57 protein-coding genes, 1 tRNA gene, 1 other RNA gene and 1 pseudogene (1 of these 60 running past the window's edge) are annotated in these 52,096 nt (G+C 65.3%); 35 read left to right on the top strand and 25 right to left on the bottom strand.

The window, feature by feature from the left end:
• The 3 genes and pseudogenes from JNL31_RS13785 to JNL31_RS13775 all read left to right on the top strand — a co-directional run.
• A pseudogene (locus tag JNL31_RS13785) lies at positions 1-105 on the top strand (succinyl-CoA--3-ketoacid-CoA transferase); the annotation flags it as partial.
• The gene (locus JNL31_RS13780) at positions 105-749 is read left to right on the top strand and encodes a 3-oxoacid CoA-transferase subunit B (protein WP_294974238.1); all 645 of its coding nucleotides are present in this window, start codon (positions 105-107) and stop codon (positions 747-749) included. The pseudogene JNL31_RS13785 and the gene JNL31_RS13780, both read left to right, overlap by 1 nt.
• Positions 742-1,029: a GNAT family N-acetyltransferase gene (locus JNL31_RS13775; protein WP_294974236.1), complete on the top strand. Its 288-nt coding sequence runs from the start codon at positions 742-744 to the stop codon at positions 1,027-1,029. The genes JNL31_RS13780 and JNL31_RS13775 overlap by 8 nt, the downstream gene beginning before the upstream one ends.
• A gap of 3 nt (positions 1,030-1,032) precedes the next feature.
• On the opposite strand, the gene JNL31_RS13770 is transcribed toward JNL31_RS13775, so the two are convergent.
• Positions 1,033-1,884: a lytic transglycosylase domain-containing protein gene (locus JNL31_RS13770; protein WP_294974233.1), complete on the bottom strand. Its 852-nt coding sequence runs from the start codon at positions 1,882-1,884 to the stop codon at positions 1,033-1,035.
• A gap of 347 nt (positions 1,885-2,231) precedes the next feature.
• On the opposite strand from JNL31_RS13770, the gene JNL31_RS13765 reads away from it, so the two are divergent.
• The 13 genes from JNL31_RS13765 (at position 2,232) to JNL31_RS13705 (ending at position 14,657) form a co-directional block, all read left to right on the top strand.
• On the top strand, positions 2,232-2,432 hold the full coding sequence (locus JNL31_RS13765) for a hypothetical protein (RefSeq protein WP_294974231.1): 201 nt from the start codon (positions 2,232-2,234) through the stop codon (positions 2,430-2,432).
• 338 nt (positions 2,433-2,770) lie between these two features.
• Positions 2,771-2,974 carry a hypothetical protein gene (locus JNL31_RS13760; RefSeq protein ID WP_294974228.1) on the top strand — a complete coding sequence of 68 codons (204 nt, stop codon included), beginning with the start codon at positions 2,771-2,773 and terminating at the stop codon, positions 2,972-2,974.
• Positions 2,975-3,233: 259 nt separating this feature from the next.
• The gene (gene cpaB, locus JNL31_RS13755; protein ID WP_294974226.1) at positions 3,234-4,094 is read left to right on the top strand and encodes a Flp pilus assembly protein CpaB; all 861 of its coding nucleotides are present in this window, start codon (positions 3,234-3,236) and stop codon (positions 4,092-4,094) included.
• Between the two features lie 209 nt (positions 4,095-4,303).
• Entirely contained in the window at positions 4,304-5,701 is a 1,398-nt protein-coding gene (locus JNL31_RS13750; RefSeq protein WP_294974223.1) for a type II and III secretion system protein family protein, read from the top strand.
• Positions 5,702-5,705: 4 nt separating this feature from the next.
• Positions 5,706-6,359 carry an OmpA family protein gene (locus JNL31_RS13745; protein ID WP_294974220.1) on the top strand — a complete coding sequence of 218 codons (654 nt, stop codon included), beginning with the start codon at positions 5,706-5,708 and terminating at the stop codon, positions 6,357-6,359.
• Positions 6,360-6,605: 246 nt separating this feature from the next.
• On the top strand, positions 6,606-7,865 hold the full coding sequence (locus JNL31_RS13740) for an AAA family ATPase (RefSeq protein WP_294974219.1): 1,260 nt from the start codon (positions 6,606-6,608) through the stop codon (positions 7,863-7,865).
• Between the two features lie 134 nt (positions 7,866-7,999).
• Positions 8,000-9,319, top strand: coding sequence for a CpaF family protein (locus JNL31_RS13735; RefSeq protein ID WP_294974216.1), 1,320 nt, complete (start codon positions 8,000-8,002; stop codon positions 9,317-9,319).
• Between the two features lie 5 nt (positions 9,320-9,324).
• Positions 9,325-10,293: a type II secretion system F family protein gene (locus JNL31_RS13730; RefSeq protein ID WP_294974214.1), complete on the top strand. Its 969-nt coding sequence runs from the start codon at positions 9,325-9,327 to the stop codon at positions 10,291-10,293.
• 7 nt (positions 10,294-10,300) lie between these two features.
• The gene (locus JNL31_RS13725) at positions 10,301-11,284 is read left to right on the top strand and encodes a type II secretion system F family protein (protein ID WP_294974212.1); all 984 of its coding nucleotides are present in this window, start codon (positions 10,301-10,303) and stop codon (positions 11,282-11,284) included.
• A 55-nt stretch (positions 11,285-11,339) separates the two neighbouring features.
• Positions 11,340-11,861: a tetratricopeptide repeat protein gene (locus tag JNL31_RS13720; RefSeq protein ID WP_294974210.1), complete on the top strand. Its 522-nt coding sequence runs from the start codon at positions 11,340-11,342 to the stop codon at positions 11,859-11,861.
• A 52-nt stretch (positions 11,862-11,913) separates the two neighbouring features.
• The gene (locus tag JNL31_RS13715; protein ID WP_294974207.1) at positions 11,914-12,771 is read left to right on the top strand and encodes a hypothetical protein; all 858 of its coding nucleotides are present in this window, start codon (positions 11,914-11,916) and stop codon (positions 12,769-12,771) included.
• Entirely contained in the window at positions 12,771-13,265 is a 495-nt protein-coding gene (locus tag JNL31_RS13710) for a prepilin peptidase (RefSeq protein ID WP_294974204.1), read from the top strand. Before JNL31_RS13715 ends, JNL31_RS13710 begins: the two co-directional genes overlap by 1 nt.
• Before the next feature lie 63 nt (positions 13,266-13,328).
• The gene (locus JNL31_RS13705) at positions 13,329-14,657 is read left to right on the top strand and encodes an ATPase (RefSeq protein WP_294974201.1); all 1,329 of its coding nucleotides are present in this window, start codon (positions 13,329-13,331) and stop codon (positions 14,655-14,657) included.
• Positions 14,658-14,685: 28 nt separating this feature from the next.
• Here JNL31_RS13705 and JNL31_RS13700 read toward each other — a convergent pair whose 3' ends face one another.
• Both JNL31_RS13700 and mgtE read right to left on the bottom strand, forming a co-directional pair.
• Positions 14,686-15,240, bottom strand: coding sequence for a 5-formyltetrahydrofolate cyclo-ligase (locus JNL31_RS13700; RefSeq protein WP_294974199.1), 555 nt, complete (start codon positions 15,238-15,240; stop codon positions 14,686-14,688).
• A complete protein-coding gene (gene mgtE, locus JNL31_RS13695; protein ID WP_294974240.1) occupies positions 15,237-16,583 on the bottom strand; it encodes a magnesium transporter in 1,347 nt (448 codons plus the stop codon). Before mgtE ends, JNL31_RS13700 begins: the two co-directional genes overlap by 4 nt.
• A gap of 208 nt (positions 16,584-16,791) precedes the next feature.
• Here mgtE and guaD point away from each other — a divergent pair, with 208 nt between their 5' ends.
• Positions 16,792-18,072 carry a guanine deaminase gene (gene guaD, locus JNL31_RS13690; protein WP_294974196.1) on the top strand — a complete coding sequence of 427 codons (1,281 nt, stop codon included), beginning with the start codon at positions 16,792-16,794 and terminating at the stop codon, positions 18,070-18,072.
• Between the two features lie 361 nt (positions 18,073-18,433).
• Here the strand turns inward: guaD and JNL31_RS13685 are convergent, their stop codons facing one another.
• From JNL31_RS13685 to JNL31_RS13665, 5 genes are all read right to left on the bottom strand, one after another.
• Positions 18,434-18,751, bottom strand: a complete 318-nt coding sequence (locus tag JNL31_RS13685) for a ribonuclease E inhibitor RraB (protein ID WP_294974193.1) — start codon at positions 18,749-18,751, stop codon at positions 18,434-18,436.
• Between the two features lie 26 nt (positions 18,752-18,777).
• Positions 18,778-19,347, bottom strand: a complete 570-nt coding sequence (locus JNL31_RS13680) for a hypothetical protein (RefSeq protein ID WP_294974191.1) — start codon at positions 19,345-19,347, stop codon at positions 18,778-18,780.
• A gap of 73 nt (positions 19,348-19,420) precedes the next feature.
• Positions 19,421-20,761 (bottom strand): 8-oxoguanine deaminase, encoded by a 1,341-nt coding sequence (locus tag JNL31_RS13675; RefSeq protein ID WP_294974188.1) that lies wholly within the window; start codon positions 20,759-20,761, stop codon positions 19,421-19,423.
• Positions 20,762-20,895: 134 nt separating this feature from the next.
• On the bottom strand, positions 20,896-21,693 hold the full coding sequence (locus JNL31_RS13670) for an inositol monophosphatase family protein (RefSeq protein WP_294974185.1): 798 nt from the start codon (positions 21,691-21,693) through the stop codon (positions 20,896-20,898).
• Between the two features lie 82 nt (positions 21,694-21,775).
• The gene (locus JNL31_RS13665) at positions 21,776-22,138 is read right to left on the bottom strand and encodes a helix-turn-helix transcriptional regulator (RefSeq protein ID WP_294974184.1); all 363 of its coding nucleotides are present in this window, start codon (positions 22,136-22,138) and stop codon (positions 21,776-21,778) included.
• Positions 22,139-22,505: 367 nt separating this feature from the next.
• Between JNL31_RS13665 and JNL31_RS13660 the strand changes: the two genes are divergently transcribed.
• Positions 22,506-23,474 carry an NADPH:quinone oxidoreductase family protein gene (locus tag JNL31_RS13660; RefSeq protein WP_294974182.1) on the top strand — a complete coding sequence of 323 codons (969 nt, stop codon included), beginning with the start codon at positions 22,506-22,508 and terminating at the stop codon, positions 23,472-23,474.
• Here the strand turns inward: JNL31_RS13660 and JNL31_RS13655 are convergent.
• Positions 23,462-24,313, bottom strand: a complete 852-nt coding sequence (locus JNL31_RS13655) for a LysR family transcriptional regulator (RefSeq protein ID WP_294974180.1) — start codon at positions 24,311-24,313, stop codon at positions 23,462-23,464. The two genes, JNL31_RS13660 and JNL31_RS13655, sit on opposite strands and share 13 nt — an antisense overlap.
• 124 nt (positions 24,314-24,437) lie before the next feature.
• Between JNL31_RS13655 and JNL31_RS13650 the strand changes: the two genes are divergently transcribed.
• Positions 24,438-24,668 carry a DUF1127 domain-containing protein gene (locus tag JNL31_RS13650; RefSeq protein WP_294974177.1) on the top strand — a complete coding sequence of 77 codons (231 nt, stop codon included), beginning with the start codon at positions 24,438-24,440 and terminating at the stop codon, positions 24,666-24,668.
• A 130-nt stretch (positions 24,669-24,798) separates the two neighbouring features.
• Entirely contained in the window at positions 24,799-25,536 is a 738-nt protein-coding gene (locus JNL31_RS13645; protein WP_294974174.1) for a Bax inhibitor-1/YccA family protein, read from the top strand.
• 59 nt (positions 25,537-25,595) lie between these two features.
• On the opposite strand, the gene JNL31_RS13640 is transcribed toward JNL31_RS13645, so the two are convergent.
• From JNL31_RS13640 to JNL31_RS13605, 8 genes are all read right to left on the bottom strand, one after another.
• Complete coding sequence (locus JNL31_RS13640; protein ID WP_294974172.1) at positions 25,596-26,288, bottom strand: VIT family protein; 693 nt, start codon at positions 26,286-26,288, stop codon at positions 25,596-25,598.
• A 152-nt stretch (positions 26,289-26,440) separates the two neighbouring features.
• Positions 26,441-26,608: a 50S ribosomal protein L33 gene (gene rpmG, locus JNL31_RS13635; protein ID WP_135448918.1), complete on the bottom strand. Its 168-nt coding sequence runs from the start codon at positions 26,606-26,608 to the stop codon at positions 26,441-26,443.
• Between the two features lie 113 nt (positions 26,609-26,721).
• Positions 26,722-27,140, bottom strand: an RNA gene (gene rnpB, locus JNL31_RS13630) — RNase P RNA component class A.
• A 12-nt stretch (positions 27,141-27,152) separates the two neighbouring features.
• Positions 27,153-27,878, bottom strand: a complete 726-nt coding sequence (locus tag JNL31_RS13625) for an N-acetylmuramoyl-L-alanine amidase (protein ID WP_294974168.1) — start codon at positions 27,876-27,878, stop codon at positions 27,153-27,155.
• Entirely contained in the window at positions 27,875-28,627 is a 753-nt protein-coding gene (locus JNL31_RS13620) for a hypothetical protein (protein WP_294974165.1), read from the bottom strand. The genes JNL31_RS13625 and JNL31_RS13620 overlap by 4 nt, the downstream gene beginning before the upstream one ends.
• Positions 28,628-28,658: 31 nt before the next feature.
• Complete coding sequence (gene gatA / locus JNL31_RS13615; RefSeq protein WP_294974162.1) at positions 28,659-30,143, bottom strand: Asp-tRNA(Asn)/Glu-tRNA(Gln) amidotransferase subunit GatA; 1,485 nt, start codon at positions 30,141-30,143, stop codon at positions 28,659-28,661.
• Complete coding sequence (gene gatC, locus JNL31_RS13610; RefSeq protein WP_294974160.1) at positions 30,140-30,427, bottom strand: Asp-tRNA(Asn)/Glu-tRNA(Gln) amidotransferase subunit GatC; 288 nt, start codon at positions 30,425-30,427, stop codon at positions 30,140-30,142. Before gatC ends, gatA begins: the two co-directional genes overlap by 4 nt.
• A 78-nt stretch (positions 30,428-30,505) precedes the next feature.
• Positions 30,506-30,715 carry a hypothetical protein gene (locus JNL31_RS13605; protein ID WP_294974157.1) on the bottom strand — a complete coding sequence of 70 codons (210 nt, stop codon included), beginning with the start codon at positions 30,713-30,715 and terminating at the stop codon, positions 30,506-30,508.
• A gap of 450 nt (positions 30,716-31,165) precedes the next feature.
• On the opposite strand from JNL31_RS13605, the gene JNL31_RS13600 reads away from it, so the two are divergent.
• Positions 31,166-31,864 (top strand): metal-dependent hydrolase, encoded by a 699-nt coding sequence (locus JNL31_RS13600; RefSeq protein ID WP_294974155.1) that lies wholly within the window; start codon positions 31,166-31,168, stop codon positions 31,862-31,864.
• Positions 31,865-32,239: 375 nt separating this feature from the next.
• Here JNL31_RS13600 and JNL31_RS13595 read toward each other — a convergent pair whose 3' ends face one another.
• Positions 32,240-32,704, bottom strand: a complete 465-nt coding sequence (locus tag JNL31_RS13595) for a nucleoside deaminase (protein ID WP_294974153.1) — start codon at positions 32,702-32,704, stop codon at positions 32,240-32,242.
• A 54-nt stretch (positions 32,705-32,758) separates the two neighbouring features.
• Here JNL31_RS13595 and JNL31_RS13590 point away from each other — a divergent pair, with 54 nt between their 5' ends.
• The 6 genes from JNL31_RS13590 to JNL31_RS13565 all read left to right on the top strand — a co-directional run bounded on the left by JNL31_RS13590 (position 32,759) and on the right by JNL31_RS13565 (position 39,283).
• Positions 32,759-33,814: a pseudouridine synthase gene (locus JNL31_RS13590; protein ID WP_294974151.1), complete on the top strand. Its 1,056-nt coding sequence runs from the start codon at positions 32,759-32,761 to the stop codon at positions 33,812-33,814.
• Positions 33,815-34,000: 186 nt separating this feature from the next.
• Complete coding sequence (locus JNL31_RS13585) at positions 34,001-34,873, top strand: 5-bromo-4-chloroindolyl phosphate hydrolysis family protein (protein ID WP_294974149.1); 873 nt, start codon at positions 34,001-34,003, stop codon at positions 34,871-34,873.
• Positions 34,874-34,892: 19 nt separating this feature from the next.
• Positions 34,893-36,062 carry a toxic anion resistance protein gene (locus JNL31_RS13580; protein WP_294974148.1) on the top strand — a complete coding sequence of 390 codons (1,170 nt, stop codon included), beginning with the start codon at positions 34,893-34,895 and terminating at the stop codon, positions 36,060-36,062.
• Positions 36,063-36,079: 17 nt separating this feature from the next.
• Positions 36,080-37,018: a DUF2927 domain-containing protein gene (locus tag JNL31_RS13575; protein WP_294974145.1), complete on the top strand. Its 939-nt coding sequence runs from the start codon at positions 36,080-36,082 to the stop codon at positions 37,016-37,018.
• 18 nt (positions 37,019-37,036) lie between these two features.
• On the top strand, positions 37,037-38,137 hold the full coding sequence (locus JNL31_RS13570) for an SPFH domain-containing protein (protein ID WP_294974142.1): 1,101 nt from the start codon (positions 37,037-37,039) through the stop codon (positions 38,135-38,137).
• A gap of 9 nt (positions 38,138-38,146) precedes the next feature.
• Positions 38,147-39,283: a TFIIB-type zinc finger domain-containing protein gene (locus JNL31_RS13565; RefSeq protein WP_294974140.1), complete on the top strand. Its 1,137-nt coding sequence runs from the start codon at positions 38,147-38,149 to the stop codon at positions 39,281-39,283.
• Here the strand turns inward: JNL31_RS13565 and JNL31_RS13560 are convergent.
• Positions 39,280-39,465: a hypothetical protein gene (locus JNL31_RS13560; RefSeq protein WP_294974137.1), complete on the bottom strand. Its 186-nt coding sequence runs from the start codon at positions 39,463-39,465 to the stop codon at positions 39,280-39,282. The genes JNL31_RS13565 and JNL31_RS13560 overlap by 4 nt on opposite strands.
• 48 nt (positions 39,466-39,513) lie before the next feature.
• Between JNL31_RS13560 and JNL31_RS13555 the strand changes: the two genes are divergently transcribed.
• Positions 39,514-39,831 (top strand): antibiotic biosynthesis monooxygenase family protein, encoded by a 318-nt coding sequence (locus JNL31_RS13555; RefSeq protein WP_294974134.1) that lies wholly within the window; start codon positions 39,514-39,516, stop codon positions 39,829-39,831.
• A gap of 256 nt (positions 39,832-40,087) precedes the next feature.
• On the top strand, positions 40,088-40,375 hold the full coding sequence (locus JNL31_RS13550; RefSeq protein ID WP_294974131.1) for a hypothetical protein: 288 nt from the start codon (positions 40,088-40,090) through the stop codon (positions 40,373-40,375).
• 27 nt (positions 40,376-40,402) lie between these two features.
• Here the strand turns inward: JNL31_RS13550 and JNL31_RS13545 are convergent, their stop codons facing one another.
• Together JNL31_RS13545 and uvrB are read right to left on the bottom strand one after the other, a co-directional pair.
• On the bottom strand, positions 40,403-41,140 hold the full coding sequence (locus JNL31_RS13545) for a DUF72 domain-containing protein (protein WP_294974128.1): 738 nt from the start codon (positions 41,138-41,140) through the stop codon (positions 40,403-40,405).
• Between the two features lie 258 nt (positions 41,141-41,398).
• A complete protein-coding gene (uvrB, locus tag JNL31_RS13540; protein WP_294974126.1) occupies positions 41,399-43,582 on the bottom strand; it encodes an excinuclease ABC subunit UvrB in 2,184 nt (727 codons plus the stop codon).
• A 135-nt stretch (positions 43,583-43,717) separates the two neighbouring features.
• Here uvrB and JNL31_RS13535 point away from each other — a divergent pair, with 135 nt between their 5' ends.
• The 4 genes from JNL31_RS13535 to JNL31_RS13520 all read left to right on the top strand — a co-directional run bounded on the left by JNL31_RS13535 (position 43,718) and on the right by JNL31_RS13520 (position 45,681).
• Positions 43,718-44,578 carry a methyltransferase domain-containing protein gene (locus tag JNL31_RS13535; RefSeq protein ID WP_294974123.1) on the top strand — a complete coding sequence of 287 codons (861 nt, stop codon included), beginning with the start codon at positions 43,718-43,720 and terminating at the stop codon, positions 44,576-44,578.
• A 212-nt stretch (positions 44,579-44,790) separates the two neighbouring features.
• Positions 44,791-45,102, top strand: coding sequence for an ETC complex I subunit (locus JNL31_RS13530; protein WP_294974122.1), 312 nt, complete (start codon positions 44,791-44,793; stop codon positions 45,100-45,102).
• Positions 45,103-45,573, top strand: a complete 471-nt coding sequence (locus tag JNL31_RS13525; RefSeq protein WP_294974119.1) for a GNAT family N-acetyltransferase — start codon at positions 45,103-45,105, stop codon at positions 45,571-45,573.
• Between the two features lie 31 nt (positions 45,574-45,604).
• A tRNA-Arg gene (locus tag JNL31_RS13520) sits at positions 45,605-45,681 on the top strand.
• Between the two features lie 68 nt (positions 45,682-45,749).
• Here JNL31_RS13520 and JNL31_RS13515 read toward each other — a convergent pair.
• The 4 genes from JNL31_RS13515 to JNL31_RS13500 form a co-directional block, all read right to left on the bottom strand.
• On the bottom strand, positions 45,750-46,988 hold the full coding sequence (locus JNL31_RS13515; RefSeq protein ID WP_294974117.1) for a mandelate racemase/muconate lactonizing enzyme family protein: 1,239 nt from the start codon (positions 46,986-46,988) through the stop codon (positions 45,750-45,752).
• Between the two features lie 279 nt (positions 46,989-47,267).
• Positions 47,268-48,044, bottom strand: a complete 777-nt coding sequence (locus JNL31_RS13510; RefSeq protein WP_294974114.1) for an alpha/beta fold hydrolase — start codon at positions 48,042-48,044, stop codon at positions 47,268-47,270.
• Positions 48,041-49,009, bottom strand: coding sequence for a threonine/serine dehydratase (locus tag JNL31_RS13505; protein WP_294974111.1), 969 nt, complete (start codon positions 49,007-49,009; stop codon positions 48,041-48,043). Before JNL31_RS13505 ends, JNL31_RS13510 begins: the two co-directional genes overlap by 4 nt.
• On the bottom strand, positions 49,006-49,830 hold the full coding sequence (locus tag JNL31_RS13500; protein ID WP_294974108.1) for an alpha/beta hydrolase: 825 nt from the start codon (positions 49,828-49,830) through the stop codon (positions 49,006-49,008). The genes JNL31_RS13505 and JNL31_RS13500 overlap by 4 nt, the downstream gene beginning before the upstream one ends.
• A gap of 136 nt (positions 49,831-49,966) precedes the next feature.
• Here JNL31_RS13500 and JNL31_RS13495 point away from each other — a divergent pair, with 136 nt between their 5' ends.
• Together JNL31_RS13495 and JNL31_RS13490 are read left to right on the top strand one after the other, a co-directional pair.
• Positions 49,967-50,989 (top strand): hypothetical protein, encoded by a 1,023-nt coding sequence (locus JNL31_RS13495; RefSeq protein WP_294974106.1) that lies wholly within the window; start codon positions 49,967-49,969, stop codon positions 50,987-50,989.
• Positions 50,990-51,063: 74 nt separating this feature from the next.
• Positions 51,064-52,096 carry the 5' portion of an ABC transporter transmembrane domain-containing protein gene (locus tag JNL31_RS13490; protein ID WP_294974103.1) on the top strand. The gene runs 749 nt beyond the window's last position, so the window shows 1,033 of its 1,782 coding nt (coding positions 1-1,033); its start codon is at positions 51,064-51,066; the stop codon falls past the right edge of the window.

Below are 52,096 nucleotides of genomic sequence, written 5' to 3'. Positions count from 1 at the left end.
CCCGACACGATTCACCTGCCGGGCATCTACGTCAGTCGCATCGTCACCGGCAAGCACGAGAAACGGATCGAACAGCGCACCGTGCGCAAGCGGGAGAATGCATGATGGCCGAGGAAACCAAAGGCTGGGACCGCAACGGCATGGCCGCCCGGGCCGCGCAAGAGCTTCGCGACGGCACTTATGTCAACCTCGGTATCGGCATCCCAACGCTGGTGTCGAACTACATCCCCAAGGGTGTCAGCGTGACCTTGCAATCCGAAAACGGGATGCTCGGCATGGGTCCCTTCCCCTATGAGGGCGAGGAAGACGCCGACCTGATCAACGCGGGCAAGCAGACGATCACCGAACTGCCGCAGACCGCCTATTTCGATTCTGCCACCAGCTTCGCGATGATCCGTGGCGGCAAGATCGCGATGGCGATCCTCGGCGCGATGGAGGTGGCGGAAAACGGCGACCTCGCGAACTGGATGATCCCCGGCAAGCTCGTCAAGGGCATGGGTGGTGCAATGGACCTGGTGGCGGGCGTTGGCCGGGTGGTCGTCGTGATGGACCACACCTCGAAGCACGGCGAGTCGAAGGTCCTGCACCAGTGCTCCCTGCCGCTGACCGGCAAGGGCGTGGTCGACCGGATCATCACCAACCTCGGCGTGCTCGATGTCGGCAAGAAGGGTTTGCATATCGTCGAACTTGCGCCCGGCGTGACCGAAGCCGAATTGCGTGACGCGACCGAGGCGACGATCGTTGGCTGACCACGTCGTCACCCGCGAACACGAGGCGGCCCGGGGCCGCTTCGTGATCCGCCGCGACGGGGAAGAGGCGGAACTTACCTATTCGGTCACGACGCCCACGCTTTTCATCGCTGACCACACCGGCGTCCCCGACAGCTTCCGCGGCACCGGAGCGGGACTTGCGCTGGTGCAAGCGATGGTTGATGCCGCCCGCAAGGACGGCTTCAGGATCGTCCCCCTTTGCCCCTTCGTGAAGGCGCAGGCGCACAAGCACCCCGACTGGGCCGACGCCTTCGTCTAGGGCTCAAAGCCCCGCAATGTCGGTACGGAAGATGCAGGGGTCCGTCACCAGCAGGGGCTGGCTGACGCAAAGCCCCTGTGCCACCTGCCAGGCGGCCAGGACTTTCGGCACATAGTCCCGCGTCTCGGCATAGGGCGGCACGCCGCCGTTGTCGCGCACCGCGCCCTCACCCGCGTTATAGGCTGCCAGCACCATGACGGGATCGTTGTCGAATTCCTTCAGCAGCCAGTCCAGGTAAGCGACCCCGCCCCTGATGTTCTCGACAGGGTCGGTGGAATCCTTCACCCCGAAGCGTTCGGCCGTGGCCGGGATCAGCTGCATCAACCCTACCGCCCCCGCCGAACTTACGGCGTCCGACTGGCCTGCGCTTTCGATTCCGATCACCGCCAGAACCAGCGCCGGAGAGACGCGCGTGTCCAGCGTCGCGCGCAGGATATCCTTGCCGTATTCATCGGCGACCTCCTGCATGTGCTGCAAGCGCGGCGCCCCGACTGCCGCGCCATTGGGACCATCGGACAGTGATGCCAGCGCAAGATCGAAGCGGTCCGACGCCTCGCCCAGGCCGGTAGGCACCTTGTCCCAGTACCAGGCATAGGAAGAGGCCGGCGCCGGTCCGGGCTTCTCGGTCGCCTCGTCCGCGACCTTCGGCTCCTCGTGCTCGTGCACCGGGTTCGGATCGATCTTTGGCAAGGCCGCCAGATAGCGCGCCTGTTCTTCCGGGTCGATCTGCACGGTGATCCGCTTGCCCGGCAGGCTGTCACCCACCTTGACGCGCTTGAAGCTGAAATCGTCCGCAGCTGCCGCGAACGGGGCAGCCACGCAGAGAATCGCTGCGATCCATGAAGTTTTCGGCATGTCGTTGGCCTGCTCGCCTTGTCGTTTTGCCCGAAGAATCGCAGGTTCCCGTGCAACCGGCCAGAACTTTTCCCGCCAAATCATGGCATTTCTGCCCGAATTGACCGAAAAACCACGCCCTACCATGCAGGCGTGAACAGATTGCTAACTTTTCTTTCGTTTGTTTTCCGTGGCTTGGCCAATATCACGCAGATTTTCTACAAGGACCAAGATTCTTCGAAAGTCGTCCAAACTGCTGCCACGTTTGGGGGGCTTTATAGACCCATACCGAACGACAACGGCAGCAGACGAAGCCTGGATCGGAGCGGTTGAATGTTAAGTGAGCACCTTAGAAAGGGACAAGACAAATGACCAAGTTCTCCGCTTTCCTGAAAGACGAAGCTGGCGCCGTGACCGTTGACTGGGTGGTTCTGACCGCCGCGATCGTGGGCCTCGGCCTCCTCGTCTTCAACTTCGTCCGTCCGGCCGTTTCGAACCTGGCCGAAGGCATCGGCAACGAACTGGGCGACGCTCAGACCTGCATGACCTCGGGCGGCACCAGCTGCTGATCGTCACTGCGATCTCTTTCGGGACTGGCCGCACGAAAGTGCGGCCAGTTTCATTTTGTCCCTAAGCTCAACCTGGCCCAACACGCCTTGGTATAGTGCACGCGCCGCGTCTCCCGCCATGCGCGAATCCCGCCAACGCTGGCACCGTCTTCTGCGCGTGGCCGAAGTCCTTCAGCGCAAGGCCAGAATACCGCCCGCAACCCCGGAAATACCCCGCCGCGCACAAATTCCTGCCATGATTGCAAGGCCAAATGGATGCATACCGAACGGCGGCATGGGGCTAGGCCCGCCCGAACCGGTTGAGTGACACATGAACACCACAGAAAGGGACAAGACAAATGACCAAATTCTCCGCTTTCCTGAAAGACGAAGCCGGCGCCGTGACCGTTGACTGGGTGGTTCTGACCGCCGCGATCGTGGGCCTCGGCCTCCTTGTCTTCAACTTCATCCGCCCGGCCGTGTCGAACCTGGCCGAAGGCATCGGCAACGAACTGGGCGACGCGCAGGAGTGCCTGCTCAGCGACGATACGATCACCTGCTGATACGCATCCCCAAGACCCTTCATGGCCGCGCTTCGCAAGAAGCGCGGCCTTCGTCTTGCCGGTGCCACCCGATCACAATCGCACCATGCCCGACATCCGTTATACTTTCGCCGTATTCCGGCACCATTGTCGCGATATTGGAACCTGTCCCGCCGCCAAGCGACCGCTCATCATCTTGATGGCCCGCCGACGCAGCACTAGAAGCACCGCCGGGCCGCCAGGGTGAGACCGAGGGCAGCTCCACCAAGCAGAGGTTGAAATGAGAGCAATATTCGCGTTGGTCCTTCTTGTCGGCATGGCGCTGGCAGGCATGGCCGTCTACATGATCCAGGGCTACATGGCCGACTTGGAAGGCGCTCTCCAGCAGGAACAGGCCTTCAATGCCAAGGCCGGCAAGCTGGTCGAGGTCTATGTCTTCGCCAAGCCCAAGAAATACGGTGACGCGCTCGCCGAGGACGATGTCCAGCTGATCTACTGGCCGGAAAAGGCCCTGCCCAAGACGATCTACAAGGACAAGGCAACCCTCTTCCCGGAAAACGCCGATGGCCCGCGCTACATCATGCGCTCGACCGAAGCCTTCGAACCCGTTCTGGCCAGCCGCGTGACCGAGCCCGGGCAGTTGGCCAGCCTCACCTCGAAGCTGGAAAAGGGCAAGCGCGCCTTCGCGATCAAGATCGGCATGGACAGCGGCGTCTCCAACTTCGTCAAGCCGGATGACTACATCGACATCCTGTGGACCGGCAACGTTGCCGGCGTCGAGGGCGGCATGACCCGTCAGATCGAAAGCGCAATCCTGGTCATCGCGGTCGACAACGCGCTCAACGAGGGGCAGGTCGCCTCGGATACTGTTGCAAAAACCGTGACGGTCGCAGCCACGCCCGAACAGGTGGCACGTCTTGCGCAAGCCCAGTCGACGGGTCGATTGACTCTGTCTCTTGCGCGGGACTCCAGCGAAACCGTTGATGGGACAGTGGAAACCGACACCAATGCGATGCTGGGCATCCAGAAAGAGGAAGTGGTTCCCGAGGTTGTCGCGCCCGAAGTCAAGAAGTGCTACGCCAAGCAGCGCAGCGGCGGGGTGCTTGTCGACACTGATGTCGAGATCCCCTGCAAGAGCTGACCCTTAGCTCACTCAACCACAGGGCGCGGCCACATTATCTGGGGCCGCGCCCTTTCATTTTTCCAACCCTTTGCGACGTGTTGCAGTTTATCCACATCAACTATTCGTCCCAAAGCATTGATTCTTGCAAAAAAACCAGGGCTGGTTCATTCTGCCTCCGATAAGGGCGTTCAAGACCCAAACGAGGCGTGGTCGAAAGGGCAGATCACATGAACATGAAACGACTCCTGGTAGCAGGTTATCTTGGTGCGATTCTCGCATCGACGGCACTGACGCCGGTCTCCGCCGAAGTCCTGCGCGTCATGCAGGGCCAGGCCAGTGAAGCACTCAACGTTCCGATGAACCGGGCCGTTGTCGTCGAAAGCGACGTTCCGTTCGCCGAGCTTTCGATCGCGAACCCCGGCATCGCGGATATCTCCACCCTGTCGGACAAATCCATCTATGTGCTGGGCAAGGCGCCGGGGCGCACCACGCTCACGCTATTGTCGCCAGATGGGACACTGATCTCGAACGTCGACGTGCATGTCACGCCCGACATCGCCGAATTCAAGGAGCGTCTGCAACAGATCCTCCCGGGCGAGAACATCGAGGTTCGCACCGCCAATGACGGCATCGTGCTTTCGGGCCAGGTTTCCTCGACCGCCAAGCTCGACCGCGCACTTGACCTCGCCAACCGCTATGCGCCGGATCGGGTGTCGAACCTGATGGTCGTCGGCGGGACGCAGCAGGTGATGCTGAAGGTTCGCTTCGCCGAAATGAACCGTACCGTGTCGAAGAACTTCTCCTCGTCGCTGAAGTTCGGCGACGGCGGACAGTTCGGCGGGGAAACCGGCACGTTGCTCGGGGCAGGCGCCCTGATCGCAGCCGGTGAGAACGTGCCCTACCGCTCGAACGTCACCGGGGCCATCGGCCTTGGCGGGTCGATCGGCGGGCTGGAGTTCGACGTCCTCCTGGAAGCCCTCGAATCCAAGGGCATGGTGCGCACTCTCGCCGAACCGAACCTGACGGCCCTCTCCGGGCAGCAGGCCAAGTTCCTGGCAGGCGGCGAATATCCTGTGCCCGTCGCGCAGGACAACAATACGGTCACGGTCGAGTTCAAGCCTTTCGGTGTCGAACTGAACTTCACCCCCGTGGTCGTCGATCAGGACATCATCAACCTGACCATCGACGCCGCCGTCTCCTCCATCGACCCGTCAAACGGCTTCACCTCGGGCGAGTTCACGATCAGCGCCTTCAAGCGCCGCGAGACCTCGACCACCGTGGAAATGCGTGATGGCGAAAGCTTCGCGATTGCGGGTCTTCTCCAGGACGACTTCCGCGATCTGAACGCGCAGCTTCCCTGGGTGGGCGACATCCCGATCCTGGGCGCGCTGTTCCGCAGCTCGGAATACCAGCGTGCGCAATCGGAACTGGTCGTGATCGTCACGCCGCATCTTGTCACTCCGGTGGCAGGAGAGGCTCTGGCGCTGCCGACCGACCGCGTCCGCATCCCGACCGAACGCGAGCTGTTCCTGTTCGGCGACGTGGCCACCGGCCCGAAGAAGGGTGCCGCAGCCGAAGTGGCCCGGCAGGACTTCAGCTCGTCCTACGGCTATGTGATGGAGTAAGGAGATGACCCGCATGCTTCCCAAGCTGCTTGCAGCCTCTGCCCTCCTCGCACTGACCGCCTGCGGCGAATCCTCGGTCAGCTGGGACCGCGAGCTTGGCTCCGAAGTCGACAAGGGCCAGTTCGGCAACGCCACGATGAACAACACGCTCATCCAGACGGGTGAGATGTCCTACACCGTGGCGCTGGCCGAACGCTTCTCGGCCGAGGTTCCGGACACGATCAACTTCGCCTTCAACAGCTCGGAACTGTCGGACGAGGCCCGGTCGATCCTCAAAAAACAGGCGGACTTCATTCGTCAGTTCCCTGAAGTCCGCTTCCGCGTCTTCGGCCACACCGACAAGGTCGGCTCGAACGGCTACAACCAGCGGCTCGGCCTGCGTCGTGCCCAGGCGGCGGTCGCCTACCTGACCTCGCTCGGGATCAGCCGCTCGCGGCTGGAGGCGGTCGTGTCCTACGGCGAAACCAGGCCGATCATCGCGACCAACGCGGCCGAAGTCCGCAACCGCCGCACCGTGACCGAAGTGTCGGGCTTCGTGAAGTCGCATCCGCTGGTCCTGAACGGCAAGTACGCCGAGATCATCTGGCGCGAATATGTCAACAGCGCCGTGCGCCCGCACGAAGGCGTGGCAGCGACCGCAGGTGCCGAAGGCGGCTGACCTCTACCTGGATCACGACAATCCGAGGCCGGGCCAAGCGCCCGGCCTCTTCGTTTCCAGATTCTTGATAATCCCAGAATCAAGCATTTTTAGCCCAATTATCGCCACCATTCTTGACCAAGGTCCGATCCTAAGGGTGAGTTCAGGGGTCTGGTTTCCTTGGGTGAGGCCGATGCATGGATTGCAGTAGTAACCCATTGGAATACCAATAGATAACGACCCCGTACCGAAAGGACGCGACGCGAGATGACGAGCAAAGCCACTGTACAGAGCGATCCGGCACCGATCCTCGCCTGCACGATTTCGCGTGACGTCCAGCGATTCGATCTGCTCATCGACGACATGGAGCAGGAACTCGGCGAAGCCTGGGGCGACCTGAATTTCGAAGACGCCCTCGTCTTCCTCAAGCAACCCGACAGCACCGGCATGCAATTCGTCGCCATCGCCGTCGACAGCGAGGACGAGAGCGAGCTGTCGAAGATGAACGACGTGATCAAGGCGGCCAAGGCCAAGCGGATCAAGGTCCTGCTGATCGCCAACCAGGTCAGCCCTTCCGTCCTGCACCAGATGCTCAAGCTCGGCGCCGATGACTTCGTGCCCTACCCGCTGCCAGAAGGCGCGTTGCACGACTCCATCGAACGCCTGCGCAAACCGGCGCCGGTCATGCCCGAAGGCTATGACCCGGAAACCGGCGCCTTCAACCCGGTGTTCAAGCCGAAGGGCGACCGCAACGGCGTGATCCTGCCCGTGCATGGCATGGCCGGCGGCGTGGGCGCCACCACCTTCGCCGCGAACCTGGCCTGGGAACTGGCGCTGACGCAGGAAGCCGAAGGCATGCGCGTCTGCGTCATCGACTTCGACCTGCAATTCGGCTCCATCGCGACATACCTTGACCTGCCACGCAAGGAAGCGGTCCTCGAAATCCTCACCGACACCGCTTCGGTCGATGCCGACTCGCTGATCAAGTCGATGCTCACCTTCAACGACAAGCTGCATGTCTTGACCGCCCCGGCCGACATGTTGCCGCTGGAAATGCTGACGCCCGAGGACATCGGTCGCATCCTCGACACCGCACAAGCCAACTTCGACTTCGTCATCGTCGACATGCCTTCGACCGTCGTGGCCTGGACCGAGGCCGTGCTGACGCGGGCGCATGTCTACTTCGCGTTGCTGGAGCTTGATCTGAGATCCGCACAGAACATCCTGCGCTTCGTGCGCGCCCTCAAGGCCGAGGCGCTGCCGCACGACAAGGTGCGCTATGTCCTGAACCGCGCGCCCAAGTTCACCGACCTTTCGGCAAAGGCGCGCGTGAAGCGCATGGCCGAAAGCCTCGACATCGACATCGAAGTGCAGCTGCCCGATGGCGGCGAACAGGTGACCCAGGCCAACGACCATGGCCTGCCCATCGCCGAGAGCGCGGCCAAGAACCCGCTCCGCAAGGAACTGCAGAAGCTTGCCAAATCATTGTACGATCTCAACAAATCCGCTGAATCCGCCAGAGCCTGAACCAGGGGGAATGACCAGTGTTTAGTCGCTTCAAGAAAGACACTCCCGACGCACGCCCCAGCCAGGGTGGCGCAGCACCGGCCGGCGCACCGGCGGACAAGGCCGCTTTCGCGCGTCAACCCGCCCAGGCGCCGGTGCAGCAGCGCGCCGCCGCCGAAGCCGTCGCCGCCGACAAGGAAAAGAAGCGCAAGGAGCGGCTGACCGAACTCAAGGTCGAGATCCACAAGCGCCTTCTGGATGACCTGAACCTTTCGGCCATCGAAACCGCGACCGAGCAAAGCCTGCGCGGCGAAATCGCGGCGCTCGCCACCGAGGCGCTCGACGACATGTCCGTCGCGCTGAACAAGGAAGACCGCCTTGCCCTGACGCAAGAGCTTTACGACGAGGTCATGGGTCTTGGTCCGCTGGAACCGCTGCTGAAGGACGAGACGATCAACGATATTCTCGTCAACGGGCCGAAGCGCATCTTCATCGAACGCGCGGGCAAGCTGGAGCTTTCCGACGTCACCTTCCGCGACGAGCGCCATCTTCTGCGCATCATCGACAAGATCGTCTCCGCCGTGGGCCGCCGCGTCGATGAATCGAACCCCTATTGCGACGCCCGCCTGATCGACGGCAGCCGTTTCAACTGCATGATCCCGCCGATCGCGGTGGATGGCTCGCTGGTTTCCATCCGGAAATTCAAGAAGGACAAGCTCCGCATCGAGGACCTCGTCCGCTTCGGCGCCTTCACCGAGGAAATGGCCGCCTACCTGCAGGCCGCCGTCAGCTGCCGCCTGAACATCATCGTCTCGGGCGGGACCGGCTCCGGTAAGACGACGACCTTGAACGCGCTGTCCTCCTTCATCGACAACCACGAACGCGTGCTGACCATCGAGGACACCGCGGAACTCCAGCTCCAGCAGGTCCATGTCGGCCGGATGGAAAGCCGCCCGGCCAACGTCGAAGGCAAGGGTGCCGTCACCCAGCGCGACTGCTTGCGCAACGCCCTTCGTATGCGACCCGACCGCATCATCGTGGGGGAAACCCGGGGCGAGGAAGTCATCGACATGCTGCAGGCCATGAACACTGGCCACGACGGCTCGATGACCACGATCCACGCCAACAACCCGCGTGACGCCGTCAGTCGTCTGGAAAACATGGTGGCCATGTCCGGCATCGAGATGCCCCTGAAAGCCATGCGCAGCCAGATCGCCAGCGCCGTCAACCTGATCGTCCAGGCAAGCCGACTGCAGGACGGCACCCGTCGCATGACTTCGGTGACAGAGATCACCGGGATGGAAGGCGATGTCATCTCGATGCAGGAAGTCTTCCGCTTCGAGCGACTGGGGGTCGAACCTTCGGGCAAGATCATTGGCCGCTTCAACGCGACTGGCATCCGCTCTGCCTATTCCGACCGCTTCCGCCAGTGGGGCTTCGACCTGCCGGCCTCGATCTACGAACCGATTGTCTGAACGCCATGCAGATCAGTACCGCCCCACTCATCTACCTCATGATCTTCGTTGCGGTCGTCGTGATCGTCAACGGTATCTATCTGATCGTCTTCGGTAAATCGATCAGCCTGAACAGCAAGGTCAGCCGCCGCCTCACGCTTCTGGAAAAGAACGCGAACCGCGAACTGGTCCTGGAACAACTCCGGAAGGAGATGAACCAGCATCTGAACGCCAAGAACATCCCGCTCTATTCCATGCTGGCCAAGAAGGCGCAGCGGGCGAATATCGCCTTCTCTCCGCAGGCCCTGATCGGGATCATGGCGCTCCTGTCCGTCTTCGCCTTCCTGATGCTCTCGACCTTCACCGCTGCCGCCTTCGGCCTGCGCGTGGTGCTTGGCATCGCCATGGGCGTCGGCGGGGTCTTCGTCTGGGTGAACCGCACTGCAAAGAAGCGGATGACCCTTCTCGAGGAACAGCTCCCCGACTCCATCGAACTGATGGTCCGCTCCCTGCGGGTCGGCCACCCGTTCTCCACCGCCATCGGGATCGTCGCAAAAGAGATCCCCGATCCGCTGGGCTCCGAATTCGGCGTGATCTCCGACGAGGCCGCCTATGGCCGCGACGTGTCGGAATCGCTCAAGGCCTTCGCCGAACGGATGGACAGCCAGGACCTTCGCTTCCTCGCCGTCGCCGTCTCGATCCAGCAGCAGTCCGGCGGCAACCTGGCCGAAATCCTGGAAGGCCTGTCGAAAGTGGTCCGCGCCCGCTTCAAGCTGTTCCGGCGCGTCCGCGCCATCACGGCCGAGGCGAAATGGTCCGGCATGTTCCTCTCGGGCTTCCCCATCGCCGCGCTGGTCATGATCAACGTGGTCCAGCCCGACTACTACGACGAGGTGAAGACGACCTCGGCCTATGTCCCGGCGGCGCTGTTCGTTGTCGTCTTCCTGATCATCAACATCATCTACATGAAGGTGATGACCAACATCAAAGTGTAGGTCGACCATGAGCTTCTTTTCCGACTTCCTCACCGGGCTGACCGACCGTTTCGGCCCCATGGCGCCACTTCTGGGCGTCGGCCTTCTGGGCATGCTCCTGATCCTCCTGGCCCTGCCGGTGGTGATGAAGCGCCAGCGCGACCGTTTTCGCGAGCTGAAGGACCAGGTGCCCCGGGCCGGGGCCGAAAAGAAGCGCGCGCTGCGCAAGACCGAACGGGTGGACAAGCTTGAAAAGTTCGCCCACTTCCTTGAACCGCAGAAGAAGGAAGAGCTTTCCGCCGCCAAGCTGCACCTGCTGCGCGCGGGCTATACCGGCAAGAACTCGGTGCGGCTGTTTCACGCGATCCAGTTCCTGCTCGCCATCCTGTTCCTCATCGGCGGGTTGATCCTGGCGCTGGTCAAGTCCTTCTCCCAGGAAATGACCATGTCCGACCTCCTGCTGCATAGCCTCCTGCCCTGTGCCATCGGCTACTATCTGCCGCGCTACTGGGTGAACAAGCGTGTCAAGCAGCGCCAGACCGAGATCATCCAGGGCTTCCCCGATGCCCTCGACCTCATGCTCGTCTGCGTCGAGGCCGGGCAATCGCTCGACCAGTCGATCATCCGCGTCGGCAAGGAAAGCCGCGTCGGCTATCCCGCGCTTGCCGACGAATTCGACATGGTCGCGCAAGAGGTCAAGGCCGGGAAAGAGCGTATCTCCGTCCTGAAGGACATGGCCGAACGGGTCGGCGTCCCCGATGTCGCCTCTTTCGTCACCACCATCATCCAGTCCGCGACCTTCGGTACCTCGATCGCCGACGCACTGCGGGTCTATTCCGCCGACATGCGCGACAAGCGCATCATGCGGGCCGAGGAAAAGGCCAACATGCTGCCGACGAAACTCACCCTCGGCACTATGCTGTTTACAGTTCCGCCGCTTCTGGTCATTCTCATCGGGCCGTCCATCTACGGGATGGTGACAATGCTGGGCCAGCTCGCAAGCGGCCTCTGACGCTCGAACAGGATGTAACTTGCGCCAAACGGCGATGTTGACTGTCTGCGTTGCCATGCTGGCCGGCTGTACGCCGGCCACTGGTGTTTCCCGGAACAGTCCATATGGCGCCGACAGCCATGGTCAGGGCGTGGATGGCATGACCGTCGGCCACCGGCTGATGGCCGCGGGCGAGCCTGAACTGGCGCTCAAGGCCTATCTGCGCGGCGCCGGAGAAGTGGGGATCAACGCCGATGTGCTCTCCTCCATCGGTTCCGCCAACCTCGCGCTTGGACGGCTTGGCCAAGCCGAAAAAATCCTCCGCCGCGCTTTGGAGCTCGACCCGAACTTCGTGCCCGCGCTCAACAACCTCGGCGTCGTCCTGATGGAGCAGGACAATTACGGCGAGGCGCGCGTCATGTTCCAGAAGGCCTTCGCGCTGGATAGTGGCGAAACGGACTCGATCCGCGAAAATCTGATGCTCGCTATCGCACGAAGCGAGGCGAGTGTGTATGATCCGACCCAAGAAGAAGAAAAAGGCGGGTTCCGTCTCGTCCGGCAGGAAAAGGGTAAGTTCGTCCTTCTCTCCGATCTCTAGACGGCAACGCGCTCGGTGAAGTTACGGGCAGTCAACAAAAAGGACGCTGAAGATGCGCCATCCGGTTTCCATCATGCTGTGCCTTGGCGGCGCAGTGTTCTTGTCCGCCTGTCAGGACAATTCTGACGCACAGGTGCAAAGGGCCCTCAAGGACGTCAACGTCATCGACGAATCCAACCTCAACGACGTGATGCTCTCGGTCGCCGACCCGAATGAGGCGGTCGAGTACTTCACCCGCACCCTGGAACAGAACCCCAACCGCATCGACGTGATGCGCGGACTGGCGCGGTCGCTGATCCGGGCGCAGAAGACCACCGAATCCGCCCAGGTCTGGCGGCAGGTCGTGGCCCATCCCGAAGCCACGCCCGAAGATCGCGTGATGCTGGCCGATGCGCTGATCCGGTCGAACCAGTGGGCCGAGGCGAAGGCCGAGCTGAACCAGATCCCGCCGACCCACGAAAGCTTCGACCGCTACCGTCTCGAAGCGATGATCGCGGATTCGGACAAGAACTGGAAGAAAGCCGACAGCTTCTACGAAACCGCAGCCGGGCTGACCACCACCCCGGCGGGTGTCCTGAACAACTGGGGTTTCTCGAAGCTGACGCGGGGTGACACGCAGGGCGCCGAAAAGCTATTCGTCGAGGCGCTGACCTACGATCCGCAGCTTTTTACCGCAAAGAACAACCTGGTGCTCGCCCGCGCCGCTCAGCGTAAATACGAACTTCCGGTCGTCAAGATGACCCAGACCGAACGCGCCGAGCTTCTGTATTCCATGGCGCTCGCCGCCATCAAGCAGGGTGACGTCACCGTCGGCAAGGGTCTCCTGAACGAGGCGGTCGAAACTCATCCGCAATATTTCGAAGCCGCCGCGCGCAGCCTGGAAGCGCTCGATGCCAACGTGAAGATGTGATGCTCGAACCGACCGATGCGATGATCCTTCTGGTGCCGGTGCTGCCCATAGCGATATGGGCGGCGCTGTCCGACCTGAAGCGGATGAAGATCCCCAACAACGCCGTGATCGCCATGGCGGCGGTCTGGCCGCTCCTCGGCTGGTATCTGGTGCCGTTGACTGCCTGGTTCTGGGGCTTTGCCCTGATGGTCATCGTCTTCGCCGCCGGATTCCTCCTGTACCTGACCGGCACGTTCGGCGCTGGCGACGCAAAGTTCGCGGCCGCCATGGCCGGTATCTTCGTCGGCGGCAATATCGGCGAGATTCTCCTCATCATCTTCGTCAGCATGGTCGGCTCGCTGATCCTGCACCGCGTCCTGCGCAGCCTGCCCGTCGTCCGGAATGCGACGCCGGACTGGGAAAGCTGGACCCGCCGCCGCTACTTCCCCTTCGGCATGGCACTCTCGGTCATCGTGGTCTTCTACCTTCTTGCCGCCATATGGCCACAGGGCTGACACAAGTTACGTTTACGACTCAAATCGCAGCACTGCGCTACGATTGTCCACGGAGCTTGTCGAATGAACGCTGAAGCCCCGGTTTCCGCCCCCGTGTCCGGAGTCCAACCGCCCCCGTCGCCCCGATCGCTCGCCGATACCGGGCTGTCGACGATCATGATGCGGGACATCTTTCTCAAGACCATGTTCCGCACCAACCAGGACCAGGTCTCGATTCTGTCCAGGGCAATCAGCCTGCCGGTCCCGCTGACCCAGGAACTGATGGACCTCTGCCGCACGCAGAAGCTTGTCACCGCGACCGGCACGATGCACGCGAATGCCGGCAACGAGATGGGGTACGAGCTGACGGATGCCGGCAAGGCCCGCGCGCTCGATTCGCTGTCGCAGTCGGAATACTACGGCGCGATGCCGGTGCCGCTGGACCAGTACCAGGTCCAGATCAAGCGCCAGTCGGTCCGCGACATCCGCCTCAACCGCGAACAGCTCATGTCCGGCATGGGCCACCTGATCCTGCCGCCCGACCTGATCGACAACCTCGGCCCCGCCGTCACCTCGGGCCGCTCGATCCTCCTTTACGGCCCGCCCGGCAACGGTAAGTCGTCCATTTCGCACGGCATCCGCGCCGCGCTTGGCGACAAGGTCTACGTTCCCCGCGCCATCGAATATTCCGGCCAGATCATCTCGGTCTACGACCCCATCGTCCACTCCGCCGCCGAGGCCGCCGTCGACGACCCGAACTCGCTGCGCCGCACCTCGAACCGCTTCGACAACCGCTACGTCTACTGCGAACGCCCCAGCGTCATCACCGGCGGCGAACTCAGCCTCGACATGCTCGACCTGAACTACAACCCCACCGCCCGCACCTACCAGGCGCCCCTGCAGCTGAAGGCCACCGGCGGCATCTTCATCATCGACGACCTTGGCCGCCAGCAGGAACCGCCGCAGAAGATCGTCAACCGCTGGATCGTGCCCTTGGAGGAATCCCGCGACATCCTGGCCCTGCAATCGGGCGAGAAATTCACCGTGCCCTTCGACACGCTGGTGATCTTCTCCACCAACTTCCACCCGAACCAGATCTTCGACGGTGCCGCGCTCCGCCGGATCTTCTTCAAGATCAAGATCGACGGCCCGTCTCAGGAGAACTTCCTGAAGATCTTCGCCATGGTCGCCCGCAAGAAGAAGATGCCGCTCGACGAAACCGCGCTGATGCACCTGATGAAGGTCAAGTTCCCGACCATCGCCAACAACTACGCGAACTACCAGCCGGTCTTCCTGATCGACCAGATGATCGCGGTCTGCGAATTCGAGAACATCCCCTACCAGATGACGCCGGAATTGATCGACCGCGCCTGGGGCAACATGTTCGTCCGCCAGGAAGACATCGCGCACTGATCCTGTCGCTGCCACGACAGCAGGGGCGTCACGCGAAAACCGTGACGCCCCTTTCCGTCACCACCGCATCCAGCCGCTGATCGAACCCGTCCACCGGAACCGCTTCCACCTCCTGCGCCGCAAATGCAAACCCCACCGCCAGCACCGGCCCCCGCGCCCGCAGCCACTCCAGCGTCCGGTCGTAAAACCCCCCGCCATAGCCCAGCCGATAGCCCCGCGCGTCGAAGGCCAGTAGCGGCACGATCATCACCTCCGGCTCGACCCAGGCCCCCTCCTCCGGGATCATCGCCCTGAACGCACCTTGGACCAGCCGACAGCCCGGCGACCATTCCCGGAACTTCAGCGGCGTGTCCCTTGCCAGGATCACCGGCACCCCCACCGGCCCCTGATGCGCCGCCATCGCGGGCAAGGGGTCGATCTCCGACCGCATCGGCATGTAGCCCGACAGCACGCGGCCCCGATGCGGCGCCAGGTAATCCGCCAGGATCTCCGCCGCCTGCCCCTGCCCCCCGGCAAAGGCCTCGGCCCGCCGCGCGAAAGCCGCTGCCCGCGCCGCCGCCTTGAAATCCACTGCGGTCGTCATGTCAGCATCACCGTCGCCAGCCCCAGAAAGGCAAAGAACCCCATCACATCCGTCAACGTGGTCACAAACGTCCCCGAAGCCAAAGCCGGGTCCAGCCCCATCCGCTCCAGCGTCAAGGGCACCAGCACGCCCCCCAGCGCCGCCACCACCTGGTTGACCATCATCGCCAGCGCCAGCACCGCGCCCAGATGCCAGTCGCCGAAGATCAGCACCCCCGCTGCCCCCAGGATCAGCGCCAGCCCCACCCCGTTCATCAGCCCCGCCAGCAGCTCGCGCCGCACCACCCGCCCCGCATTGGCCCGCGTCAGGTCGCGCGTCGCCAGCGCCCTGACCGCCACCGCCAGCGACTGCGTCCCCGCGATCCCCCCGGTCGAGGCGACAATCGGCATCAGCGCCGCCAAGGCCACCAGCGTCGCGATCGTGTTCTGGAACTGGCTGATCACCAGCGCCGACAAGGACGCCGTGAACAGGTTCACCACCAGCCAGGGCAGGCGCTGCTTCACCGTCTCCAAGGGCCCGTCGCTGACGCTCGCCTCCTCGCCCACCCCGGCCAAGAGCAGCATGTCCTCCTCATGCTCCTCGTCCAGCACGATCATCGCGTCGTCGATGGTGATCACCCCCACGAGACGGCCCGAGCCATCGACGACGGGGCAGGAAATCAGGTGATACTGGTTGAAGATATAGGCAACATCCGCCTCCTCGTCCGTGGCGGCAACGGTACGGAAACTGTCCTCGGTGATGTCTTTCAGCCGCACCGCCCGCGCCGCCGAAAGCACCCGGCCCAGCGTCACATAGCCCACCGGCTGCATCCGCGGATCGACCAGGATCACATGATAGAACTGGTCCGGCAGATGGTCGGCTTTCCGCAGGAAATCAATCGCTTCGCCAACGGTCCAATGTTCCGGCGCCACCACGGTCTCGCGCTGCATCAGACGCCCGGCGGAATGCTCCGGCCAGGCCAGCGCCTGTTCCACCGCCATCCGGTCGGCGGCGTCCATCGCGCCCAGAAGGCGGCCCTGGTCCTTGGCCTCCAGATCCTCGACGATGTCGACAAGGTCGTCCGAGTCGAGCTCGCGCAGCGCGTCCGCCACGACGTCGTCGGACAGCGCGTCCAGCACCTCCTCGCGGATCGCATCCGAAATCTCCGACAGCACCTCGCCGTCGATGACCGCCGAGCCCATCGCCAGAAGCGCCTCCCGGTCGGTCTCGCTGACCTGCTCCAGAAGGTCGGCCACGTCGGCGGGGTGGACCGGATCAAGCAGCGCCTCGACCCGCGCACTGTCCCCGGCGCGGGCGGCGTCCAGCGCTGCATCCAGGGTCGCTTCCAGCTTCGCCGCATCCATCGCGTCCGGCGTCGTCCTGACCGTCGTTTCCGCCATGCGACCCCCCGCTTTTCGCCGACCTTAGGCCGCTTTTCCGGGCACGGCAAAGCCGATCCCCCGCCGCTTCGCCTTCGCCCTTTTGCGAAACAGTTTCAAGACATGATCGTGTGAGGGAAATTTACCCAAACCCGGAAAGGCTCTACCCTGCGCGGGTCTGAAAGGGGAACGCATGACCGACCTGATCCTGGGCCAAGTGCTGAGCTACTCCGGCGACCCCTTCACCGAGGGGCTTTCCGCAGCCCGCGTCCTGACCCAGGGCGCCGTCGCGGTCGAGCGCGGGCGCGTTGCGGCCCTGGGCGAGGCCGCCGCCCTGCGGGCCAGCTACCCGCAGGCGCGCATCCACGACCATGGGCAGAAGCTCATCTCGGCAGGCTTCATCGACGCCCATGTCCACTATCCCCAGACCGCGATCATCGCCTCCTGGGGCAAGCGGCTGATCGACTGGCTGAACACCTACACCTTCCCCGAGGAGATGCGCTTCGCCGATCCCGCCTATGCGACGGACATCGCCGACCGCTACCTTGACCTGATCCTCGCGCGCGGCACCACGACCGTCTGCTCCTATGCCACGATCCACCCGGCCAGCGTGGATGCGATCTTCACGGCGGCGCAATCGCGCGGGATGCGGGTCTTCGCCGGAAAAACCTGCATGGACCGCAACGCCCCTGAAGGCCTGCGCGACACCGCTGGGTCCGCCTATGACGACTCGAAGCGCCTGCTTGAGAAATGGCATGGGAAGGGCCGCCTCTCCTACGTCATCACCCCCCGCTTCTCCCCGACCTCGACGCCCGAACAACTCCACGCCTTGGGCCAGCTCTGGCGGGAATACCCCGACTGCCTGATGCAGACCCATCTGTCGGAGCAGACCGACGAGATCGCCTGGGTCCGCGACCTTTTCCCGCAATGCCGCGACTATCTCGACACCTACGAAGCGCAGGGCCTCCTCCGCGAAGGCGCCGTCTACGGCCATGCCATCCACCTGACCGACCGCGAGAAAGCCCGCCTGATCGAGGTCGGGGCCTCCCTCGTCCACTGCCCGACCTCGAACACCTTCATCGGCTCCGGCCTCTTCGACATGAGCCTCGCGCAACACCTGCGCGTCGGCCTTGCCACCGACACCGGCGGCGGCTCGAACTTCTCGATGCTGCCCACCATGGCTGCCGCCTATGAAGTGGCGCAACTCCGCGGCCAGTCGCTGCACCCCGCGCAGCTCTGGTGGCTCGCGACCCAGGGCTCGGCCCGCGCGCTCCGTTGCGAAGGCCAGATCGGCAACATCGCCCCCGGGATGGAGGCCGACCTCGTGGTCATCGACCTCGCCTCCACTCCCGCCATCGAACAGGCAACCCGCCGCGCCGAAGACCTCTGGCAGCAGCTGTTCCCCACGATCATGATGGGCGACGACCGCGCCGTGGCCGAAGTCTGGGTCGGCGGCAAACGCCACCCTCTCTGACCGACCGGCCTCTCACATTTGCCCAAATATCCCCGCGCTGCGCGCAGCCACCCGCAAAGCCAGGCACAGCCTTTCATACTGGCAGAAATATCCTCTGGGGGTTTGGGGGGCGAAGCGCCCCCAACCCCCGAGGAGGAGGCGCAGCCCGACGACGAGACAAAAGACTTGCGCGCCAGCGCTCGATTCAAAAGCCGCCCCGACCCGCAACTCCGCCGACCACCGCACAAGGCGCCTCCCCTTTCCCTCCGTCGGGGGCTGGGCGTGGGGGCAACACGCACAGCGCCACAAGTTAAGAATTTCTGAATGCCCGCGACCAACCCATTGAAATCAAACGCTCGAAAAATCTGTCCACCGTGGACAGCTACTCCGCCAGCTCCCAGCCATCCGGGTAGAAATCATGCTTCAACGCGATCGAGGTCGCGATCCGCTCATACTTCCAGATCTCCTCCGCCGTCACCGCAATCGGCCCGATCGAGGCCACCAGCGTCTCGCCGTCCTTCAACCGCCGGGTCCGGAACCCCTCCAGCCGCAAGGCCCGCTCCAGCGCCGGCCAGGAGGCATCCATCTCCTCGATGAAGAAGGCATAGTCGACCACCGCGGTCTTCGGCAGGCTGATCCCCTTCGACTGCCGGAAGGTATCGAAGGTCTCGCGACGCTGGGCTTCGAAATTGTGGTCCATCGGGGTCTCCCTCCCCGCCTTCTACCTCACTCGGCCCGGTGACAGAAGCCCCGCTCATAGGCCGCATCCCAGGTCCAGTCGCTGGCGTTCAGGGCCTCGAACCCCACCGGCTCCAGCACGCGCGCGTTGCCATCCTCGACCGCCGTCATGTTCCACAGGTCAACGTCGCAAGTGTGGCTCCGCCCGGCCGTCTCACCCTGATGATGGTAGCCCACCACCGTGAACTGGTTGTCGAGGAACTGCAGCTCGGTCACGATCCTTCCCGTCCCCTCCTCGTCGGCATAGTCCGTCACGATCTGCAACGTACTGCCGTCCCCCGCCTCCACCACTTCCAGCGCCTGCTTCGTCGCGAAGGCCCCGATGGCGATCACCGGGTTGTCGAACTGCGGCTCGCCCTCGGCCAGTGCCGGACTGCCCGGCCCCCCGCCCCAGATCGTCAACCGCACCATGTCTTCGTTCTGGGTCAGTCGGGCGACGAAGGTGAACCCCTCCCCCGACGTCCCCGCCCAGTTGCCGCTTGCCTCGGACAGCACGGTCTCGGCAGCGGCGGGAAGGGACAGCGAAAGGGTCACGGCAAGGGCGGGCAACAGTCGCATTCGGGGCTCCATGGCAAGGTGCGCCGACCTTGCCGCCGTAGCGGCGCAAGCGAAAGGGCTGGAAAACCCGCCCCTACCCCGCCAGTCGTTCCGCCAACCAACGCTGCCTGTCCAGCACGCTCGCCAGGTCCAGCGTCACCATCTGCCCGTCCCGCACCACCTGCCGCCCCTCGACCACCAGATGCCGCACCCGCGTCGGCCCACATAGCAGCAGCGCGGCCACCGGATCCCAGGACCCCGCAGCCTCTACCCCCGACAGGTCCCAGATGGCCAGATCGGCCCTCTTTCCCGGCTCCACCGAGCCTAGGTCCTCCCGCCCCAGCACCTGCGCACCGCCCAGAGTCGCGATCTCCAGCGCCTCGCGCGCCGACATCGCATCGGCCCCCCGCGCCACCCGTTGCAACAGCATCGCCATGCGCGCCTCGGCCACCAGGTTGCCTGCGTCGTTCGAGGCCGATCCGTCGACCCCAAGCCCCACTTTCATCCCCGCATCTCGCATCGCTCGGACGGGGGAAATCCCGGACCCGAGTCTACAATTCGAACATGGACAATGGGAAACACCGGTCCAAGATCGGGAGAAAAGTTCAATTTCCGAACCATCCAGCTTCACGCAATGCGCGTGCCAGACATCCGCCCCCGTCCAGCCCAACTCCTCTGCATACTGGCCGGGACGACAACCGAACTGTGCCATGGAATAGGCGATATCCTCGTCATTCTCGGCCAGATGGGTGTGCAGCATCACCCCCTTGTCGCGGGCCAGCACCGCCGCGTCCCGCATCAGCTCGCGGCTGACCGAGAAGGGCGAACAGGGCGCCAGCCCGACCCGGACCATCGCCCCCGGCCTTGGATCATGGAACCGATCCACCACCCGGATCATGTCCTCCAGGATCGCCGGTTCCCGCTCCACCAGTGTGTCCGGCGGCAGTCCCCCGGCACTCTCCCCGATCGACATCGCCCCCCGCGTCGGATGAAACCGCAAGCCCACCTCGGCCGCCGCCGCGATGGTATCGTCCAGCCGGGCCCCGTTGGGATAAAGATACAGGTGGTCCGAGGTCATCGTGCAGCCCGACAGCGCCAGTTCGGCCAGCCCGACCTGGGCCGAGACGAACATTTCCTCCGGCCCGAAGCGCGCCCAGATCGGGTACAGCGTCTTCAGCCAACCGAAGAGGAGCGCGTCCTGCCCACCCGGAACCGCGCGGGTCAGCGTCTGGTACAGGTGGTGATGCGTGTTGACCAAGCCCGGCGTCACCACGCAGGTTGTCGCATCAATCACCTCGGCCCCCGGCGCCGATAGCCCTGGCCCGATCGCAAGGATCACCCCGTCGCGGACATGGACATCGGCGCCGGACAGTTCGTCGCGCGTGGCGTTCATCGTCACCACGACATCGGCATTGCGGATCAGCAGGTCTTTCATGGGTGCACCTTTCGCACACCCTTCGGTTTCAGGGGAAACCAGAGCAGCCCGTCAGAAGGGAGAAGGACACGGGCCGCAGCCGATGATAGCAAGACCGCCCCGGTCCGGGCAAGCCCGGCGGCAGGAATGCCGCCTCAGCCGTTCAGCAGCGCCAGCGCCTCGGCGTGACCTTCCCGGCTCGCGGCGGCAAGGATCTGCCCACCCTCCAGCGCCGGGCGACCCTGCCAGTCGGTGACAATGCCCCCGGCCGCCTCGATCACCGCGATCGGCGCCTGCACGTCATACGCTTGCAGGCCCGCCTCGATCACCAGGTCGATCTGGCCGGCGGCGATCAGTGCATAGGCGTAGCAATCGGTGCCGTAGCGGACGAGCTTGGCCTTGGCCGCCACCCGGCGGAAAGCCGCGCCTTCCTCGGGTGTGCCAACCTCGGGAAAGGTGGAAAACAAAAGCGACTGCGCCAGCGGGCGGGCAGCGCGCACGCCGAGCTGCGCCTCTCCCATCGGGCCCTTCACAAGCGCGCGCCCCAGCCCGCCCTCGAACCGCTCGCCGATATAGGGTTGGTCGATGATGCCGTAGAGCACCCTCTCGGCATCCCGCACCGAGATCAGGACACCCCAGGTCGGGGTTCCCGCCAGATAGCTGCGTGTACCGTCGATGGGATCAAGCACCCAGGTCAATCCGCTGGACCCGGTCGAGCTACCATATTCCTCGCCAAGGATGCCGTCCTGCGGGCGATGGCGGGCCAGGACTTCGCGCATCCGTTCTTCCGAAAGCCTGTCGGCCGCCGTCACCGGATCAAAGCGGTCGGTTTCCTTGTTCTCGGCAACAAGGGAACGGGTGCGGAAATGCGACAATGTGGCAATGCGCGCTACGTCGGCAAGTTCATGCGCAGTGGCGATCAGTTCTGCCGCAAGCGCCGGTGAAACCTGCATGGTCTTCTCCCTGACCTGATCGGGCCATCTGGCCCACGTCCCCGGGCGCTAAACGCACGCGGGGACGAGGTCAAGACGAGGTTCAGGCCGCTTCGGAGAGAACCCGGGCAAGATCGAACAGGCGACGCCGCTGCGCTTCCGGGATCGCGTAGTACGACCGGACCAGTTCCAGCGCTTCCTTGTCCGACATCATGTCGCCATGGGCATAGGTCGGCGCGGCCTGGCCTTCTGCCAGCCCTTCGAAGAAGAACGAGATCGACACGCCCAGCGCGTCCGCCACGTCCCAGAGACGGGAGGCGCTGACCCGGTTCATCCCGGTCTCATATTTCTGGATCTGCTGGAACTTGATTCCGACCTTGTCGGCCAGCTGCTGCTGGGTCATTCCAACCATCCAGCGGCGGTGACGGATCCGCTTACCAACATGTGCGTCAACAGGATGCTTCATTCTATACTCCAAAACGTGTGTCCGTTCCCCTCGGTGTTGTATAAGCAAGTTTCGTGCCAGAATTGCCTGATCGGCGAGTGTTAACAAAAAATTTTCCCGGGGTGCCAAAACCTGTCCTTTTGGATATGTCCAATTATCCAACCGTATAACACACGGTGCGGTTGTCCGGAAATACCCGCAGGAGAGTCTGGACCGAATCAGCACTCGCCCTAGGGTGGTATCGCATTTCGCGTTGCATTTTGCACATGCCCTTAACGGATCATAGCATTTTGCAAAGAATACGATCATTGCGTTGCAAGAAACTGTACGCAGGTTAAGAAGCATACACCGTAGGTAGTAGAAACAACAGCGACGAAAAGGCTCCTGCATGCAGGCCTGGCAGATCAGGGAACTCGGGGGGCAGCCGGTGCTGAGCGATGTGCCGACGCCGATTCCCGTAAAAGGCGAGGTCGCTGTACGGGTCGCCGCGGCCGGGCTCAACTTCGCGGACATGCTTGCGATTCAGGGCAAGTATCAGGTTCGCCAGCCCTTGCCCTTCATTCCCGGGATGGAGATTTCTGGCACGGTCGAGGCTCTGGGGCCAGGCGTTGACAGCCCCGCCGTCGGCACCCGCGTGCTGGCGACCTGCCCTGCGGGAGCGTTGGCCGCGCGGGTCTGCCTGCCTGCGGACCGCCTCCACCCGCTGCCCGATGCGATGGAGTTCGAGGAGGCCGCGGGTTTTCCCATCGCCTACGGCACCTCGCATCTTGCCCTGACCCATGCTGCGCGCCTGCAGCCCGGCGAGACGCTGCTGGTGACTGGCGCCGCCGGTGGCGTCGGGCTCACTGCGGTCGAGATCGGCAAGCGGCTCGGGGCTCGGGTGATCGCTTCGGCCCGCGGCGAGCAACGTCTTGCCGTCGCGCGCGAGGGCGGGGCCGATGTGCTGATCGACAGCGACGCCCCCGACCTGAAGGACCGGCTTCGTGCCGAGGGCGGCATTGACGTGGTCTACGATGTCGTGGGCGGGGCCGGTTTCGACGCGGCGCTGCGGGCCTGCAAACCCGACGGTCGGCTTCTGGCCATCGGCTTCGCGTCCGGCGAGGTCCCGCAGGTTCCGGCGAACCTGCTCCTGGTCAAGAACCTCACCGTCTCGGGCTTCTGGTATGGCGGCTATGAAAGCCACGCCCCGCAGCTTGTCGCAGACAGCATGACCCGTCTTCTGCGCTGGCGGGCCGAGGGGCTTATCCGCCCGCATGTCAGCCACGTCCTCCCGTTCGAGGCCTTCCCCGAGGGGCTGGCGCTCTTGCGCGACCGCAAGGCCACCGGCAAGGTGGTGATCCGGGTTCAGCAGCCGTAGGCGCAGCGCAACTCGCTGACCAGCATGTCGACCGCCTCGTCGCTGCGCCGGTTCGCGCGATAAAGCCCCAGCTTCATCTCGCCCACCGGCGGCAACTGGTTGTCCCCCGCGATCGGCGCCATCCCTTCGGGAATGCTGCCCAGCATCCGAACCGAGACCGCCAGGTCCGCCGCCACGGTCGCCTCGACCGCCTGCTCGCTTTCGCCACCGGTCGCAAGTTCCCACGGGATCCCCGCCGTCTCCAGCGCCGACTGGGCGCGGCTGCGGAAGATGCAGGTGTCCTTGAACCCCAGCCGCAGCGGCCGCCGCTGCCAGGCGTTGCCGTCCGGCGCGCCCACCCAGACCAGCCCGCGCGAGGACAGGACCTCGGCCCCCGGATCAGGCGCCTCCTCGGTGGTGAGCATCACGTCGAACCCGCCCCTGGCGAAGTCCTGCTTCATCAGAAGCGTGAACGACGACGTAAGATTGACCCGCACCCGCGGATAGGCCTGGGCCATCCGCCGCAGGATGCCGGGGATCGCCGGGTAGACCACGTCATGCGGCACGCCCAGCCGGATTTCCCCTTCGCAGGCGGTCGAGGACAAGAGCGACAGCGCCTCGTCGTTCAGCGCCAGCATCCGGCGGCCATAGGACAGAAGCTGCTCCCCTTCCGGCGAAAGCGCCAGCTTCCGCGCCGCGCGCAGGAACAGCGAAAGCCCCAGCGACTCCTCCAGCCGCTTGATCTGCATCGAGACCGCGGATTGCGTCAGATTCAGATAGCCCGCCGCCCGCGTCACCCCGCCGACATCGGCGACTGTCACGAAAGACCGCAGCGAGGACAGGTCGAGGTTGCGCGGCATATCACAGATCCTGATCCATGGGTTCACAATCATTCGTTTCCATTATGCATCGACCAGGAGCATTGTTCAAGTATCCTGATGCACCGACACAATAGCATCACGAATTCCGATGAAAGGAGCCGCCATGTCCGCCCACCGCCTTGCCCTTCCTCTCTCCCTCCGCCTGCGCCGGACCGGCTCGGCGCTTGCCGGGCTGCCCGCCAGCATCCTCGCCATCACTGCCCTGTCCCGGTCGCGGCGTGGGCTGGCCCGGCTTGACGATCACCTTCTCCGCGACATTGGCGTCACGCGCGCCGAGGCCATGGCCGAAGCAGACTGCGCCACCTGGAACGCCCCGCCACACTGGAGGGGGTGAAACCGTCGCAGTTTCATCCCTTTGGTGCGGCCAAACTGCTTGAAATCAGGGGGCGCGTCCCCAATATTTCACGCATGAGGTCGCGCCGGTTCCCCCGGCGTTGCCCCTCGGGACAACATCGGAGGCTTCAATGGCTGAATATGACACGATCCGCAGCGTAGGCGTTGGCGCCCGCGCCGAGATCGACGAAGGGCTTCGCGCCCATATGAACAAGGTCTACGGGCTGATGTCCGTGGCGATGGTCGTGACCGCTGGCGTCGCCTGGGCGGTCGGCTCGTCCGAGCAACTCTTCTCGCTCCTGCGCAACCCGGTGACCGGGCAGATGACGATCCTCGGCTGGATCGCGATGTTCCTGCCCTTGGGCATGGTCTTCGCTTTCGGCGCGCTGATCAACCGGATGTCGGTCGGGGCGGCACAACTGTTCTTCTACGCCTTCGCCGGCGCGATGGGCCTGTCTCTGGCCTGGATCTTCCAGGTCTTCACCGGCGTCTCGATCGCCAGCACCTTCCTGATCACCGCGATCGCCTTTGCGGGCCTGTCGCTGTACGGCTACGTCACCAAGCGCGACCTGTCCGCCATGGGCACCTTCCTGATGATGGGCCTGATCGGGCTTCTGGTCGCGATGATCGTGAACATCTTCCTCGCCTCGTCGGCGCTGGCCTTCGCGATCTCGGTGATCGGCGTGCTGATCTTCGCGGGCCTCACCGCCTATGACACCCAGAACATCAAGAACACCTATATCCAGCATGCCGTGAACGGTGACCAGGAATGGCTGGGCAAGGCCGCCATCATGGGCGCGCTGAACCTCTACCTCGACTTCATCAACCTGTTCATGTTCCTGCTGCAGTTCTTCGGCAATCGCGAGTGATCGCCTGACAGAATGACGAAAGGGCCGGTCGCAGGACCGGCCCTTTTCGTTTGCGCGGCTCAGACCACCGCACCGAACAACTTGCCGACCAGTGCAGTGACCGCCATTGCCACAGCGCCCCAGAAGGTTACGCGCAAGACCCCGCGCGGAATCGAAGCCCCTCCCGCTTTCGCGCCCACTGCCCCCAGCACCGCCAGAAAGATCAGCGACAGCCCGGTGACCCACAGGCTGATGACCGCCTCCGGCACCAGCGCCGCCGCGGTCAATGGCAGCGCCGCCCCCACCGCGAAAGTCAGCGCCGATGCCCCCGCCGCCACCAAAGGCTGCGCCTCGGTATGCTCGAAGATCCCAAGCTCGTCGCGCACATGCGCCGCCAGCGGGTCCCGCGCGTGCAGGGCTTCGGCCACCTGCCGCGCCAGTTCCGGCGGAACGCCCCGGTCTTCGTAGATGCCCGCAAGTGCGCGCAGCTCCTCCTCAGGGTCGGCGGCGATCTCCGCCCGCTCCCGCACGATGTCGGCAGCCTCGGTGTCAGACTGCGACGAGACCGAGACATATTCCCCCGCCGCCATCGACAGCGCCCCGGCGGCCAGACCGGCAGCCCCCGCCAGCAACACTTCGGCCCGACCCGAAGCCGCCGCGACGCCCACGATCAGCGAGGCGGTCGAGACGATACCGTCATTCGCCCCAAGCACCGCCGCGCGCAGCCAGCCGACCCGCGCGACGTAGTGGTCTTCCCGGTGATTGCGTTCCATGGGGCCTCCATTGGCGACGGTCCCGTCCTCGCCCGCCACTGGCACTCCGTCAAGCCAAAGCACCCGAGGTGCTGTCAGCGCAGGCTTACCCGCAATGAAAAAGGGCCGCATCCAACGGACGCGGCCCCTGATCCTTTGGATCGGCGAAGACCTTACTTGATCTTGCCTTCCTTGTATTCGACATGCTCCCGCTTGACGGGGTCGTACTTCTTGATGACCATCTTTTCGGTCATGGTACGGGCGTTCTTCTTGGTCACATAGAAGTGGCCGGTGCCCGCGGTCGAGTTCAGGCGGATCTTGATGGTGGCGGGCTTTGCCATGGTCGTTTCCTCTGCGTCGGGGAATCCCAGCGGGCCCCGGTCTAATCCTTGAAGCCCGCCTTTTAGCCACGCGGGCGGCAGAGTCAACCGCGAAACACCGGCTTCAGGTCGATTTGCGCGGAGAGCCTGTAAGCCGGATTCTGTCCACCCCGGGCCGTGACCCGGGGCTGGATGACCATTCCTCTGCCAACCGTGTCGCCACGGCGGTCAAGCTGCCAACCCGGGCCTCTCGGGCGTTGGCGTCCCTGCGGGCGGTATCCCTTGCGGGACCGGCCCCCGCGCGAGGCCCCTATTTGGCATTGCTCCGGGTGGGGCTTGCCGTGCCGTCCTTGTCGCCAAGTCCGCGGTGGGCTCTTACCCCACCGTTTCACCATCGCCCTGCCAAGCCGAAGGCGAACCTTCTCAAACGGCGGGGCAGTCTCTTCTCTGTGGCGCTTTCCCTGGGGTTGCCCCCGCCGGGGGTTACCCGGCACCCTTGCCAACGGGAGTCCGGACTTTCCTCGGGTTTCCCCGCGGCCATCCAGCCCTCCGCGCGAGGGGTGAGTTAGGCGGCCCCGGGCGCTGCGTCAACCGTAATCCGCCGCAGCCCGGCAGCCATGGCACGATCCCGGTCATCAAGCGGCCCGGTGGCCCAGGGTCGGAACCGCAGGCGGAAGGCTGTCAGCAAGGTTCCCGGGGCGGCGTCCGGGTATCCGAAGGCACGCAGGTCAGCCAGAAATCCCGCCATATCCCGCAAAGCGCCTCCCTCCCCCCCCGTGGGGGAGGGATGGGGTGGGGGGGACGCCGTCAGGTCAAGCTCCGGCCACACCGACAGCCCCTGCAGCGCCAGCCGCCGCCAGTCGAACCGCGCCCCCGGATCGCCCTTCCGCTCCGGCGCCATGTCGGAATGCGCAATGACCGCCTCCGGCCCAAGCCCATGCCGCTCCAGCACCCCGGCCAGCAGCCGCTCAAGCGCCGCCATCTGCGGTTCGGCAAAGGGCTCCCGCCCCCTGTTTGCCAGTTCGATCCCGATCGACCGCGAGTTGATGTCGCCCTTGCCGCCCCACTCCCCGGCCCCGGCGTGCCAGGCCCGCAGATCTTCGTCGACCAGCGAAAGCACCGTGCCGTCCGCGTCGATCAGGTAGTGTGCCGACACCTCGGCCAGGGGGTCGCACAGCCGCTCCAGCGCCTCGCCACAGGACGGCATCGCCGTGTAGTGCAGCACGACAAGCTCCACCCGGGCCCCGCCCCGCCGCTCGCCAAAGTTCGGCGAGGGGTGGCTCAGGCTCACTGCAGCGCGGTGCGGAACGGGCGGGGGTCCCAGGAACAGGCGAATCCGTCGCCGTCCGGGTCAATCCCCATCCGGTCGCGATCCGGGCCGCCCTTGGCCAGGAAATCCTGTTGCGCCTGATCGGGCGAGGAATACTTCGCACAGGCCGAATCCGCGCTGCGCAGGCTCATCCCCGACCGCTTGTACATCTGCACGCCCGGCGCATGGGTGGTCGCCAGTGCAAATTCCACGATGTTCGGCCCGGTATCGCCCGGCCGCACCGGCAGGTCCTTCGGCTGGACCACGACATAGTCCGCCCGGTTCTTCTCGATCCGTTCCTTGTCGCTCTCGATGGTCTCGCGCGACGACACCGCATCGAAATCCTGCTCGTCGGAGATCCCGGTGTGGCTTGCCACCTCGCCCGATTCCTCCTTGATCCCGGCCGGAGCCCCGCCGCGCGGACGCTCGGCACTGTCGGTCGGCAAGGGGGTCGCGGTCGGCGTCGGCGCAACCACCGGGGCCCCCGCCACCGGCGCCACGCCCTGCGACCGGTCGATTGCCGCCGCTGCCGCCGCCGGATCGAAGCCGCCGCCCGGCGGCACCACCGTCACCGGTGCGCCGGCAGGGGCCGGGGCTGCACCACGGACATAGCTGTTGTAGTCTTGGAACCCCACGCCTGCCCCGTTGTCGCGGGTCGTGGGGGTACAGGCGGCCAGCATCAGCGCAGCAAAGGTTGCGCCAGCGGCGGGACCAGGGAAAGTACGGCTCATCACTGCCTCAAGTCGGAAAGTTTTGCGGCCCTTACCACCATTTTTCCGCTTTGGCCACAAAGCCTGCGCGGCTTTCCAACACATGTGCGTAATTCAGCAACGCCGCCTCTTCCCAGGGCCGCCCGATCAGCTGCAACCCCAGGGGCAGCCCCTGCGCGTCCAGCCCCACCGGAACCGAGATCCCCGGCAGCCCCGCCAGGTTCACCGTGACCGTGAAGACATCGTTCAGATACATCTTCACCGGGTCCGCATCCGCCATCTCGCCCAGCCCGAACGCCGCCGAGGGCGTGGCCGGGGTCAGGATCGCATCCACCCCCTCCGCGAACACCAATTCGAAGTCGCGCTTGATCAGCGCCCTGACCTTCCGCGCGCGGTTGTAATAGGCGTCATAGAACCCGGCGGACAGCACATAGGTCCCCACCATCACCCGCCGCTGCACTTCCGGCCCGAAGCCTTCGGCCCGGGTCTTCTCGTACATCTCGGTGATCCCGTCACCTTGCGCCAGCTTCGCCCGATGGCCATAGCGCACCCCGTCATAGCGGGCGAGGTTCGACGACGCCTCGGCCGGCGCAATCACATAGTAGGCCGGCAGCGCGTATTTGGTATGCGGCAAGGAGATATCCCGCACCTCCGCCCCCGCATCCTTCAGCATCTCGACGCCACGCGCCCACAGCGCCTCGATCTCGGCAGGCATCCCGTCCATCCGGTATTCCTTCGGAATGCCGATGACCTTGCCCCGGATATCCCCGGTCAGCGCCGCCTCGAAATCCGGCACCGGAATATCGGCGCTGGTCGAATCCTTCGGATCATGCCCCGCCATCGCCTGCAACATGATCGCCGCATCGCGCACCGACTTGGTCATCGGCCCGGCCTGGTCCAGCGACGAGGCGAAGGCCACGATCCCCCAGCGGCTGACCCGGCCATAGGTCGGCTTGATCCCGACGATCCCGGTGAACGCCGCCGGTTGCCGGATCGACCCGCCGGTATCCGTCCCGGTCGCCGCCAGGCACAGGTCCGCCGCCACCGCCGCAGCCGAGCCACCCGAGGACCCCCCCGGCGTCAACTGCACGTTCGACCCCTTGCGCTGCCAGGGGTTCACCGCGTTGCCGTAAGCCGAGGTCTCGTTCGACGAGCCCATGGCAAATTCGTCCATGTTCAGCTTGCCCAGCATCACCGCGCCCGCGCCGAACAGCCTGGTTGTCACGGTCGATTCGTATTCCGGCCTGAACCCTTTCAGGATGTTCGACGCCGCCTGCGACGGCACGCCCTTGGTGCAGAACAGGTCCTTGATCCCCAGCGGAATCCCGCACATCGCCGGAGCATCGCCCGCTGCGATCCGCACATCCGCCGCCCGCGCCTGCTCCAACGCGATCTCCGGGGTCTTGTGGACAAACGCGTTCAACCCGTCGCCCGCGTCGATGGCCGTCAGGCAGGACATGGTCAGGTCGACCGCCGAAATCTCGCCCTTCCGCAGCGCATCGCGGGCGGCGGCAATGGTCCAGCTGTTCGCGCTCATTCCACCACCTTCGGCACCGCAAAGAAGCCTTCCCGCGCATCCGGCGCGTTCTTCAGCACCTGCGCCTGGATATTCCCGTCCGTCACCACATCCGCCCGCCGCTTCAGCCGCATCGGCGTCACCGAGGTCATCGGCTCCACCCCGGTCACGTCGACCTCGTTCAGCTCTTCCATGAAGCCAAGGATGCCGGAAAGCTGCCCGGCGAGCTTCGGCAGGTCGGCCTCCTCGACCCGGATCCGGGCCAGTTTTGCCACCTTGCGGGCGGTGTCGATGTCAATCGCCATCGGGCTCTCCTTAGGGTTTGGCCCCGTTTAGCCGCCCCCGCCCCGCCCCGCAAGCGGGAGTAAGGCCGGGGGCAAGCCCTAGAGAAGGGGGTCCCGGAACAGGCCGCCGGTCGCCAGTGGCTCCAGCCCGATATCGCGCCGCAGATGCGCGTTCAGGCCCAAGGGCGGCCTGCGCCGGAACGGCCGCAGGACAAGCGCCCTTAGCACGGGGACAAGCCCGTGGGCGTCGATGATCTCGTCCAGCGTCGCCCGCAGCGGGACCGGATGGGGAAAGGTCGTATGGCTCATGATCATTCCCGGCGCCGCACAGGACGGCCGGTCCTCTGTTGGGGATGGGGGCTGACCGAAAACGGGCCACTTGCCCGACGGTCAGCGTTCAGTCTTCTGGAAGGAACGGACCCCTCGCGCCCTGGCGCTCAGGTCCGGCAAGCCTCACGAACGGCGATAAAGTCGCAGCGTGGCGGTTGCCCAGGCGGTCAGTCCGCGGGAATTATCTTGGCGGATGCATGCAGTCATATGTCCGCCCTCCCTGGCTGAACGGTTGCAAGACGGCCCTCTTACCTCAGGCCACGCGCCCGCGCACGGATTCCTTTCGCCCTGCCGCCAGTTTCCGGCCCCCTGTGCCGGTCGCGCCACAGCCCGACCGGGGCATTCCCGCGCATGACCCGACGGTACGATTGTCATGGATACAAGTTACCTCCTAGCCTGACGCTTTGCAGACCCCTGAAGGAGAGACCCATGCAGATCATCTGGTTCGGCCATTCCGGCTTCCGCATCGAGATCGAAGAGGCCGTCCTCTTGGTCGATCCCTGGCTGACCGGCAACCCGATGTTCCCCGCCGGACGCGAGGATGAGGCGGTCAAGGGCGCCACGCATATCCTCTTGACCCACGCCCATGGCGACCATGCGTCGGATGCCGCGCGGCTGGCGAAGAAGCTGGGGATCAAGGTCCACTGCATCCACGAGCTTTCCGAATGGATGAACGCGGGCGGCCTGGCCGAGACGGTGGGCTTCGGCAAGGGCGGGACGCTCAACCTGGGGGGCGCGAAGGTAACGATGGTCAATGCCGTCCATTCCGCGAGCATCGACTTCGGGGCCAAAGGTCTTCTGCCCGCCGGGGACGCCGCAGGCTTCATGATCGCGGGCGAGGGGCACGTGATCTATCTCTCGGGCGATACCGACATCATGGCCGACATGGCCTGGATGGCCGAGTTCCACCAGCCCGACATCGGCATCCTGTCCTGCGGCGGCCACTACACGATGGACATGGAACGCGCCGCCTGGGCCGCGCGGAAATGGTTCAACTTCCGCTGGGTGATCCCCTGCCACTACAAGACCTTCGGTCTGCTCGCCCAGGATGCCACCGTCCTGAAAGCGGGCCTGCCGCCGGGGATCGAGGTGATCGAGCCCGAAGTGCTGGACCCGATCCGGATCTAGCCGGGCGTCTGTCCACGCAGGACAACGGTAGCGAAATTCGTGAAATCAACAGCTTGGCTGTGGGCATTTACCCGCGGTCAAGCATGTTTCAAACGACCGCTCCCCTTTCATCTTTGCCACAATATCCCCGCCGGAGGCTCCTGCCCCCTCACCCCTGCCCGCGTTTTCATACTGGCGCAAATATCCCCGCCGGAGGCTCCGGCAGAAGCCGTAGGTGCTGCGCCGGGCAGCAGGGCGCCCAAAATTCTTCCTTCAAGAATTTTGACCCGTGCAGGGCCAGCCCGTTGCCCCACCGGCAAACCTTAAGAAATCCTCAACGCCCGCAGCCAACCCATTGAAACGATTGACCCTGTCAGCCGTGTCCACTGTGGACACTCACCCCCGTCGCTCCATGAAGAACCCTCTCAGCAAGGCCTCCGCCTCCCCCGCCCCGATCCCGTCGTAGACCTCGGGAACATGGTGGCATTGCGGGTGGCTGAAGACCCGCGCCCCGACCGCGACCCCGCCCGATTTCGGATCGGCGGCCCCATAATAGAGCCGCCCGATCCGCGCCGCCGAGATCGCCGCCGCACACATCGGGCAGGGCTCCAGCGTCACATAGAGGTCGCAGCCTACCAGCCGCTCAGACCCCAGAACCCGGCAGGCCTCGCGGATCGCCAGCATCTCGGCATGGGCCGTCGGGTCCGCCAGTTCCCGCGTCCGGTTGCCCGCCCGCGCCAGTACCCGGTCGCCCGCGACAATCACCGCCCCCACCGGCACCTCGCCACGGCCAGCCGCCGCCCGCGCCTCTACCAGTGCGGCCTCCATGAACGACCGGAACCCTTCGCGTTGCTCTTTCATGCGGGCTTCAATATCCTCTGGCTTCCGGCCACCCCGGCCCGAAGGATGATGGCCATGACCGGAAAAGAAAAGCCGAAAGCCGCCGCGAAGGCCGCTGACAAGGCAACCGACACCCCGGAAGGCGAACGCATCGCCAAAGTCCTGTCCCGCGCCGGCATCGCATCGCGCAGGGAAGCCGAGCGACTGATCGAGCTGGGCGAGGTCAAGGTCAACGGCAAGACCATCACCTCGCCCGCCCTGAACGTGACCGCGAAGGACAAGATCACCGTCCGCGGCGAGCCCGTCGCCGAACCCGAACCGCCCCGCCTCTGGCTCTACTACAAGCCCGAGGGCCTCGTGACCTCTGCCTCCGATGAAAAGGGCCGCGACACCGTCTTCGACCACCTGCCCGAGGACATGCCCCGGGTGATGTCGGTCGGCCGCCTCGACCTGAATTCCGAGGGCCTTCTGCTTCTCACCAACGACGGCGAACTCAAGCGACGGCTGGAGCTTCCCTCGACCGGGTGGCTGCGGAAATACCGGGTGCGGGTGAAGGGCAACCCGACCGAGCCCGAGATCGAACCCCTGCGCAAGGGGATCATCATCGAGGGCGAGAAATTCCTGCCGATGGAGGTCAAGATCGACCGCCACCAGGGCGCGAATGCCTGGCTGACCATCGGCCTGCGCGAGGGGAAGAACCGCGAAATCCGCCGGGCAATGACCCATATCGGGCTGACGGTGAACCGGTTGATCCGCACTTCCTACGGGCCGTTCCGCCTGAACGAGCTGAAGCCCGGCGAAGTCGAAGAGGTGAAGCCCCGCATCCTGCGCGACCAACTGGGCCTCTCGGACCCGGAGACGCCGCAAAGACCGAAGCGAGCGGGCGAAAAACCTGCCCCCCGGTCCTCGGGCGGGACAGTCGCCAAGCTGGAGGCGAAGGCCGCCGCGAAACCGGCCCGGAAGATGCTCAAACCCGGCGATGGGCTGAAGACCCTGTCCGATGCCTGGAAGAAGGCGACCCGTCCCCCGGCGCGCGGCGCGGATGAGCGGCCGCAGGCGGATCGGCCGAAGCCCGCGCGGGGCGCAGGCCCGCGTCCGGGACCGCGGTCGAAAGGCCCGCGACAGGGTTGATCGCGCAGGGGAATAATGCCGCCTATTCCCCCTGCTGGCGGCTGGCAAGGGCGAAGGGCATCGGCTAAGGTCGGTTGCGTGAAGCCGGTTCGCGAGGGGGACCATGTCAGGAAGCGGATTGCGGAACCTGTCGCTGGCCCTGCTCCTTGCCCTTTTGGCCTATGTGGCCTGGTCGGGGGGCATGTGATGGCGGAACGCTTCGGCGGCAAATACTCGCCGCAGGGCATCGGCCCCGCAGGCAGCCCCGCCGCCCCGCCGATCCTGCCCGCGCCAAGGGCAAGCGGTCTCTGGCGGGCGAATCTTCTGTTCCTGTCGGCCTTCCTGTTCCTCGTTCCCGCCTTCGGCGACGACCCGCAGGACATGCTCCTCGGCCTTGCCGCCGGTGGTCTCCTCATCCTGGCGGCCTGGCTGACCCGCGAGGGGCTGAAGGCCGAAGCCGCCTATGCTGCCCGCAAGCTTGCCCGCCGCCCTGCCCTGCCGCGCAAGGTTCTGGGCGCGGTGCTGACCGGGGCCGCGCTGGCCATTGGCGGTGTCATCGCCGGTCAGGAAGTGGTCTACCCCTTGCTCTACGCCCTCGTCGGCGCGGCGCTGCATCTTGGCGCCTTCGGCCTTGACCCGATGGCCGACAAGGGGATGGAGGGGATCGACGCCTTCCAGACCGGCCGTGTCGCCAATGCCGTTGCGGAAGGCGAGGCCTATCTGGCCGGAATGCAGGACGCGATCCTGCGCGCCAGGGACCGCAGCCTGGAACGCCGCGTCGACCAGTTCGCCGCCGCCGCCCGCGGCCTCTTCCGCACGGTCGAGGCCGATCCGGGCGACTTGACCGCCGCCCGCAAGTACCTGTCGATCTACCTGATGGGCGCCCGCGACGCGACCGTGAAGTTCGCCGACCACTATGCCCAGACCCGCGACGCATCCGCCCGCGCCGACTACGAGGCGCTTCTGACCGACCTGGAAACCACCTTCGCAGAGAAGACCACCGCGTTCCTGTCGAACAACCGCACCGATCTGGACGTGGAAATCTCCGTCCTGCGCGACCGTCTGAAGCTTGACTATTGAACCCCAAGGGGAGTTGCCCATGTCCGAAACCGTCCAAGCCAATGCCGCAGCCCTTCTGACCGAGGTCGAGAAGGTCAATGCCGTGATCCTGGCCGAACCGATGGCCGAGGTCGTTCCGCTGGAAGCCGCGCCCGCCGACCAGGCCGAGGCGATCAGGAAGCGGATGGCCGAGGTGGACCTGGGCAATACGCAGTCGATCATTTCCTTCGGGTCCGCCGCTCAGGCCGAGTTGCAGGTGATCAGCCAGGCCATGTTGCAGGACGTGAAGAACAAGGATGTCGGCCCGGCGGGGGATTCGCTTCGCAACATCGTCACCACGATCCGCGGCTTTGCCGTCAGCGAACTGGACCTGCGCCGCGAGGCAAGCTGGTGGGAGCGTCTTCTGGGCCGCGCCGCGCCCTTCGCCAAGTTCGTCGCCAAGTATGAGGACGTGCAGGGCCAGATCGACAAGATCACCGGCGATCTCCTGACCCACGAGCACACGCTGCTGAAGGACATCAAGAGCCTTGATATCCTTTATGAAAAGACCCTGACCTTCTACAACGAGCTGGCGCTCTACATCGCGGCGGGCGAGGCGAAACTGGCCGAGACCGACGGCAGGACCATCCCGGCCAAGGAGGCCGAGGTCGGTGCCGTGCCGGAGGCCGACAAGGTGATGAAGGCGCAGGAGCTGCGCGACCTGCGCGCCGCGCGGGACGATCTGGAGCGGCGGGTGCATGACCTGCGGCTGACGCGACAGGTGACGATGCAGTCGCTGCCCTCGATCCGGCTGGTGCAGGAGAACGACAAGTCGCTGGTGACGAAGATCAACTCGACGCTGGTGAACACAGTCCCGCTGTGGGAGACGCAGCTTGCGCAGGCGGTGACGATCCAGCGGTCGAAGGAAGCGGCCGATGCGGTGCGTGACGCGAACGACCTGACGAACGAGCTCTTGAAGTCGAACGCCGAGAACCTGCAGACCGCCAACAAGGTGGTGCGCGAGGAGATGGAGCGCGGGGTCTTCGACATCGAGACGGTGAAGGCCGCGAATGCGACGCTGATCGCGACGATCAACGAAAGCCTGGCCATCGCCGACGAGGGCAAGGCGAAACGTGCGGCAGCCGAGGCGGAGTTGGTGAAGATGGAGGCGGAACTGCGCGATACGCTGGCTTCGGCGAAGGCGCGCCAGACCGCTCCGGCGCAGGCCTGACGGACGGAAAGGGCGGCATGGCACGCAGAGCTTCAGCACGGTTCCTGATGGCCGGTGCCGTCTGCCTTGCGCTTGGTGCCTGCGAGGGGCTGGGGACCGGCCGCCCGACTTCCCCGCCATCCGCGCCGATTCCGGCCGTGCCGACCGAGCCCACGCCTAAAAGCGCTGCCGCCAGTCGCTACTACGCGCAGGTGCAGCAGGTGCTGTTGCGCGAAAGCATGCTGCGCACCGATCCGGGAACCGACATTCCGGTCTCGGCCGAGGCCCTCACCGAGAATTTCCTGCGCATCGCGCTGTTCCACGAATTCAGGCGCAGCAACACCGGCATCGTCCGGGGCGAGACGGAAACCCAGCTCACGCGCTGGACGGTTCCGCTGCGCGTCAGCCTGAACTTCGGCGCCTCGGTTCCGGCCGACAAGCAGGCGACCGACCGGGCGCGGATCGCCAGCTACCTTGCGCGGCTGTCACGGTTGACCGGGCAATCGATCGCCTTGAGCGACGCCGCCCCCAACTTCTGGGTCTACATCGTGTCGGAGGACGAGCGCGAGGCGATGGGGCCCGTCCTCAATGGCCTTGGCCTGGATATCCGGAATGATGTCATCGAGACCATCACCCGGATGCCGCCGACCACCTATTGCAACGTCTTCGGTCTGTCCGGGTCGGAAACGCATACCTACAGCGCGGCGGTCGCAGTCATCCGGTCCGAAAACCCCGATCTGCTGCGGCTGTCCTGCTTCCATGAAGAGATCGCCCAGGCCATGGGCCTGCCGAACGACAGCCCGCGCGCCCGACCTTCGATCTTCAACGACGACGAGGAATTCGCGCTCTTGACCGATCAGGACGAGATGATGCTGCGCATGCTCTACAGTCCCGAACTGCGCCCCGGCATGACTGCGACCGAGGCGCGTCCCATCGTCTATTCCCTTGCGCGCCGGTTGACCGGCGGCGACAGTTGAACCCAAACGGAGGGTGCCATGGTCTTCGATTTCCTGAAGGGCGAATTTATCGACGTCATCTCCTGGCTGGATGACTCGCGCGACACGATGGTCTGGCGCTTTGACCGGCGCGGGCAGGCGATCAAGTATGGCGCCAAGCTGACGGTGCGCGAGGGACAGGCCGCGGTCTTCATCCACGAGGGCCAGCTTGCGGATGTCTTTACTCCTGGTCTCTACATGCTCGAGACCAACAACATGCCGGTCCTGACCACGTTGCAGCACTGGGACCATGGCTTCCAGTCGCCGTTCAAGTCCGAGATCTACTTCGTCAACACGACGCGGTTCAACGACCAGAAATGGGGCACCAAGAACCCGATCATGGCGCGCGACCCCGAGTTCGGGCCGGTACGCCTGCGGGCGTTCGGAACCTATTCGATGCGGGTTTCGGACCCCGGCAAGTTCATCACCGAGATCGTGGGCACGGACGGCGAGTTCACGGCGGACGAGATCAGCTTCCAGATCCGCAACATCATCGTGCAAGAGGTCTCACAGGTGCTGGCCAAGTCGGGCATCCCGGTGCTGGACATGGCGGCGAACCTGGCCGACCTGGGCAAGATCATCGCCAATGCGATCACCCCGAAAGTTGCCGAATACGGGCTGTCGATCCCGGAATTCTACATCGAGAACATCAGCCTGCCGGAAGAGGTGGAGAAGGCGCTGGACAAGCGCACCTCGATGGGCGTGGTGGGCGATCTGAACCGCTACATGCAGTTCAACGCCGCCGACAGCATGTCACAGCCGGGCTCGGCCATGGGTTCTGCGATGGGGGCCGGGATGGGCATGGGCATGGGCGCCTCGATGGCGCAGAACATGGGGCCCTGGGGGTCGCAGCCCGGTGCCGCCGCCGCCCCGCCACCCCCTCCCCCGCCGCCGCCTGCGGGCAAGCAGTGGCATCTGGCGGTTGACGGCGCCACCTCCGGGCCGTTCGGCGAGGCGGAGCTGTCGAAGCTGGCGACCGAAGGTCGGCTTTCGCGGGCAACGATGGTCTGGACGCCCGGCCAGGACGGCTGGAAGATGGCCGCCGAAACCGACCTCGCCCGGCTCCTCGACAGCGTTCCACCCCCGCCGCCGAAACCCTGACGCCCGACCATGCCGCAGGACGAATACCGCTGGCCCTGCGAGCAGTGCGGGGCGCAACTGCGCTTCGCGCCGGGCCAGACGCGCCTGGTCTGCGACCATTGCGGCCATGTCCAGGACATCCCCGCCGAAGCCCCGAGGACCCGCGCGCGGGCGCTGCAAGAGCTTGATCTGGCTCGCGGATTGCGCGACGACCTTGGCAGCGGCGAGATGGTCGAGGTGCGCACCACCTCTTGCCCGAACTGCGGCGCCAAGGTGGAAATCAGCGGGGCCACCCATGCCACCGAATGCCCGTTCTGCGATACGCCCGTGGTGCTGGACACCGGCAGCGAGCGCCACATCAAGCCACAGGCGCTGGTGCCCTTCGTCCTGACCGAACCCGAGGCGCGCAGGGCGATGGTGGCCTGGATGGGCAGCCTGTGGTTCGCGCCGGGGACCCTGCTGGAATACGCCCGCAAAGGCCGGGCACTGAACGGGGTCTATGTGCCATTCTGGACCTTCGACGCAGACACCTCCAGCCGCTACACCGGCGAACGCGGCGAGTATTATTACGAGACGCGGACCGTGCAGGTCCGGGTCAACGGCCGGATGGAGACGCGGCAGGAACAGGTCCGTCATACCCGCTGGTATTCCACCTCGGGCCATGTCGCGCGGGATTTCGATGACGTGCTGATCATGGCCTCGCGCAGCCTGCCCGAGCGGCTGGGGGACGAGTTGACCCCCTGGGACCTGGGCGCGTTGGTGCCCTACAACCCTGAATTCCTTGCCGGATTCCAGGCCGAGGGCTACACCGTCTCATTGGCCGACGGCGACGACGAGGCCCGCGACCGCATGTCGAACGTGATCCTTCAGGACGTCCGCCGCGACATCGGCGGGGACGAGCAGCGGGTGCACAACGTCGACACGGACTGGTCGGACCAGACCTTCAAGCACATCCTTCTGCCGATCTGGATGGCGGCCTACAAGTACAACGGCAAGAGCTACCGCTTCCTGGTCAACGGCCAGACCGGAGAGGTTCAGGGCGAGCGGCCCTGGTCGGTCTGGAAGATCGCCTTCGCGGTGATTTTCGTTGCAATTCTGGCACTTGGCGCTGTGTATCTTTCCGATCCCGAGGCGCTGAACCTGCCCCGGCCGGAGTGGATGGACTAGTCGGACTTGCGGTTGAAGAATAGCTGCCAGCCTGCATAGCCCCCGGCGGCCAGGAACAGCACCCCCCAGAACGGCGAGCCCTGCCAAAGCTCGACCAGCCCCCAGCCCAGCGGCAGAAGGACCGTCACCCAGCGCACCCAGGGTTTCGCGAAAAACGGGTCGTTCGGATCGAGAAACTTCATGCCTTCGGCCCCCGTTCATGGCATCCTTCCCGGAAAGGGGAGGCCCACATGCCCAAGATTGTCAAGGATTTCCAAGGACAAACCGTCATCACCACCTTCGAGACCACGCCCGCCATGGCCTTCGACCTGGTCGAGGCGCTGGAGGATGCCTACCGCGACTGCATCAGCCGCCAGCCGGGGTTCCTCGCGGCGGGGCTGCACATGAACGATGCAAGGACGCGGGTCTGCAACTACTCGCAATGGAAGCGGCGGGAGGATTACCAGGCGATGCTGCGGACGCCCGAGATGCGGGAGCGGAACCGGAAGATCAACGAGCTGTGCCGGGGGTTCGAGCCGGTGATGTACGAGGTGACGGGGGTTTTCTGAGCGCGGCGTGTTAAGTCAAGGGGTTAGGTCGGGCTTCGCGGTCTTTTTCCCGTCTTCCTCGCGTCTTCCTTCCGTCTCTGCGCACGGGGTGACGGGAGGGCGTTAACCCTGCATTGCGAATCGGGGGGCGGAGGCGATCTGGCCACCTGCCCGACGCGGTCTGGGCAGATTGCCCCCTACGTTTCGAATAGCGTTAACCTGGCAGCAACGTCTCTTGGCGAGACTGGCCCATGGGCGGCGACTGCGGAGGTGCGGCATGGACCCGGTGGATGAATTTGCGCGGCTGAAGGCCGAGATCAGGCGCTTGCAGGAGCGGGCGGACGCGCTGCGCGAGGGGTTTCTGCGGCCCGGGGCGCGGCTCAGGTCGAACCGCTTCGAGATCACGGTGAAGCGACAGAAACGCCGGGTGTTCCTCAAGGACCGCCTGCCCGAAACGGTGCTGGCCGATCCGCGCTACTGGGAGGAGCGGGAAAGCGAGGTCGTCACCTGCCACGAGATCGCGAGCCTCCGCGCCGGGGAGGAGGATATCGTGCTGGTCGAGTGAGGCATTGGAGGTGGGTTGGCGCCCACCCTACAACCTTTGGATCAGGGCCAGGGCGGCGGCGGGGTTGGCTGCCTTGTGGCCGGAGATGACGAAAAGGAAGACCTCCCGCGCGGCGGCCATGTCGCGCAGGCGGGTGGCCCAGCGGTCGAGGTCGGCTTCGGAGTAGCCGAGCGGCTCGGCTTCGCGGGTGCCCATGATGCGGAGATAGGCGAAGGGGGCGGTAGCCGCGTCGATCAGGGGATAGTCGGTGTCTTCGGCCTGGATGGCGGCAATGTTGCGGTCGCGCAGGAGCGTGGTGAACTCGTCGCAGGCGAAACTGTCGTGCCGGGCCTCGATGGCATGGCGGAGGGGAAGGCCCTCCAGCCGGTCGGGCAGGAAGTCGAGGAAGGCCGCGACATCGGCGGGATCGAATTTCTTGGTCGGCGGCAGTTGCCAGTTGATCGGGCCGAGCTTGGGGCCCAACTCGGTCAGGCCCGAGGCGAGAAAGCGGGTAATCGACTCGGTCCCTTCGGCCAGCACGCGGCGGGCGGTGGCGAAGCGGGGGGCCTTGAGGGTGAAGACGAAACCATCGGGGGTTTCCTTCGCCCATTTGGCGAAGGTCTCGGGCTTCTGGGTGCCGTAGTAGGTGCCGTTGACCTCGATCGTGGTCAGGGCGCGGGAGGCGAAGTGGAGTTCCTCGGCTTGGCGGAGGCCCGGCGGGAAGAAGGTGCTCCGCCAGGGCTCAAAGGTCCAGCCGCCGACGCCGATGCGGATGGGATGGGGCATGGGGGTTCTCCTGTGAGTGGGGGGAGTGTAGCGGGTTTCGGGGGGGATGCGGTGGGGATTTGATGAGCGGCGGGGAGTCGGTCTGAAGCCCGACCTACGGGTGGGGCGCGTTAGCGCACCCTGCAATCTGTCATTCGCGCGGAAGCGGGGATGAGAGGACGGCGCGACGGTTGCGTGCAAAGGTGACGGGGATGGCGGGTTGGCACCCACCCCGCGCTTGCTACCCACGTTTCGGAGCGCGCGGGCAAATTTCCCGCCCTACCTCCGCCCCCTCGACCGTTTCCCACCCCGCATCCCCGCCCTGCCCCCTGTGCTCCGACCGGTCCGCTTCGTCGCCTCCACCACCGCCTCCTCGACCGCCTCCTGCCGCGCAAACGGGTCGTCAGCGACCGCCAGTTCCACCGCCTCCAGTCGCTTGACCTCGTCCCGCAGGCGGGCGGCCTCCTCGAATTCCAGGTTCTCCGCCGCCTTGCGCATCTGGGTGCGCAGCGCATCCAGATGGGCGGCGAGGTTCTGGCCGACCATCGGCTTGTCGACGCGGGTGGTGATCCGGCTCTGGTCGGTGTCGCCCTGCCAGAGGCCCGCCAGCACGTCCTCGACGTTCTTCTTCACCGTCTCGGGCGTGATGCCGTGCGCCAGGTTGTAGGCCTCCTGCTTTTCGCGGCGGCGGTTGGTTTCGGTCAGCGCGCGTTCCATCGACCCGGTGATCCGGTCGGCATACATGATCACCCGGCCATCGGCGTTGCGGGCGGCGCGGCCGATGGTCTGGATGAGGGAGGTTTCCGAGCGCAGGAAGCCCTCTTTATCCGCATCGAGGATCGCCACCAGCCCGCATTCCGGGATGTCCAGACCCTCGCGCAGAAGGTTGATCCCGACCAGCGCGTCGAAGGCACCGAGGCGGAGGTCGCGGAGGATTTCGATGCGTTCCAGCGTGTCGATGTCGGAGTGCATGTAGCGCACCCGGATGCCCTGTTCGTGCAGGTAGTCGGTCAGGTCCTCGGCCATGCGCTTGGTCAGGACGGTGACGAGGGTGCGGAGGCCCCGGGCGGAAACCTTGCGGATTTCGTCGAGGAGGTCGTCGACCTGCATCTCCACGGGACGGATTTCGACGGGGGGGTCGAGGAGGCCGGTCGGGCGGATCACCTGTTCGGTGAAGACGCCGCCGGTTTGCTCGATCTCCCAGGCCGCCGGGGTGGCGGAGACGAAGACGCTCTGCGGGCGCATGGCGTCCCATTCCTCGAACTTGAGGGGGCGGTTGTCCATGCAGGAGGGGAGGCGGAAGCCGTGTTCGGCGAGGGTGAACTTGCGGCGGAAGTCGCCGCGGTACATGCCGCCGATCTGGGGGACGGAGACGTGGCTTTCGTCGGCGAAGACGATGGCATTGTCGGGGATGAATTCGAAGAGCGTCGGCGGCGGCTCACCGGGGGCGCGGCCGGTGAGATAGCGGGAATAGTTCTCGATCCCGGCGCAGGAGCCGGTGGCCTCCAGCATTTCGAGGTCGAAGCGGGTGCGCTGTTCGAGGCGTTGGGCTTCGAGTAGTTTTCCCTCGGCTTCCAGCTGCTTGAGGCGGTGAAACAGCTCGTCCTTGATGCCGGTGATCGCCTGTTGCAGCGTGGGTCGGGGGGTGACGTAGTGGCTGTTGGCGTAGATGCGGATCTGCTTGAAGCTGTCGGTCTTGGCGCCGGTCAGGGGGTCGAATTCGGTGATCGCCTCCAACTCCTCGCCGAAGAAGGAGAAGCGCCAGGCGCGGTCTTCCAGGTGGGCGGGCCAGACTTCCAGGGAGTCGCCACGCACCCGGAAGGCGCCGCGCTGGAAGGCGCCATCAAGGCGGCGGTACTGCTGGGCGACGAGGTCGGCCATCACCTTGCGCTGGTCGTATAGCTGGCCGACGACCAGGTCGACGGTCATCGCCGAATAGGTCTCGACCGAGCCGATGCCGTAGATGCAGGAGACGGAGGCGACGATGATAACGTCGTCGCGTTCCAGAAGCGCCCGGGTAGCGGAGTGGCGCATCCGGTCGATCTGTTCGTTGATCTGGGATTCCTTCTCGATATAGGTGTCGGTGCGGGCGACATAGGCTTCGGGCTGGTAGTAGTCATAGTAGCTGACGAAGTATTCGACGGCGTTTTCGGGAAAGAAGCCCTTGAATTCGCCGTAAAGCTGGGCCGCAAGCGTCTTGTTGGGCGCCAGGATGATGGCGGGGCGCTGGGTTTCCTCGATCACCTTGGCCATGGTGAAGGTCTTGCCGGTGCCGGTCGCGCCCAGCAGGACCTGGTCCCTCTCGCCTGCATTCACCCCGGCGGTCAGTTCGACGATGGCCGTGGGCTGGTCCCCGGCAGGCTGGAATGGGGTCTGCATGACGAAGCGGCGACCGCCCTCAAGCTTGGGCTTTGTCAGGACGTCGGGGCGGTCGGTCAGGGCGTTTGAGTTGTTGTGGGGCATGGCCGGTCCCTTGGCAGAGTCGGGGCAGGACAGATTTGATCCGTTTTTGTTCCGTTTCAAGGGCTGATCCTCCTGACCGGCGAAACCGTTGCCGCGGCGGGCCGAAGCGGCTAAGGCACGGGCAAGAGGTGCATGATGTCGAAGAAGATCGATACGCGGGCGGTCGGCCTGGACGTGGGGCTGGCGTTCATCCGCTGGCTGACCGGCGCCGAGAACCTGCATTACGGGCTGTGGACCGGGCTTGAGGTGACGGCTGGCAACCTGCGGACCGCGCAGGATGCCTATACGGCGAAGCTGTTCGGCTATCTGCCCAAGGGACCGTTGCGCATCCTGGACATCGGGGGCGGCGCGGGCGAGACGGCGAAGAAGCTTCTGGCGCTGGGGCATTCGGTGGAGATCGTCGTGCCCTCGCCCTTCCTGGCGGCGCGCTGCCGCGAGACGGCGAAGGGGGCGGTGGTGCATGAGACCACTTTCGAGGCGTTCCCGGGCCAGGGGCCCTTTGACCTGTGCCTGTTCTCGGAAAGTTTCCAGTACATCCCGATGTCCGAAAGCCTGCCGAAATGCGCAAAGCTTCTGGCCCCGGGCGGAATGGTGCTGATCGCCGACTGCTTCCGCACCGAAGCCTATCAGGGCCGCCGGTCCGAAGGGCCGCAGGCGGGGGGCGGGCATCGCCTGACAAACTTCCGCGAGACAGTCGCGGCTTCGGCCTTCCATACCGCGGCGGAAGAGGACATCACGGCCGCAGTCGCGCCCTCGATCGACCTGGAACAGGCCCTGTTCCACGTCCTTGGCCATGGGGTCACTCGCGTGTCGGATGAAATCCACAGCAAACGGCCCGCCGCGCATTGGGCGCTGGCGCGGCTGGTCGGGGTCTTCCTGTCGCGCAAGCGGCGGGACAACCTGATGCAGAGGCTGACCGGCACCAGCCGCACGTCCGAGGCATTTCGCCGCTACAACCACTACATGATCTGCCTGCTGCAAAGGCGTGGCGGCTGATTTCGCGGGAATCAATGCAACTTTAGGTTGATTTTTCGCTTCGCTTCAGGGATGCTGACTGGGCAAGCAGCAACTTCCGCTGCCGGTCGGCGTCGACCCTACCCCACCCCACACTCCCAGACGTCGACCGGCAGCCTTTTCCGGCGCAGCTCGCGCTTGCGCTTGGCCCGGCGTTCGGAATAACACAGGGCGCAGGTTCAGAGGATTTGCCCATGCGCGCCCGCATCTACCAGCCCGCCAAGACCGCCATGCAGTCCGGTACTGCCAAGACGCATCAATGGGTGCTGGAGTTTGCGCCTGCCTCGGAACGCGAGGTGGACCCGCTGATGGGCTGGACCTCGTCCGGGGACACGCAGGCTCAGGTGCGGCTGCGCTTCGAGACCCGCGAGGCGGCCGAGGCCTATGCCACCGAGAAGGGGCTGGAGTTTGACCTCGTCGCGCCGAAGCCGCGCAAGGCCAACATCCGTGCGCGCGGCTATGGCGAGAATTTTGCCACCGACCGCAAGGGCGCCTGGACGCACTGAATGGCGCCCGATCTGACCATCACGCGCGAGCGGCCGACCGGCCCTGATCTGGCGCTGCTGATGGAAAGGCATACAGCCGACATGCATGCCGATACCCCGCCGGAGAGCATTCACATGATGGATGCCTCGGAGCTCGACCAGCCGCAGATCGCCTTTTACGTTATGCGCGAGGCGGGCACACCGGTCGGCATGGGCGCGTTCAAGCGGATTGACCCGAGCCATGCCGAGATCAAGTCGATGCATGTCCTGGCCGAGGTGCGCGGGCGCGGGTTGTCGCGGGCGATGCTGGCGCATCTTATGGCCGAGGCGCTTGCGACGGGGTTCACCCGGCTGAGCCTGGAAACCGGGTCGCAACCGATGTTCGAACCGGCCCGGCGGCTTTACGAGCGGGCCGGGTTCACCGAATGCCCGCCGTTCGAGGGATACGTCCTTGACCCGAACTCGGTCTACATGACGAAGGTGCTTGCCTGATCCTTTCCCTTGGCCCAAAAGGCGGGGGCGCGGGCTCATAGCTCAACTGGATAGAGCAAGGACCTTCTAAGTCCGAGGTTGGGGGTTCGAGTCCTCCTGGGCCCGCCATGTCTTCAGACAGAGAGCCGTCCTCGTGGCATCGAGCCACTCGGACGGCGCTGCCGCGGATCCGGCGGTCAGGTGGGCGTGCTGGGGGCGCCGCCTTCGAAGCGGTTGCCGTGGCGATAGTCGCAGGGTGCCTCCTGCATCTGCAGGTGCAGGGCGGTGCCGGTGTAGGGGTGGGCGCGGGCGACATCCTCGTCGAAGTCGATGCCAAGGCCGGGGGCTTCGGGGGGCAGGATGTAGCCGTCTTCCCAGCGGATCGAGTTGCGGATGAGCCGTTGGTGGAAGGCGCCGCCGGTCTCGATGGTTTCCGCGATCAGGAGGTTCGGGATCGAGGTGGAGAGGTGGACGTTGGCGGCCCATTCCACTGGACCCGCGTAGAGGTGCGGGGCCATCTCGGCGTTGAAGATTTCGGCCATGGCGGCGATCTTCTTCGCCTCCCAGATGCCGCCGACGCGGCCAAGCGCGGGTTGCAGGATCTTGACGCCCCCGGCGCGGAGGAGGGTGCCGAATTCGGCCTTGGTGGTCAGGCGCTCACCTGTGGCGAGGGGAACGCGGACGGATTTCGCAACTTCGGCGAATTCGAGGAGGTTGTCGGGGGGGATGGGTTCTTCATACCAGAGCGGGTTGTAGGGTTCGAGTTCGCGGCCAAGGCGGATCGCGCCCGGCGTGGTGAACTGGCCATGGGTGCCGAAGAGAAGGTCGACGCGGTCGCCCACCGCCTCGCGGATCGCCTTGCAGAAGGCGACGGAGCGGCTGATGTCGGACATTGCCGGTTCATGCCCGCCGCGGATGGTGTAGGGGCCGGCGGGGTCGAATTTGACGGCGGTGAAGCCCAGGTCCATGAAGCGGGCGGCGGCTTGGGCGGCCATTTCCGGGCTGACCCAGAACTCGGCGGATTCCTGGCCGGGTTCCGGGTAGAGGTAGGTGTAGCTGCGGATGCGGTCGTTCATCTTCCCGCCAAGGAGCGCCCAGACCGGCCGGTTGCGGGCCTTGCCGAGGATGTCCCAACAGGCGATCTCCAGCCCCGCAAAGGCACCCATCACGGTGGGATCGGGGCGCTGGGTGAAGCCGGAGGAATAGACGCGGCGGAACATCAGCTCGATGTTTTCCGGATTCTCGCCCTGCATGTGCCGTTCGAACACATCCTCGATCACCGCGCGCATCGCCTTGGGGCCGACGGTCGAGGCATAGCATTCGCCGTAGCCAACGATCCCGGTGTCGGTGGTGAGCTTCGGGAAGATCCAGTAGCGCCCGCCCCAGCCGGGGAAAGGGGGCGCGACGACAAAGATTTCGAGGTCCTTGAGTTTCATGGCGGTCCCCTCTGGCTGGAAGGAGGCAAGGGGTTTCACGCCCCCGTGCCCCGGTGGAGCATGTCGACCATGAGAAAGCTACGGGGGAAGGCCGGACAAGGCCTATTCATTCACGACAGAAAGTGGCGCGGATGGAATGGCGCTGTCAAAGACCCTTCATGCGGATTTCCGTTCTTCTCTTGGCGCGCAGATGTATGGATTCATCAAGCTTAGGCCATTCTGCAGACTTTCACGTCAGATCAGCGTTCGGAATCTGCAAGTTCAGCAACGGTACGGCGGTCAGAAATGGCCGATCCGGGTCAGGAATCCGCGCAGGGTTTCGGCGAAAGCCTCGGCATGGGTCAGCATGGACAGATGGCTTCCGCCGCGCAGGAGGTGGAACTGCGCACCGGCGACAAGGTCGGCAAGCTCGCGCTGGAGGTCCGGAGGCGTCTTGCGGTCGTCCGACCCGGCGAGAACAAGGGTCGGCAGTTTCAGGGTGGCGGTGGTCTGGTAGAAATCGGCCGTGGCGATCGCGGCAGCGAAGCCCTGCCAGCCGGCGGGGCGGGTGCGCTCCAGCATGCCGCGGACCGGGGCCAGCGCGGGCGCCCCCTGCCAGCGCGGGCCGAGAAGTTGCGCGCATTCGGCGTCGAGGTCGGGACCGGAATCGCGCAGGCGGGCGAGGCGGACCTCCCAGACGGAAGGGTTGGCAAAGCGGGTGGCGGAGCCGGTCAGGACCATGGCGCGGACAAGGTCGAGGCGCTTGACGGCCAGGCCCTGTGCGATCAGCCCGCCTTCTCCTGCGCCAAGGACGACGGCGTCCTTCAGGGCGAAATGGGTCATCAGGCGCTCGACATCGCGGATGAGGGCGCCCATCGCGTAGGGCGGAGCGGGCGTGTCAGAGAGCCCGTGCCCGCGCAGGTCGATCCGCAGGGTGCGGGCGGGCACGCGCGGCAAAAGCGCGTCCCAGAGCCGGAGGTCCAGGCCGAGGCCGTGGATCAGCACCAAGGGCGGCGCCGTATCGGGGCCGGAAAGCTCGGCATTCAAGCGGAGGTCGTCGAGCCAGACGAGGCTCACGCGAAGCGGTCCAGCGCGGTTGCGAAGGTGGCGGGATCGACGTTGCCACCGGTGGCGACGGCAATGACGGTGTCGGGCAGGTCGGCGGCGAACAGCGCGGCGGCAAGCGCGACAGCCCCGCCGGGTTCCAGCACCATGCGCAGGTGAGTGAAGGCCAGCGCCATGGCGCGCAAGGCCTGGTCGTCGGTGATCACGGCCCCCGGCCCGGCGAGGCGCGAGAGGATGGGAAGGGTCAGATCGCCGGGGGTGGGGGTCAGGATCGCGTCGCAGATCGAACCACTGAGGGCGGGGTTGCGTGCGCGCTGCCCGGTGGCCAAGGAGCGGGCCATGTCGTCGAAGCCCTGGGGTTCGGCGGTGCGGACTTTCAGGCCCGGGACGCGGGCGGCAAGCGCCAGAGCGATGCCCGAAGAGAGGCCGCCCCCGCCGCAGCAGACGAAGACCGGGGCTTGGGTGATCCCGGCCTCCTGCGCCTGTTCTGCCAGTTCCAGCCCCACGGTCCCCTGCCCTGCAATGACCTGCGGGTCGTCATAGGGCTTGATCAGCGTGAGGCTCCTTTCGGAGGCGATCCGGGCGCCGATAGCGTCGCGGTCCTCGGTCGCGCGGTCGTAGAGGACAACCTCGGCCCCATAGCCGCGGGTGTTGGCGATCTTCACCTGCGGCGCGTCCGACGGCATCAGGATGACGCAAGGCGCACCGTGGCGGGCGGCGGCATGGGCGACGCCCTGTGCGTGGTTGCCGGAGGAATAGGCGATGACGCCCCGTTTGCGGGCTTCGGGCGAAAGGGCCGAGACCGCGGACCAGCCGCCCCGGGCCTTGAAGCTGCCGGTCACTTGCAGGCATTCGGCCTTGACGAAGATGCGCCGTCCCGCCGCCTTGTCGAGAAGCGGGGCGTTCAGGAGCGGCGTGCGGCGGACATGGCCTGCCATGCGGGCGGCGGCGGCCTCGATCAGGGCGATGTCGGTCATGCAAGGCCTTTCAGGAAGCTGCGGATCAGGGCCACGGCTTCGGGTTCGTCGAGGAAGGGGATATGCGCGCGACCGGGCACTTCCGCGAAACCCATGTCGGGGCGGCGTGCGCGCATTTTCGACACGGTGTCCGCGGTCAAGAGGTCGGAGTTCGCGCCCCGGATCAGGGCCAGCGGCAGGCCTTGCAGCGCGTCGAACAGCGGCCAGAGATCGACCGGCGGGCCCTCGAAGGCCTTGAGGAAGGCTTCGCGCAGGGCGGGGTCATAGGGAAGGCGCAACCCGTCGGGGGTTTCGACGGAGAGTTTTCGCGCCTCATCCAGCCAGCGGGACATCGGCACGCCGCCGAAGCCGGGACTGCGCGACAGACGCTCGGCATAGCCCTGATGCGTGCCGCCCGCCGGGTTGCGGCCAACATAGTCGAAGATGCGGCTCAGGCCGTCGCGGGCGATTTCCGGCCCGACGTCGTTGAGACACAGGCCCAGCACCCGGTCGCGCGCCACCGCGCCAAGGACCATACCGATCAGCCCCCCGCGCGAAGTGCCGAGGATTGCCGCCTTCTGCACCCCCAAGTGGCTCAGAAGGGCCAGCGCATCGCGACCTTCCTGATCCACCGTGTAGGTGGCCGCGCCGGTCCGGTCGCTGGCCCCACGGCCGCGATAGTCCATCCGGATCAACCGGACAGGGGGCAGGTGCGGGATCAGGTAGTCGAAATCCGCCATCGACCGTGTCAGGCCGGGCAGACAGAGGAGGGGCAGGCCAGCGCCTTCGTCGCGGTAGGCGAGGCTGGCGCCGTCTTCGGCGGTGAAGCGGTACATCGTCATCTCCGGGCTTGCAGTCCCGATATACCAGCCGGGAGGCGCCTTTTCCCAGAGGCTTCCATCACGAAATCCGCGCCGTGCGACCTGTTTGAACAAGGGGCGCATTTCACCTAGGGTCGCATCGGCATGAGGGAGCGCGATGGACCAGAAGGCAAATTCCGATGATCTGACCCGGGCCGAACTGCGCATCAGAAGCCGTCGCGAAAGCGAGCTTGCAGAGATCGGCCCGCTGCCTGTCGTGTCCAGGCCGATCGGCCATGTGATCGTGGCAGCGTTGACCCCTCGGGCCATCAAGTCCCGCGGCAAGGTCAACCCGCAGCGGTTCTTTCCGGGATTCTGCCAGCGGCTTGCCGAGCGAGGCTACGCGACGCATTTTGCCTTTACGGGCGACGAGCTTCTCACGCTGTCGGCGCAACCGAACCCTTCGATCATCCACCTCTACAACGAAGAGAACATCATTCCCGACGATGCCGAGGTGGCAAGGGCGGAAGCCCGGGCGCGCTGCGTCTTCAACAACCTGCCAACCGGCCGGATCATCGGGAAGAAGGCGCCGACCAATCGCCGCCTGACGGAGCGGGGCATCCTGATGCCAAGCATGACGCCGTCCCCGGGCGCGCCGGTATTTTCCAACGCGGCGGCCTCGACGTCGAAACCGGCCTGGGTTCTGTCCGGCGATGGGGCGCTTGACGACGAGCGCTACAACACCGAGTTCATCGACACCACGATCACCGTGGACGGGAAGGACTATCTGACGACGCTGCGGTTGATGGCAGTCGGGCGGCAGATCGTGCTTCCCTATCTTGGCATTCGGGAGAAAGACATGCGGCGGCCTTCCGTGCATGGCGTTTCGACGCCGCGCGATGCGGCCTTGTACAACCGTGTGTTCGACGAGTTGTATGTGAAGCGCGAGCCCGAGTTGCGGGACCTTGCCGGGCGCCTGCATGAGGCGATCGGCGCGGGGTTCTATCACCATGACCTGCTGATCGAGAGCGGAACCGGGCGGATCCTGGTCTGCGAAGTTGGCTACAAGTTCGATCCCTATGCCTTCAGCGAGCACATGGCGCCGATCAGTGACCAGGTCCCGAGCCTGGCCCCGCTTTACGACGGCACATTCGCCCGACGGTCGGCCGATGCGACAATTGCCGAGATCGAAGCGTCCTGATGCGGCAAGAGTCGCGCTTGTGAGCCGCATCGGCTGGGGCTAAACGCATGCCCGAAGTCAGCGAGGCAAGACGGATGTCGGACAGCTCAAACGTCGAGGATCGGCCAAAGTCGAAACGGGTCGGCGCGTTGCGCGGGCTGGTCCCGTTCCTCTGGCCCTATCGCGGCATGGCGGCGCTGGCGCTCTTGGCGCTGATGCTCACCGCGGGGATCAGCCTGGTCCTGCCCTTGGCGGTGCGCCGGGTGGTGGACGGGTTCAACTCGGCGCGGGTCGAGCTTCTGGACAAGTATTTCGGCGCGGCGCTGGCGATTGCGGCGCTTTTGGCGGTGGGCACGGGGCTGCGGTACTACTTCGTGACGCGGTTGGGTGAGCGCGTGGTGGCCGACATCCGCCGCGCGCTCTTCGACCGGGTCATGGGCATGTCGCCTGCGTTCTTCGAGCGGATCCTGACCGGCGAGGTGCTGAGCCGGATCACCACCGATACGACGCTGATCCTGTCGGTCATCGGCTCGTCGGTGTCCGTCGCCTTGCGCAACGTGCTGATCCTGCTGGGCGGGCTGGTGCTTCTCATGCTGACCTCGGCCAAGCTGACCGGGCTGGTCCTGCTGGTCGTGCCTGCGATCATCGTGCCGATCATCGTTCTGGGACGCAGGCTGCGGGCCTTGTCGCGGGAAAACCAGGACTGGATCGCGGCCTCCTCCGGCTCGGCGTCCGAGGCGCTGTTGTCGGTGCAGACCGTGCAGGCCTTCACCCACGAAGGCGAAACCCGGCGCGAGTTTGCGGAGGTGACGGAGAAAAGCTTTGCATCCGCCAAGTCGCGGATCAAGACGCGGGCCGTGATGACGGTGATCGTGATCTTCCTGGTCTTTGCCGGCGTCGTGGGCGTGTTGTGGATCGGCGCGCGGGACGTGCGCGAGGGGGCGATGTCGGTCGGCGCGCTGATCCAGTTCGTGATCTATGCGGTTATGGTGGCGGGGGCCGTAGGGGCGCTGTCGGAAATCTGGGGCGAGTTGCAGCGGGCGGCGGGGGCGACCGAGCGGCTGGTGGAACTGCTGGGGACCGAAGATACCGTGCAGGACCCGCTGCGCCCGGCGCCCCTGCCCCGCC

The sequence above is a fragment of the Tabrizicola sp. genome, from assembly GCF_016792905.1.
Lineage (GTDB): Bacteria > Pseudomonadota > Alphaproteobacteria > Rhodobacterales > Rhodobacteraceae > Tabrizicola.
This window is presented reverse-complemented; position numbering and strand designations above follow the sequence as displayed.

Coding starts and splice junctions, on each gene's coding strand:
- JNL31_RS13780 (WP_294974238.1), top strand. CDS start 105: ATGGCCGAGGAAACCAAAGGCTGGGACCGCAACGGCATGGCCGCCCGG.
- JNL31_RS13770 (WP_294974233.1), bottom strand. CDS start 1,884: ATGCCGAAAACTTCATGGATCGCAGCGATTCTCTGCGTGGCTGCCCCG.
- JNL31_RS13765 (WP_294974231.1), top strand. CDS start 2,232: ATGACCAAGTTCTCCGCTTTCCTGAAAGACGAAGCTGGCGCCGTGACC.
- JNL31_RS13760 (WP_294974228.1), top strand. CDS start 2,771: ATGACCAAATTCTCCGCTTTCCTGAAAGACGAAGCCGGCGCCGTGACC.
- cpaB (WP_294974226.1), top strand. CDS start 3,234: ATGAGAGCAATATTCGCGTTGGTCCTTCTTGTCGGCATGGCGCTGGCA.
- JNL31_RS13750 (WP_294974223.1), top strand. CDS start 4,304: ATGAACATGAAACGACTCCTGGTAGCAGGTTATCTTGGTGCGATTCTC.
- JNL31_RS13745 (WP_294974220.1), top strand. CDS start 5,706: ATGACCCGCATGCTTCCCAAGCTGCTTGCAGCCTCTGCCCTCCTCGCA.
- JNL31_RS13740 (WP_294974219.1), top strand. CDS start 6,606: ATGACGAGCAAAGCCACTGTACAGAGCGATCCGGCACCGATCCTCGCC.
- JNL31_RS13730 (WP_294974214.1), top strand. CDS start 9,325: ATGCAGATCAGTACCGCCCCACTCATCTACCTCATGATCTTCGTTGCG.
- JNL31_RS13725 (WP_294974212.1), top strand. CDS start 10,301: ATGAGCTTCTTTTCCGACTTCCTCACCGGGCTGACCGACCGTTTCGGC.
- JNL31_RS13720 (WP_294974210.1), top strand. CDS start 11,340: ATGCTGGCCGGCTGTACGCCGGCCACTGGTGTTTCCCGGAACAGTCCA.
- JNL31_RS13715 (WP_294974207.1), top strand. CDS start 11,914: ATGCGCCATCCGGTTTCCATCATGCTGTGCCTTGGCGGCGCAGTGTTC.
- JNL31_RS13710 (WP_294974204.1), top strand. CDS start 12,771: ATGCTCGAACCGACCGATGCGATGATCCTTCTGGTGCCGGTGCTGCCC.
- JNL31_RS13705 (WP_294974201.1), top strand. CDS start 13,329: ATGAACGCTGAAGCCCCGGTTTCCGCCCCCGTGTCCGGAGTCCAACCG.
- JNL31_RS13700 (WP_294974199.1), bottom strand. CDS start 15,240: ATGACGACCGCAGTGGATTTCAAGGCGGCGGCGCGGGCAGCGGCTTTC.
- mgtE (WP_294974240.1), bottom strand. CDS start 16,583: ATGGATGCGGCGAAGCTGGAAGCGACCCTGGATGCAGCGCTGGACGCC.
- guaD (WP_294974196.1), top strand. CDS start 16,792: ATGACCGACCTGATCCTGGGCCAAGTGCTGAGCTACTCCGGCGACCCC.
- JNL31_RS13685 (WP_294974193.1), bottom strand. CDS start 18,751: ATGGACCACAATTTCGAAGCCCAGCGTCGCGAGACCTTCGATACCTTC.
- JNL31_RS13680 (WP_294974191.1), bottom strand. CDS start 19,347: ATGCGACTGTTGCCCGCCCTTGCCGTGACCCTTTCGCTGTCCCTTCCC.
- JNL31_RS13675 (WP_294974188.1), bottom strand. CDS start 20,761: ATGAAAGACCTGCTGATCCGCAATGCCGATGTCGTGGTGACGATGAAC.
- JNL31_RS13670 (WP_294974185.1), bottom strand. CDS start 21,693: ATGCAGGTTTCACCGGCGCTTGCGGCAGAACTGATCGCCACTGCGCAT.
- JNL31_RS13665 (WP_294974184.1), bottom strand. CDS start 22,138: ATGAAGCATCCTGTTGACGCACATGTTGGTAAGCGGATCCGTCACCGC.
- JNL31_RS13660 (WP_294974182.1), top strand. CDS start 22,506: ATGCAGGCCTGGCAGATCAGGGAACTCGGGGGGCAGCCGGTGCTGAGC.
- JNL31_RS13655 (WP_294974180.1), bottom strand. CDS start 24,313: ATGCCGCGCAACCTCGACCTGTCCTCGCTGCGGTCTTTCGTGACAGTC.
- JNL31_RS13650 (WP_294974177.1), top strand. CDS start 24,438: ATGTCCGCCCACCGCCTTGCCCTTCCTCTCTCCCTCCGCCTGCGCCGG.
- JNL31_RS13645 (WP_294974174.1), top strand. CDS start 24,799: ATGGCTGAATATGACACGATCCGCAGCGTAGGCGTTGGCGCCCGCGCC.
- JNL31_RS13640 (WP_294974172.1), bottom strand. CDS start 26,288: ATGGAACGCAATCACCGGGAAGACCACTACGTCGCGCGGGTCGGCTGG.
- rpmG (WP_135448918.1), bottom strand. CDS start 26,608: ATGGCAAAGCCCGCCACCATCAAGATCCGCCTGAACTCGACCGCGGGC.
- JNL31_RS13620 (WP_294974165.1), bottom strand. CDS start 28,627: ATGAGCCGTACTTTCCCTGGTCCCGCCGCTGGCGCAACCTTTGCTGCG.
- gatA (WP_294974162.1), bottom strand. CDS start 30,143: ATGAGCGCGAACAGCTGGACCATTGCCGCCGCCCGCGATGCGCTGCGG.
- gatC (WP_294974160.1), bottom strand. CDS start 30,427: ATGGCGATTGACATCGACACCGCCCGCAAGGTGGCAAAACTGGCCCGG.
- JNL31_RS13605 (WP_294974157.1), bottom strand. CDS start 30,715: ATGAGCCATACGACCTTTCCCCATCCGGTCCCGCTGCGGGCGACGCTG.
- JNL31_RS13600 (WP_294974155.1), top strand. CDS start 31,166: ATGCAGATCATCTGGTTCGGCCATTCCGGCTTCCGCATCGAGATCGAA.
- JNL31_RS13595 (WP_294974153.1), bottom strand. CDS start 32,704: ATGAAAGAGCAACGCGAAGGGTTCCGGTCGTTCATGGAGGCCGCACTG.
- JNL31_RS13590 (WP_294974151.1), top strand. CDS start 32,759: ATGACCGGAAAAGAAAAGCCGAAAGCCGCCGCGAAGGCCGCTGACAAG.
- JNL31_RS13585 (WP_294974149.1), top strand. CDS start 34,001: ATGGCGGAACGCTTCGGCGGCAAATACTCGCCGCAGGGCATCGGCCCC.
- JNL31_RS13580 (WP_294974148.1), top strand. CDS start 34,893: ATGTCCGAAACCGTCCAAGCCAATGCCGCAGCCCTTCTGACCGAGGTC.
- JNL31_RS13575 (WP_294974145.1), top strand. CDS start 36,080: ATGGCACGCAGAGCTTCAGCACGGTTCCTGATGGCCGGTGCCGTCTGC.
- JNL31_RS13570 (WP_294974142.1), top strand. CDS start 37,037: ATGGTCTTCGATTTCCTGAAGGGCGAATTTATCGACGTCATCTCCTGG.
- JNL31_RS13565 (WP_294974140.1), top strand. CDS start 38,147: ATGCCGCAGGACGAATACCGCTGGCCCTGCGAGCAGTGCGGGGCGCAA.
- JNL31_RS13560 (WP_294974137.1), bottom strand. CDS start 39,465: ATGAAGTTTCTCGATCCGAACGACCCGTTTTTCGCGAAACCCTGGGTG.
- JNL31_RS13555 (WP_294974134.1), top strand. CDS start 39,514: ATGCCCAAGATTGTCAAGGATTTCCAAGGACAAACCGTCATCACCACC.
- JNL31_RS13550 (WP_294974131.1), top strand. CDS start 40,088: ATGGACCCGGTGGATGAATTTGCGCGGCTGAAGGCCGAGATCAGGCGC.
- JNL31_RS13545 (WP_294974128.1), bottom strand. CDS start 41,140: ATGCCCCATCCCATCCGCATCGGCGTCGGCGGCTGGACCTTTGAGCCC.
- uvrB (WP_294974126.1), bottom strand. CDS start 43,582: ATGCCCCACAACAACTCAAACGCCCTGACCGACCGCCCCGACGTCCTG.
- JNL31_RS13535 (WP_294974123.1), top strand. CDS start 43,718: ATGTCGAAGAAGATCGATACGCGGGCGGTCGGCCTGGACGTGGGGCTG.
- JNL31_RS13530 (WP_294974122.1), top strand. CDS start 44,791: ATGCGCGCCCGCATCTACCAGCCCGCCAAGACCGCCATGCAGTCCGGT.
- JNL31_RS13525 (WP_294974119.1), top strand. CDS start 45,103: ATGGCGCCCGATCTGACCATCACGCGCGAGCGGCCGACCGGCCCTGAT.
- JNL31_RS13515 (WP_294974117.1), bottom strand. CDS start 46,988: ATGAAACTCAAGGACCTCGAAATCTTTGTCGTCGCGCCCCCTTTCCCC.
- JNL31_RS13505 (WP_294974111.1), bottom strand. CDS start 49,009: ATGACCGACATCGCCCTGATCGAGGCCGCCGCCGCCCGCATGGCAGGC.
- JNL31_RS13500 (WP_294974108.1), bottom strand. CDS start 49,830: ATGACGATGTACCGCTTCACCGCCGAAGACGGCGCCAGCCTCGCCTAC.
- JNL31_RS13495 (WP_294974106.1), top strand. CDS start 49,967: ATGGACCAGAAGGCAAATTCCGATGATCTGACCCGGGCCGAACTGCGC.